Annotated in this window: 54 protein-coding genes, 1 tRNA gene and 2 pseudogenes (1 of these 57 only partly in view); 22 read left to right on the plus strand and 35 right to left on the minus strand. The window is 62.2% G+C overall.

The window, feature by feature from the left end; translation table 11 throughout:
• Positions 1 to 272: 272 nt before the first annotated feature.
• Both C9F12_RS20740 and C9F12_RS20745 read right to left on the minus strand, forming a co-directional pair.
• The gene (locus C9F12_RS20740) at positions 273 to 926 is read right to left on the minus strand and encodes a redoxin domain-containing protein (protein WP_108450073.1); all 654 of its coding nucleotides are present in this window, start codon (positions 924 to 926) and stop codon (positions 273 to 275) included.
• Between the two features lie 116 nt (positions 927 to 1,042).
• Positions 1,043 to 1,282, minus strand: coding sequence for a hypothetical protein (locus C9F12_RS20745; protein ID WP_045991679.1), 240 nt, complete (start codon positions 1,280 to 1,282; stop codon positions 1,043 to 1,045).
• Positions 1,283 to 1,538: 256 nt separating this feature from the next.
• On the opposite strand from C9F12_RS20745, the gene C9F12_RS20750 reads away from it, so the two are divergent.
• On the plus strand, positions 1,539 to 1,967 hold the full coding sequence (locus C9F12_RS20750) for a MerR family transcriptional regulator (protein WP_083970235.1): 429 nt from the start codon (positions 1,539 to 1,541) through the stop codon (positions 1,965 to 1,967).
• Here the strand turns inward: C9F12_RS20750 and C9F12_RS20755 are convergent.
• The 13 genes from C9F12_RS20755 to C9F12_RS20810 all read right to left on the minus strand — a co-directional run bounded on the left by C9F12_RS20755 (position 1,964) and on the right by C9F12_RS20810 (position 13,898).
• On the minus strand, positions 1,964 to 2,695 hold the full coding sequence (locus C9F12_RS20755) for a sulfite exporter TauE/SafE family protein (RefSeq protein ID WP_108450074.1): 732 nt from the start codon (positions 2,693 to 2,695) through the stop codon (positions 1,964 to 1,966). The two genes, C9F12_RS20750 and C9F12_RS20755, sit on opposite strands and share 4 nt — an antisense overlap.
• Before the next feature lie 31 nt (positions 2,696 to 2,726).
• Entirely contained in the window at positions 2,727 to 3,236 is a 510-nt protein-coding gene (locus tag C9F12_RS20760) for a protein-disulfide reductase DsbD N-terminal domain-containing protein (protein ID WP_240184315.1), read from the minus strand.
• Positions 3,233 to 4,045, minus strand: coding sequence for a prolipoprotein diacylglyceryl transferase (gene lgt / locus C9F12_RS20765; protein ID WP_108450075.1), 813 nt, complete (start codon positions 4,043 to 4,045; stop codon positions 3,233 to 3,235). Before lgt ends, C9F12_RS20760 begins: the two co-directional genes overlap by 4 nt.
• A 62-nt stretch (positions 4,046 to 4,107) precedes the next feature.
• Complete coding sequence (gene ccmI / locus C9F12_RS20770; protein WP_108450076.1) at positions 4,108 to 5,355, minus strand: c-type cytochrome biogenesis protein CcmI; 1,248 nt, start codon at positions 5,353 to 5,355, stop codon at positions 4,108 to 4,110.
• Positions 5,352 to 5,828, minus strand: coding sequence for a cytochrome c-type biogenesis protein (locus tag C9F12_RS20775; protein WP_108450077.1), 477 nt, complete (start codon positions 5,826 to 5,828; stop codon positions 5,352 to 5,354). Before C9F12_RS20775 ends, ccmI begins: the two co-directional genes overlap by 4 nt.
• Positions 5,819 to 6,343 carry a DsbE family thiol:disulfide interchange protein gene (locus C9F12_RS20780; RefSeq protein WP_108450078.1) on the minus strand — a complete coding sequence of 175 codons (525 nt, stop codon included), beginning with the start codon at positions 6,341 to 6,343 and terminating at the stop codon, positions 5,819 to 5,821. Before C9F12_RS20780 ends, C9F12_RS20775 begins: the two co-directional genes overlap by 10 nt.
• Positions 6,340 to 8,328 (minus strand): heme lyase CcmF/NrfE family subunit, encoded by a 1,989-nt coding sequence (locus tag C9F12_RS20785; RefSeq protein WP_108450079.1) that lies wholly within the window; start codon positions 8,326 to 8,328, stop codon positions 6,340 to 6,342. Before C9F12_RS20785 ends, C9F12_RS20780 begins: the two co-directional genes overlap by 4 nt.
• Before the next feature lie 59 nt (positions 8,329 to 8,387).
• Positions 8,388 to 9,086 (minus strand): TVP38/TMEM64 family protein, encoded by a 699-nt coding sequence (locus C9F12_RS20790; protein WP_108450099.1) that lies wholly within the window; start codon positions 9,084 to 9,086, stop codon positions 8,388 to 8,390.
• A 57-nt stretch (positions 9,087 to 9,143) separates the two neighbouring features.
• Positions 9,144 to 9,974 (minus strand): thiol:disulfide interchange protein DsbG, encoded by an 831-nt coding sequence (dsbG, locus tag C9F12_RS20795; RefSeq protein WP_108450080.1) that lies wholly within the window; start codon positions 9,972 to 9,974, stop codon positions 9,144 to 9,146.
• 63 nt (positions 9,975 to 10,037) lie between these two features.
• The gene (locus tag C9F12_RS23070) at positions 10,038 to 10,172 is read right to left on the minus strand and encodes a hypothetical protein (protein ID WP_275886765.1); all 135 of its coding nucleotides are present in this window, start codon (positions 10,170 to 10,172) and stop codon (positions 10,038 to 10,040) included.
• A gap of 26 nt (positions 10,173 to 10,198) precedes the next feature.
• Positions 10,199 to 12,688, minus strand: coding sequence for a heavy metal translocating P-type ATPase (locus tag C9F12_RS20800; protein ID WP_108450081.1), 2,490 nt, complete (start codon positions 12,686 to 12,688; stop codon positions 10,199 to 10,201).
• Positions 12,689 to 12,775: 87 nt separating this feature from the next.
• Positions 12,776 to 13,183, minus strand: a complete 408-nt coding sequence (locus tag C9F12_RS20805; RefSeq protein ID WP_045991689.1) for a heavy metal-responsive transcriptional regulator — start codon at positions 13,181 to 13,183, stop codon at positions 12,776 to 12,778.
• Between the two features lie 82 nt (positions 13,184 to 13,265).
• Positions 13,266 to 13,898: a peroxiredoxin gene (locus tag C9F12_RS20810; RefSeq protein WP_045991690.1), complete on the minus strand. Its 633-nt coding sequence runs from the start codon at positions 13,896 to 13,898 to the stop codon at positions 13,266 to 13,268.
• Positions 13,899 to 14,149: 251 nt separating this feature from the next.
• Here C9F12_RS20810 and C9F12_RS20815 point away from each other — a divergent pair, with 251 nt between their 5' ends.
• The 4 genes and pseudogenes from C9F12_RS20815 (at position 14,150) to C9F12_RS20835 (ending at position 19,751) form a co-directional block, all read left to right on the plus strand.
• Entirely contained in the window at positions 14,150 to 14,872 is a 723-nt protein-coding gene (locus C9F12_RS20815; RefSeq protein WP_045991691.1) for a cytochrome c biogenesis CcdA family protein, read from the plus strand.
• Positions 14,873 to 14,972: 100 nt separating this feature from the next.
• Positions 14,973 to 17,372: pseudogene (locus C9F12_RS20825) on the plus strand (heavy metal translocating P-type ATPase).
• A 38-nt stretch (positions 17,373 to 17,410) separates the two neighbouring features.
• Complete coding sequence (locus C9F12_RS20830; protein ID WP_035470148.1) at positions 17,411 to 19,063, plus strand: multicopper oxidase domain-containing protein; 1,653 nt, start codon at positions 17,411 to 17,413, stop codon at positions 19,061 to 19,063.
• A gap of 67 nt (positions 19,064 to 19,130) precedes the next feature.
• Positions 19,131 to 19,751, plus strand: a complete 621-nt coding sequence (locus C9F12_RS20835; RefSeq protein WP_045991692.1) for a class I SAM-dependent methyltransferase — start codon at positions 19,131 to 19,133, stop codon at positions 19,749 to 19,751.
• Here the strand turns inward: C9F12_RS20835 and C9F12_RS20840 are convergent, their stop codons facing one another.
• Together C9F12_RS20840 and C9F12_RS20845 are read right to left on the minus strand one after the other, a co-directional pair.
• Positions 19,752 to 19,973 (minus strand): hypothetical protein, encoded by a 222-nt coding sequence (locus tag C9F12_RS20840; protein WP_108131996.1) that lies wholly within the window; start codon positions 19,971 to 19,973, stop codon positions 19,752 to 19,754.
• A 193-nt stretch (positions 19,974 to 20,166) separates the two neighbouring features.
• Complete coding sequence (locus tag C9F12_RS20845; RefSeq protein WP_045991694.1) at positions 20,167 to 21,063, minus strand: cation transporter; 897 nt, start codon at positions 21,061 to 21,063, stop codon at positions 20,167 to 20,169.
• Between the two features lie 97 nt (positions 21,064 to 21,160).
• Between C9F12_RS20845 and cadR the strand changes: the two genes are divergently transcribed.
• Positions 21,161 to 21,568, plus strand: a complete 408-nt coding sequence (gene cadR / locus C9F12_RS20850; protein WP_045991695.1) for a Cd(II)/Pb(II)-responsive transcriptional regulator — start codon at positions 21,161 to 21,163, stop codon at positions 21,566 to 21,568.
• Between the two features lie 279 nt (positions 21,569 to 21,847).
• Here the strand turns inward: cadR and C9F12_RS20855 are convergent, their stop codons facing one another.
• A complete protein-coding gene (locus tag C9F12_RS20855; protein WP_045993875.1) occupies positions 21,848 to 23,230 on the minus strand; it encodes a DegQ family serine endoprotease in 1,383 nt (460 codons plus the stop codon).
• 206 nt (positions 23,231 to 23,436) lie between these two features.
• Between C9F12_RS20855 and C9F12_RS20860 the strand changes: the two genes are divergently transcribed.
• From C9F12_RS20860 to C9F12_RS20870, 3 genes are all read left to right on the plus strand, one after another.
• The gene (locus tag C9F12_RS20860; RefSeq protein ID WP_045993874.1) at positions 23,437 to 24,351 is read left to right on the plus strand and encodes a cation diffusion facilitator family transporter; all 915 of its coding nucleotides are present in this window, start codon (positions 23,437 to 23,439) and stop codon (positions 24,349 to 24,351) included.
• Between the two features lie 139 nt (positions 24,352 to 24,490).
• Positions 24,491 to 25,129, plus strand: coding sequence for a thioredoxin domain-containing protein (locus C9F12_RS20865; protein ID WP_231498567.1), 639 nt, complete (start codon positions 24,491 to 24,493; stop codon positions 25,127 to 25,129).
• Positions 25,126 to 26,349: a M23 family metallopeptidase gene (locus C9F12_RS20870; RefSeq protein WP_197037084.1), complete on the plus strand. Its 1,224-nt coding sequence runs from the start codon at positions 25,126 to 25,128 to the stop codon at positions 26,347 to 26,349. The genes C9F12_RS20865 and C9F12_RS20870 overlap by 4 nt, the downstream gene beginning before the upstream one ends.
• 306 nt (positions 26,350 to 26,655) lie before the next feature.
• Here C9F12_RS20870 and C9F12_RS20875 read toward each other — a convergent pair whose 3' ends face one another.
• Positions 26,656 to 27,114, minus strand: coding sequence for a helix-turn-helix domain-containing protein (locus C9F12_RS20875; protein WP_035470166.1), 459 nt, complete (start codon positions 27,112 to 27,114; stop codon positions 26,656 to 26,658).
• An 89-nt stretch (positions 27,115 to 27,203) separates the two neighbouring features.
• Here C9F12_RS20875 and C9F12_RS20880 point away from each other — a divergent pair, with 89 nt between their 5' ends.
• The 7 genes from C9F12_RS20880 (at position 27,204) to C9F12_RS20910 (ending at position 34,624) form a co-directional block, all read left to right on the plus strand.
• Positions 27,204 to 29,402, plus strand: a complete 2,199-nt coding sequence (locus C9F12_RS20880) for a heavy metal translocating P-type ATPase (protein WP_035470168.1) — start codon at positions 27,204 to 27,206, stop codon at positions 29,400 to 29,402.
• Positions 29,399 to 29,902 carry a signal peptidase II gene (lspA, locus tag C9F12_RS20885; RefSeq protein ID WP_035470171.1) on the plus strand — a complete coding sequence of 168 codons (504 nt, stop codon included), beginning with the start codon at positions 29,399 to 29,401 and terminating at the stop codon, positions 29,900 to 29,902. The genes C9F12_RS20880 and lspA overlap by 4 nt, the downstream gene beginning before the upstream one ends.
• A gap of 34 nt (positions 29,903 to 29,936) precedes the next feature.
• On the plus strand, positions 29,937 to 31,409 hold the full coding sequence (gene lnt / locus C9F12_RS20890) for an apolipoprotein N-acyltransferase (protein ID WP_108450082.1): 1,473 nt from the start codon (positions 29,937 to 29,939) through the stop codon (positions 31,407 to 31,409).
• A 29-nt stretch (positions 31,410 to 31,438) separates the two neighbouring features.
• A complete protein-coding gene (locus C9F12_RS20895; protein ID WP_045993870.1) occupies positions 31,439 to 32,506 on the plus strand; it encodes a L,D-transpeptidase family protein in 1,068 nt (355 codons plus the stop codon).
• Between the two features lie 313 nt (positions 32,507 to 32,819).
• Positions 32,820 to 33,593 (plus strand): cytochrome c oxidase assembly protein, encoded by a 774-nt coding sequence (locus tag C9F12_RS20900; protein WP_071211138.1) that lies wholly within the window; start codon positions 32,820 to 32,822, stop codon positions 33,591 to 33,593.
• Entirely contained in the window at positions 33,571 to 34,035 is a 465-nt protein-coding gene (locus C9F12_RS20905) for a copper chaperone PCu(A)C (protein ID WP_035470183.1), read from the plus strand. Before C9F12_RS20900 ends, C9F12_RS20905 begins: the two co-directional genes overlap by 23 nt.
• Before the next feature lie 25 nt (positions 34,036 to 34,060).
• Positions 34,061 to 34,624 carry an SCO family protein gene (locus tag C9F12_RS20910; protein WP_240184316.1) on the plus strand — a complete coding sequence of 188 codons (564 nt, stop codon included), beginning with the start codon at positions 34,061 to 34,063 and terminating at the stop codon, positions 34,622 to 34,624.
• Between the two features lie 173 nt (positions 34,625 to 34,797).
• On the opposite strand, the gene C9F12_RS20915 is transcribed toward C9F12_RS20910, so the two are convergent.
• The 8 genes and pseudogenes from C9F12_RS20915 to merT all read right to left on the minus strand — a co-directional run bounded on the left by C9F12_RS20915 (position 34,798) and on the right by merT (position 39,325).
• Positions 34,798 to 35,763: an arsenic resistance protein gene (locus tag C9F12_RS20915; RefSeq protein ID WP_108450083.1), complete on the minus strand. Its 966-nt coding sequence runs from the start codon at positions 35,761 to 35,763 to the stop codon at positions 34,798 to 34,800.
• A 126-nt stretch (positions 35,764 to 35,889) separates the two neighbouring features.
• Positions 35,890 to 36,102 (minus strand): rhodanese-like domain-containing protein, encoded by a 213-nt coding sequence (locus C9F12_RS20920; RefSeq protein ID WP_052704443.1) that lies wholly within the window; start codon positions 36,100 to 36,102, stop codon positions 35,890 to 35,892.
• Positions 36,103 to 36,117: 15 nt separating this feature from the next.
• Entirely contained in the window at positions 36,118 to 36,567 is a 450-nt protein-coding gene (locus C9F12_RS20925) for a hypothetical protein (protein ID WP_108450084.1), read from the minus strand.
• A gap of 54 nt (positions 36,568 to 36,621) precedes the next feature.
• Positions 36,622 to 36,936: a metalloregulator ArsR/SmtB family transcription factor gene (locus C9F12_RS20930; RefSeq protein WP_201771152.1), complete on the minus strand. Its 315-nt coding sequence runs from the start codon at positions 36,934 to 36,936 to the stop codon at positions 36,622 to 36,624.
• A 70-nt stretch (positions 36,937 to 37,006) separates the two neighbouring features.
• Positions 37,007 to 38,395: pseudogene (gene merA, locus C9F12_RS20935) on the minus strand (mercury(II) reductase); the annotation flags it as partial.
• A 10-nt stretch (positions 38,396 to 38,405) separates the two neighbouring features.
• The gene (gene merF, locus C9F12_RS20940) at positions 38,406 to 38,663 is read right to left on the minus strand and encodes a mercury resistance system transport protein MerF (RefSeq protein ID WP_045993863.1); all 258 of its coding nucleotides are present in this window, start codon (positions 38,661 to 38,663) and stop codon (positions 38,406 to 38,408) included.
• Positions 38,664 to 38,665: 2 nt separating this feature from the next.
• Positions 38,666 to 38,962: a mercury resistance system periplasmic binding protein MerP gene (gene merP / locus C9F12_RS20945; RefSeq protein WP_108450086.1), complete on the minus strand. Its 297-nt coding sequence runs from the start codon at positions 38,960 to 38,962 to the stop codon at positions 38,666 to 38,668.
• A gap of 12 nt (positions 38,963 to 38,974) precedes the next feature.
• Positions 38,975 to 39,325 carry a mercuric ion transporter MerT gene (gene merT / locus C9F12_RS20950; protein ID WP_045993861.1) on the minus strand — a complete coding sequence of 117 codons (351 nt, stop codon included), beginning with the start codon at positions 39,323 to 39,325 and terminating at the stop codon, positions 38,975 to 38,977.
• A 71-nt stretch (positions 39,326 to 39,396) separates the two neighbouring features.
• Between merT and merR the strand changes: the two genes are divergently transcribed.
• The gene (gene merR / locus C9F12_RS20955) at positions 39,397 to 39,804 is read left to right on the plus strand and encodes an Hg(II)-responsive transcriptional regulator (protein WP_045993860.1); all 408 of its coding nucleotides are present in this window, start codon (positions 39,397 to 39,399) and stop codon (positions 39,802 to 39,804) included.
• Between the two features lie 868 nt (positions 39,805 to 40,672).
• Here the strand turns inward: merR and C9F12_RS20960 are convergent.
• From C9F12_RS20960 to C9F12_RS20970, 3 genes are all read right to left on the minus strand, one after another.
• Complete coding sequence (locus tag C9F12_RS20960; protein ID WP_108450087.1) at positions 40,673 to 41,743, minus strand: IS256 family transposase; 1,071 nt, start codon at positions 41,741 to 41,743, stop codon at positions 40,673 to 40,675.
• A gap of 128 nt (positions 41,744 to 41,871) precedes the next feature.
• Entirely contained in the window at positions 41,872 to 43,092 is a 1,221-nt protein-coding gene (locus tag C9F12_RS20965) for a site-specific integrase (protein ID WP_035414229.1), read from the minus strand.
• 373 nt (positions 43,093 to 43,465) lie between these two features.
• Positions 43,466 to 44,329 carry a YicC/YloC family endoribonuclease gene (locus C9F12_RS20970; RefSeq protein WP_108450088.1) on the minus strand — a complete coding sequence of 288 codons (864 nt, stop codon included), beginning with the start codon at positions 44,327 to 44,329 and terminating at the stop codon, positions 43,466 to 43,468.
• 223 nt (positions 44,330 to 44,552) lie between these two features.
• Here C9F12_RS20970 and rph point away from each other — a divergent pair, with 223 nt between their 5' ends.
• Complete coding sequence (gene rph, locus C9F12_RS20975; RefSeq protein ID WP_045992108.1) at positions 44,553 to 45,290, plus strand: ribonuclease PH; 738 nt, start codon at positions 44,553 to 44,555, stop codon at positions 45,288 to 45,290.
• Positions 45,291 to 45,399: 109 nt separating this feature from the next.
• Here the strand turns inward: rph and C9F12_RS20980 are convergent, their stop codons facing one another.
• Entirely contained in the window at positions 45,400 to 46,167 is a 768-nt protein-coding gene (locus C9F12_RS20980) for an exodeoxyribonuclease III (RefSeq protein ID WP_045992107.1), read from the minus strand.
• A 118-nt stretch (positions 46,168 to 46,285) separates the two neighbouring features.
• Here C9F12_RS20980 and pyrE point away from each other — a divergent pair, with 118 nt between their 5' ends.
• From pyrE to rep, 3 genes are all read left to right on the plus strand, one after another.
• Positions 46,286 to 46,975, plus strand: a complete 690-nt coding sequence (gene pyrE / locus C9F12_RS20985) for an orotate phosphoribosyltransferase (protein WP_108450100.1) — start codon at positions 46,286 to 46,288, stop codon at positions 46,973 to 46,975.
• Positions 46,976 to 47,073: 98 nt separating this feature from the next.
• A complete protein-coding gene (trmL, locus tag C9F12_RS20990; protein ID WP_108131999.1) occupies positions 47,074 to 47,574 on the plus strand; it encodes a tRNA (uridine(34)/cytosine(34)/5-carboxymethylaminomethyluridine(34)-2'-O)-methyltransferase TrmL in 501 nt (166 codons plus the stop codon).
• Positions 47,571 to 49,637, plus strand: coding sequence for a DNA helicase Rep (gene rep / locus C9F12_RS20995; protein WP_108450089.1), 2,067 nt, complete (start codon positions 47,571 to 47,573; stop codon positions 49,635 to 49,637). Before trmL ends, rep begins: the two co-directional genes overlap by 4 nt.
• A 152-nt stretch (positions 49,638 to 49,789) precedes the next feature.
• Here rep and C9F12_RS21000 read toward each other — a convergent pair whose 3' ends face one another.
• Entirely contained in the window at positions 49,790 to 50,644 is an 855-nt protein-coding gene (locus C9F12_RS21000) for a c-type cytochrome (protein WP_240184317.1), read from the minus strand.
• 242 nt (positions 50,645 to 50,886) lie between these two features.
• Between C9F12_RS21000 and C9F12_RS21005 the strand changes: the two genes are divergently transcribed.
• Positions 50,887 to 50,963 (plus strand) — tRNA-Arg (locus C9F12_RS21005).
• A gap of 333 nt (positions 50,964 to 51,296) precedes the next feature.
• Here C9F12_RS21005 and C9F12_RS21010 read toward each other — a convergent pair.
• The 3 genes from C9F12_RS21010 to C9F12_RS21020 all read right to left on the minus strand — a co-directional run.
• Positions 51,297 to 52,427 (minus strand): polysaccharide lyase family 7 protein, encoded by a 1,131-nt coding sequence (locus tag C9F12_RS21010; protein ID WP_205254745.1) that lies wholly within the window; start codon positions 52,425 to 52,427, stop codon positions 51,297 to 51,299.
• Positions 52,428 to 52,593: 166 nt separating this feature from the next.
• Positions 52,594 to 54,585, minus strand: coding sequence for a methyl-accepting chemotaxis protein (locus C9F12_RS21015; RefSeq protein WP_162816543.1), 1,992 nt, complete (start codon positions 54,583 to 54,585; stop codon positions 52,594 to 52,596).
• Between the two features lie 338 nt (positions 54,586 to 54,923).
• Positions 54,924 to 56,082, minus strand: the 3' portion of a protein-coding gene (locus C9F12_RS21020) for a sodium:solute symporter family protein (protein ID WP_108450091.1). The gene runs 323 nt beyond the window's last position; only the last 1,159 of its 1,482 coding nucleotides appear in the window; the start codon falls outside the window, past its right edge; it ends in the stop codon at positions 54,924 to 54,926.

A 56,082-nucleotide genomic window follows, 5' to 3' on the forward strand; every position in this document is an offset into this window, starting at 1 on the left:
CAATACCAGGCCTAGAGAGACGTTGAACGCCAAGACGCCTCTGGAGGTATACGCGGAGGTTCTCCAGAAGTCAGTGCCCGGATCTCCGGCACTCCAATAGTGTTGCGCTTGTAGGTTGAGACCGCCGGGTTGCCGACGTCTCGGCTGCCAACCCTGTCAGGGGGAAGGTCAATAGAGAAGCGATGGTCAGCGCTTTCCAGTGTTTCATACGCTAAGGCTCCATAGAGTTCACGAGAACGTTCGGCAGCTAGGCCGGCTATACTCTCGCGGCATTAATCGAAGGTGTTGACGACAGTATGGCGAATGCGATCCCACACACCGGTGGATAATGTCTCTGGTCCTTCTGCCAACACCTTTACATAGTAAACTAGGTGCTCCGGATCGAATTTGAGCCCATGAAAGCGGGCCCGTATCCGTCCTGATTGGTCGATGACATGAGTCACAACGCCATGCGCCTGGACGCCCTCGGCCACATCGTCGAATTTCAGACCGTAGGCTTCCGCGACCTGGCGTGTGGTGTCGACAAACTCATTTTCGCTTCGATAAAGAAACCGCCAGTTGGCGGGGTCCATATCGAAATTTTCACCGTAGGCCCGCATGTTGTTGTGCGTGCCGGCAAAGTCCTCGCTGTCGGTAGCGATGGTGATAAATTCAACATCATCTCGTAGGCCGGTATCGTTGACTCGCTCTTGCACCTCGGCAATCAGGTTCATATGCACCGGGCAGGCTTCTTGATAGCGCGAGTGGATGATATTGAGCACCACGACGCTTTGTTCCAAGTCGGAAGACGACACGCCATTGCTGTCTGTATTATTCAACGAAAATTCCGGCGATGGCTGGTCGATGAATTGGGCGTAACGTTCCCACTCTTGCAGCTCTTCCTCGGTATCTTCGAGGGAATGGGAAAAGACAGGAGAACTGGGCATCAATGCCAAGACGAGTAGTGGTGTATACAGCTCTTTTTCACGTACCGTCCTCCCTTCGCGTTACCCAGTTCTAACGAAGGCTGCTCCTATGCGGAGCAGCCCCGGCCAGTGCCACTTCAGGTGTTGCTGTCGGTTTCATGGCCTTGTTGCATATTTTCCATCATGGCATTGCAGTTTTTCATCATGGTATTCATTTCACGCATCATTCCCATCATGTCGTGCATGCTGCCCTCCTGCATCATGTCGCCCTCCATTGGCGTCTGCTGATTCTCTTCCTGCGCAAGAAGCGAGCCGGCTCCGAAGCTGCTGGCGACGATGATGGCGGCAGTCAAGATTGCTGTGTGACGTTTCCGCATGACACTTCTCCTCAATCTTTCTGGGAATCACCTTTCCACCAGCAAGGCTGATAGAAGGCCTGGCTTGGATTTCTACCTGGCAGCAGCGCTGCTTGCTGGAAAGATATCCTTAAAGCCAACTTCAAGGTCAAGACTTTATTTTTTGCGTTCCCGCTTTATGCAGCAGGCCACCAGTTGAACGCTACAGCCATACCTTGACCTTTGGGCGGCCTCACGGTTGTAGGCTGTCTGAAAACGGGCAGGTGAGGAAAAGACAATGCGAGTCACTGAACTGGCTCGGGCTGGTGGGGTCACTGCGGAAACGGTACGCCACTACACCCGTGAGGGGTTGTTACGACCGCAACGGGACTCGCGCAACGGCTATCAACTCTATGACGAGAAGGCACTGGGTCGCCTGCGTCTCATTAATTGCCTTCGCTCTTTGGGAGTCGGTCTCCCAGACATCAAGCAGATATTGACCTGGGCGGAGCACGACATGCCTCCGGTTAGCGATACGTACGCTCCCCTGGCTGAACAAGGGCGCTACATTCGCTCGCGGATCCATGAACTCCAGGCGATAGCGCGATGGTTGGAAAGCATCGACCATGATGATGGTTCCGAGGCCCCTAGCCTGAAGCAACTGATCGAATCGCTGGGATCGGCACAACCGGCTATCGTGACGGATGGCCCGTGCGGTTGCCATTAGTGATGCGACGGCGCCATGCTGGCCATATCGTCCATGCCGGTCATGGAGTGCAGATGCCAGAGTTGCCAGACGGCAAACGCGATGATCAGCAACGCCGCCAGCGTGCGGGTCGCTGGATGGCGAATCCATAGCGAGATGCGCCGGGCAGCCATACCGGTCGCCAGGACGACGGGGAGGGTGCCAAGCCCGAAGGCCCCCATCATCGCCGCGGCGCGTAGCGGCTCGGCTACGGCCAGACTCCAGGCCAGCATTGAATAGATCAGCCCGCAGGGCATCCAGCCCCAGATCGAGCCCAGCGCGAAGGCCTGGGGTACCTTCACGACGGGCATCAAGCCTCGACCTAGCGGTTCGATACGCCACCACAGGGAGCGACCCAGGGCTTCGATACGTAGCAACCCCTTCCACCAGTTGGCGATATACAGCGCCATCAGAATCAGCATGACCGCCGCCAGGATACGCAGCACCAGGGCGATGCCGTCCAGGGCATGATTGAGCACGGAGCCGAGTAGCGCCACCAGAGCGCCGGCGATCATGTAACTGCTGATGCGGCCCAGGTTGTAGCCGAGCAGCAGGCCGGCCAGGCGTCCCGGCTGCCGCATGCTGGAGGGCACGGCAAAGGTCAGGGCACTCATGATCCCGCCACACATGCCGATGCAGTGCGCCCCTCCGAGCAGGCCGAAGACGAAGGCCGCCGCCAGCGGCGGCAGGCTGAGGTCGGTGGGATCCAATCAAGGCGCTCCTTCTTCGCTATTCCCAGTATCACGAGGAGGAGAATCGAAGGCTGCCGGAGGGGGAACCGTACAGCGCGTCGAGCTCGACCAGCTCGGGCGGATAGCAGAGTCCCAGGTCGGAACACCCCTGAAAGGTCACCGTGATGGCCAGCGGCTCGGCAGCGGTGTCGCTCGCCTCGATGGGCGCACTGAATACCACCTGGTCATAGAACACCTCGATTTCCCCCAGAGACGCGTGCACCATGGGTTCGCCGGGGGGAATTGCCAGCTCACCGAAACTGACGCCCGGAGAGCGACTTTCCAGTGCAAACCGATGGCGGTGGAGGTAATAGTCCTCGGCAATGACGAAACCGACGTAGAGCCGCCTATCGTCTCGCCAGGCGCTGGCCCGGAAGGCTTCTTTAGTCGCCAGGAATTCCCGTTGAGCCGAGGTACCGAAGGGGGAGCTCTTGCCACTGCCCGCGGGAAACTCTCCACGGGCCGCTACCGGTGTGGCGACGAACAGCAGCACCAGCAGAAAGGTGAAGGCCGTGTTCATGAGGCCGTCGCCGTTTTCGCCCTATCCACTGGCTGACGCATTGACCAGACAACCAGAGCCAGCCCCGCGATGAGCATCGGCAGGGTCAACAGCTGCCCCATGGTCAGCCAGCCGAAGGCGACGAACCCTAGGTGAGGATCGGGCAGGCGCACGAACTCCACGGTGAAGCGGAAGGCGCCATACAGCACCAGGAACAGCCCGGAGATGAGGCCCCGCTGGCGCGGTCGGCGCGACAGCCACCATAGCACGGCAAACAGCACCACGCCTTCCAGGGCGAACTCATAAAGCGCTGAAGGGTGCCGCGGCTCCGGCCCCAGCCCCATCATGGGGGGGAAGACCATGGCCCAGGGAACGTCACTGATACGTCCCGGCAACTCGTGATTGATGAAGTTGCCGAGGCGCCCGGCGCCCAGGCCGATCGGCACCAGCGGGACGATGAAATCGGTCAGCTGGAAAAAAGCCAGGCGATGCTTGCGGGCAAACAGCAGGGCGGCGATGAGCACACCGGCAAGGCCGCCATGGAAGCTCATGCCCCCGTCCCAGACCCTGAAGAGCCACAAGGGGTTGGCCAGCAACTGGTCGAGCCCATAGAACAGCGCATAGCCCAGGCGGCCACCCAAGATGATCCCCACGGCAGCGTAAAAAATCAGATCGCCGATATCATCGTGACTCAAACCCAGGCGATGGGCTCGACGACGCCCTAGCCACCAGGCGGCGGCCAGCCCGACCACATACATCAGGCCATACCAGTGAATCTGCACGGGACCAAGGGAAATGGCCACGGGATCAATCTGCGGATACTGCAGCATGAGTCTTCCTTATGTTTTGGCAGACAATGGATGTTGCCGGATTAGGTTGCGATAGGTCTGCATTACTCGACGACGCGGCCGATGGTGACTTCGACCGGGGAGTCCGGCTCGCCGAGTGTCACCGGTCCCGCCTCGCCGATCAGGTCGCCTGGCTGCGGGGTGACTTCGCCCGATGCGGATACGCGCACCGTCAGGCGCACCTCATTGACTTGGGAGAGTCGCGCTCGGGGTGTCATGGCATCGTTGTCGCCCAAGGTCACTTTGAGTGGCAGGTCGCTAACCGTGACCCGCTCCACCGCCAGTGGCGGCAATTCACCAGCCACGTCGCGGGCGATGACGAACACCGTGTCGCCCGGCGCGGCCCGCTCGCGGAGCGATTCGGCGAGGCCGACCCTGACCGCGAGCGACGCGCCGTCCTGCGCGGCTTGATGGGCATCGACCTGGTCGGACGAGGCGTCCAGGCGCTGTTGTGCCACGGCAATGCCCTCCCGCAGCGCTGCCGCCGAGCCGGGGTCGTCGAAGCCGGCGATCGCGCGTCGCCAGTAATCGATAGCCTCTTCATAGCGGGCGCGATCGAAGGCATGGATGCCCAGCATGCCGAGCACCGTCGGCTGACGCGGATCCTTGTCTAGGGTCTCGTCGACCAGTGCCTGGACCTCCTCGGTCATCGAGCGATTGGCGACGAAGAATTGGATCTGTGCCAATTGCGCCAGCAGGGAAGGCTGTCGACCCTCCAGCTCAATCAGGCGCTCAAGCGCGGCGATGGCATCACGTCCCCGATTGCTGTCCCGGTACAGAGGAAACAGCGACATCCACACCTTGGGATTGTCCGGCTGTCGCTTGGCCTGCTCCTCGAGCCGCTCGATCAGCATCGCCAGCGAGCCGTCAGGCGAGTTGCGCACCTCCTGATGCACGGCATACAGTGCCAGATCGCCCTCGGCGCCTTCCCGTTGATACCAGAGCAGACTGGCCACCACCAACGCCACCATCACCAGCGGTACCAATAGTCGGCCGGCCTGGGGCGACTCAAGCGGTGTGCGGCGGCGTACCTGGGTATCCTCGAGCAGGCTGCGTTCGAGCTCCAGCCGACCCTCCTCGACTCGCGCGGTGTCGAGCTCGCCGCGTGCATGGGCCGTTTCCAGCGAGGCCAGGCGCTGACGATAGACCGCCACGTTCTGTGCATCGGTGCGCTGCTTGGCTTCGAAGGCCTGCTGAGCATCGTGCAGCGGGCGGGTCCGTCTCAGCGGCAGGATCACGAGCCACAGGGCAGGCAACAGTACCAGGGCGATGCCCAACCAGAGCAGATTCATTTGCTCCCCTCGCGGTTAATCAGGGCGTTGAGGCGCTCGCGCTCCTCGGCGCTGAGCGCTCGAACCCGGACATGCTTTCGTTTGCGGACGAAGACCGCCACGATCAGCCCGCCGATTAATACCAGCGCGGCCGGCAGTCCCCACAGCAGCCAGGTACGCTCGTCGAGTCGCGGGTTATAGAGCACGAACTCACCGAAGCGCGCGACCATGTAATCGAGGATCTCTTTATCGGATCGCCCGTCGCGTAACAAATCTGCGACGCGTTCGCGCATGTCGGCAGCCACCGGAGAGTTGGAGCTGTCGATGGCCTGGGCATCGCATTTGGGACAGCGCAATGAGGCAGTAAGATCACGATAGCGTTCGGCCATTACTGGCCTCTCGAAGTCACGCACCTCGATAGCCGAATCCGCCAGCACAGGGACCGACGTTATCAACAAGAGCAACAGCAGGCCGGCCCGGGTCTTCAACGCCATTTGGCCACCTCCTGCACGACACGTTCGACATCCTCGGGAGTGATATAGCCCGTGTGCTTATAGCGAATGATGCCCTCGGCATCGACGAGGAAGGTCTCCGGCACACCGTAGACGCCGAGCTCGAACCCCAGATCGCCATCCGGATCGAAGATATTGACTTCGAAGGGGTCACCGAACTCGTCGAGAAACTCCCGCCCCTTGACGCGGGTGTCCTTGTAGTTAATGCCGACCAAGCGCACGCCGCGCTCGGCGAGTGTCAGCAGCTGGGGCATTTCCTCCTTGCAGGTCGGGCACCACTCGGCCCAGACATTGACCAGCGTGACCTGTCCGTGCAACAGCGACTCATCGACCCGGGCACCGGGATCCTTCAGTGTCGAGAGGGAAAAGGCAGGAAACTGCTGGGCCAGCAGTGCCGAATTGCGGGCACTGGGATCCATGGCCAAGCCTCGGTAGAGAAAGAAACCCAGTCCCAGGAAAACCAGCAAGGGGAAAAGCAGTAACAGTCGCCGTTTCATGTATGGACCTCACGGAGGAGAGTGGAGTCAGCTGGCACTGAGCGCTGACGCTGATAGCGACGGTCCGCCACCGCCAGCAGACCGCCAGTGGCCATCAACAACGCCCCCAGCCAGAGCCAGCGTACGAACGGCTTGATCTGGATTCGCATGGCCCAGGCACCGTCATCCAAGTCTTCGCCCAGCGCCACGTAAATGTCCTTCAGCAGCCCAGGGCGCAGGGCGACGTCGGTCATGGGCTGACCGCGGGCAATATACAATCGCTTCTCGGGCCGTAGAGTGGTGACATGCTGGCCATCACGTGCCACCTCAAGGGTTGCCGTATCGGCCAGGAAATTGGGACCGCGGCGCTCGCTCAGGTCGGTCATGGTGAAGCTGTAACCGCCTATCTCGACACGCTCCCCCACGGCAAGACGTACGTTACGCTCGATGGCATAGTTCGACACCATGGCCACGCCCACGATGGTGATGGCCATGCCCAGATGGCCGACTACCATGCCCCAATGCGCCAGCGACAGCTTGCGCAAGCCGGCCAGGGGGGAGGAGGCATGGCGGGTCTTGTCGAACAGGTCACGGATCAACGCCAGCACGACCCACAGGGCCATGACCAGTCCCAGCGCCACGGCGGCGTTCCATTCTCCGCCGTAGAGGAACGGCACCGCCGCCGCCATGATCAGCGCGGCGATGCCGGACCGAAGTAGTCGGCGCATCAACTCGCGCCCCGCCATCTGCTTCCAGCGCGCCACGGGGCCTAGCCCCATGAAGGCACACAGCAGCACGGTCAGCGGCACGAATAGCGTATTGAAGTACGGTGGGCCGACGCTGATCTTGCCCAGCCCCAGGGCATCGAGAATCAGCGGATAGACCGTGCCCAGCAAAACGGTCACGGTCATGACGACCAAGAGGATATTGTTGATCAGCAACAGCGCATCACGAGACAACCAGCCGAAGCCCACATTGCCGCTCATCCGCGGCGCACGCAGGGCAAAGATCAGCAAGGAAGCGCCCACCGTGAACCCCAGCAGTGCCAGAATGAAAATGCCCCGTGACGGGTCATTGGCGAAGGCATGCACCGACGTCAGCACCCCGGAGCGCACCAGGAAGGTGCCCAGCAGCGACAGCGAAAAGGTAAAGATCGCCAGCAGGGCGGTCCAGCTCTTGAAGGTGCCACGCTTTTCCGTGACTGCCAGCGAATGGATGAGCGCCGTCCCGGTCAGCCAAGGCAGGAACGAAGCGTTCTCCACGGGGTCCCAAAACCACCAGCCGCCCCACCCCAGCTCGTAGTAGGCCCACCAACTACCCAGCGCGATGCCCGTGGTGAGGAAGGCCCAGGCAATATTGGTCCAGGGCCGCACCCAGCGTGTCCAGGCGGCATCGAGCCGCCCTCCCAGCAAGGCAGCGATGGCAAAGGCGAAAGCTACCGAGAAGCCCACATAGCCCATATAGAGCATGGGGGGATGGAAGATCAGCCCGACGTCCTGTAGCAGCGGGTTGAGATCGGCGCCGTCCTGAGGCACTCCCGGCAGCAGACGTTCAAAAGGGCTCGACGTGATCAGGATGAACAGCAAGAATCCGGTGCTTACCATGCCCATGACCCCCAGGACATGGGCCAGCATGTCACGCGGCAGGTTCCGCGAGAACAGGCTGACGGCGAAGCCCCAGCCGCTGAGGATCAGGCTCCATAGCAGCACCGAGCCTTCGTGCCCCCCCCACACCGCCGTGAGCTTGTAATACCACGGCAGCATCGAGTTGGAGTTGTTGGCCACATAGGACACGCTGAAATCGTCGAGCAGGAAGCTCGCGGTCAGGCTGGCATAGGCCACCAGCAAGAAGGCGAACTGCCCCCATGCCATGGGCTCGGCGAAGGCCATCCAGAGTGGGCGGCGGAGCGTGACACCCGCTAACGGAACCAACGCCTGTATAAACGCCAGGCCCAGCGCCATGATCAGCGCGAAGAGACCGAGTTCAGGAATGATTTTGACGAGCATGGTGATTCCGTCTTGAGTCGCGTGATTTCTTGGGACGAGGCAATCGGCATCGGCAGCCGTCAATTGGAGCTAGTCCGTCGCTTTCGATGCAGGGCCCAAACGAGTTTCGCCAAGAGCGGCAGGAGCGTGATACCGCTGAGCAGTATCAACGCGACCGTGAGAACGCGGGAGTCGGCGGTAATCAGGACTTCGCCGAACATGACGATCAGGTACGCCGTCGGAAGTACGCCAGCCAGCGTGGCAATCAAGAATCGCCAGAAGGCCAGTGGTGTAAGGCCCGCCGCGTAGCTGACGGCATCAAACGAAATGAATGGCACTAATCGCGATGCGAATACGACGAGCATCAACCCCGTCTGAGAGTGTTCTTTGCCCAGCCAGTTGAGGATGGGACTAGTACGCGACCAGCGATGGATCACCTCATAGCCGAGCAGGCGAGCGATGCCGAAGGCGAGCAACGCGCCGGCCTCAGCACCGATGACCACATACGCCGTCCCCCATAGAGGGCCGTAGATCGCACCGGCCACCATGGCTATCGGCCCACTGGGTATCGGGCTCATGACTATGGCCGCTATCATCATGGCGATAATGGTCAATGGCCCCCAGACCCCCAACTGGCCAACCCACTCACGCAGGGCCTGCTTATTGGTGAGCGTCGATAAGGCACCGGTCTCCATTAGGATCCAATAGAGGATCACCAAGCCAATCAGCACAGAAGCTCCCAACATGAGCCTGTGTTTTACACCGAGCGTACTTGCCATACTCATCTCAGTTGTGTGAGGTGACATCTCATGTCACTCCTGTGCCGTTATGGCGCGTCATTCGACACCTAATATGTTGCGAAGCCGGTCGGTCGACACCGCACCATTGATGCGCTGCACATTACCTTCATCATCGCGGTAATAGCTGGTCGGCGTTCCCGTGGCGCCGGCCTCGCGCATGAGCTGGGCATGCCGCCTAAGAAGCGCTCGACTCTCCTCCGACGGCACTACCGGACTGATGCCGCCATTGCGGAAGTTCAATTCATGGGTTTCGAGGGCTTTGGTTGGGGCATTCGACTCAAGGATCGCGGCCGCCTTGCGGAGACTATCCTCTGACAGAACGCCGACCAGCACATGACGAAGCTGAAGCTCACCTTGATCGATTAGAGACCGTGAGCTCTTCCACAGCGCATTGCAGTAGGGACAATTGGGGTCGGTCAGCGTATACACGATATGTGACGCACTATCAGGTCCTTCCGGAATGAAGCGAGTGTCCTCGAACGCGCTCCAGGTAGCTTCCAGCATCGGTTCCAGCACCAGAGCTTGAAGTTGGTGTTCCATTACAGCGTTGCCCTGAGGATCAATTAAGGTACCGATGATGGCGTGGTCGGAAGTGGAGGGAATATAAGCCGCCACGGGCTCATTATCATAGGACAAGGCATAACCTTGTATATCTCCAGGGGCATTAAAGGTTCCATGGAATTTGAGTCCTTGATCCAATAATGCCGTAATCGATGCGGGTAGGGGGGCTCCAGTAGCGGCTGTACTAATGGCCTGGTGGCCTTCAAGCGAATCGTCCCCCGTTTCCTTCGCCAGAGCGGGGAGCGTAATGAGACCGAACAGCCCTGCAATAACAAGGCAATAAGTGGAATAGATGATTTTCTTCATGAACGGTCTCTTTGTCGCTCTCTGATCAACCCCGGAATCGTGCCTGCTTGTAGCGATGGGCTGTCAGCTATCACGCTTCTTTCCGAAGAACAGATACTTGGCGAGCGCGGCGACGCCAAACACCAGCGCGATAATCAGCAGGATGGAAATGAGCCCCATCCCTGCCATCCCCCACGTGCATGCTTCGCTTCCCATCATCTTGGTCTCCTATTAAATTTTGCTACTCAGACTTGGCGGGCCCGAACCGCCTGGGGTTCACCGCCCGTCACCGGCGAAGCGTCATCGATATCCGGCGTGAAGCGGCGTAGCCGCAACGAGTTGGTCAACACGAAGACGCTGGAGACGCTCATGGCGGCTGCCGCCAGCATGGGGCTGAGCAATACGCCGATGAACGGATAGAGCACGCCCGCCGCCACGGGGATCAGCGCCACGTTGTAGCCATAGGCCCAGACGAAATTCCCGATGATGGTCCGGTGGGTACGCTTGGAGAGCGCCACGGCATTGACGATTCCCCTCAGGTCGCCACGCATCAGCACTACGTCGCCGGCCTCGATGGCGATATCCGTCCCGGTGCCGATGGCGATGCCCACGTCGGCTTGTGCCAACGCCGGTGCATCGTTGATGCCGTCGCCCACGAAGGCGACCTTACCGCCCTCGGCCTGTAGTCGCTTGATCTCGTCTGCCTTCTGGTCAGGCAGCACCTCGGCGAGTACGCGCTGAATGCCGACCTGTCGGGCGATGGCGTCGGCGGTGGCGCGGTTGTCGCCGGTGAGCATCGCCACTTCCAGCCCCAGCGCCTTGAGTGCTGAAATGGCTTCGGCCGAGCCCTCCTTGAGCGGATCGGCCACCGCGATGACCGCGGCGAGTCGGCCGTCCACCGCGGCATAGAGGGGGCTCTTGGCATCCTCGGCAAGCGCCTTGGCGCGCTCTTCCGCCTTGCCGAGCCCAATCCCGAGCCGGTTCATGTAGCGATCGGCCCCTACGTAAAGCCGGTGACCGGCGACGTCGGCTTCGATGCCGTAGCCCGGCTCGGCGCTGAAATGGCTGACGGCCGGCAGCTCGAGTCCACGCGCCTGGGCGCCGCGCACGATGGCATCGGCGATGGGGTGCTCGCTCTGGGCTTCCACTGCCGCGACCAGTCGCAGCACCTCATTCTCGTGCCCCTCGATCACTTCGAAGTCGGTCAGCTCGGGGCGACCCTGAGTCAGGGTGCCGGTCTTGTCCAGCACGACGGTATCCATCTTGGCCAGCGTCTCGAGCGCCGCGCCCTTGCGAAACAGCACCCCCATCTCGGCCCCCTTGCCGCTACTGACCATGATCGCAGTCGGGGTGGCCAGGCCCATCGCGCAGGGGCAGGCGATCAGCAGCACACTCACCGTGGTGACGAAGGCGAAGGACAGCGCCGGGGCCGGCCCGACGGCGAACCACACCCCGAAGGTGATCAGGGCGATGGCGATGACCACGGGCACGAAGACACCGGCGATCTTGTCGGCCAACTGCTGGATCGGGGGTTTCTCGGCCTGTGCCGCTTCCACCATCTTGACGATCTGTGACAGCACGGTGTCGGCACCGACCCGAGTGGCGCGGAAGGTAAGCGCGCCGTTCTTGTTGATGGTGCCGCCGACGACTTCGGCATCCTGCTGCTTGGCAACCGGTACCGGTTCGCCACTGATCATCGACTCGTCGACGAAGGAATGGCCTTCTTCAACGATGCCATCCACCGGGATACGCTCGCCCGGGCGGGCCAGGATGCGATCGCCGGGCACGACGGCCTCGATCGGCACCTCGACCGCTTCGCCATCGCGGATGACGCGGGCGGTTTTCGCCTGCAACTGCAGGAGCTTCTTGATCGCCTCGGAGGTACGGCCTTTGGCGATGTGCTCGAAGTAGCGTCCCAACAGGATCAGCGTCACGATCACCGCCGCCGCCTCGAAGTAGCTCACGGCGGTATCAGCCGGGAAAAAGCCGGGTACCAGCAGAGCGGCGACCGAATAGAAGTAGGCGGCGCTCGAGCCGATCATGACCAGACTGTTCATGCCCGGGTTGAGATGTCGAAGTTCGGCATAACCACCGCGATAGAAGCGCGCCCCGGCATAGAACTGCACGGGCGTGGTCAGCAGCCACTCGACGCCCATCCAGCCGCGATGCGGCATCAGACTCGCCAAGAGCGCATCAAAGTCGGGAATCACTTTTCCCATGGCGATGATGACCACCGGGATGGTGAGCACTGCCGCGAGAATGACCCGGTGGAGAAGCTGTCGTCCCTCGCGATCCTCGTCGTCCGCCTGCTGCTGCGACTCGGTTTCCTGCGGTTCATAGCCCGCCTCGCGGATGGCATGCTGAATGCGTGCCAGCGATACGGTCCCCGGCAGGAAACGGACGAAGGCCTTCTGGGTGGCGAGATTGACACTCACCTCCACCATGCCGGGCAGCTTGCCGAGCGCTCGTTCTATCCGCGAGACGCAGGATCCGCAGCTCATGCCGGCGACGGGAATCTCGAGGCTCTCCACCACCGGCTGATAGCCCGCCGTTACGATAGCGTCGAGCAGGCTGGCCGTCGTGGAGCCTCCCTCTATCTGGATCGCCGCCTTCTGTGTGGCCAGGTTCACCTGAGCGTTAATCACGCCCGGCTGCTGGCCGAGGGCCCGCTCAACCCGTCCGACGCAGGACGCACAGGACATGCCCCGAATCTCGATATCGACGTTTTCCGCCATTGCGGTCTCCCCCAACTTGGTTCTTCATCAGCCCAGCGTGCGCGCTTCGGGACTCCTGCGTTACACTGCCAGAAGCGACGAGGCCGCTCATTCGTCCCTATCGGCGATGGCGTCGACGATGGGGCAGCCTTCCTGCATCGGTCCTTCGCCTGTACATTCTTCAAGCGTTTTGGACAGCACAGCCTCGATTTGCGAGAGATGCTTGATCTGCTCGCGAATCTTGTGCAGCTTCTCGCCGGCGATGCGCTTGGCCTGTGCCCGGTCGCCGTTGGCATCCTGGAGGATCAACAGCTCACGGATCTCGTCGAGCGTAAAGCCCCACTGCTTGGCATGGACGATGAATTGCAACCGGGCCACGGCATCCAGGGGATAACGCCGATAGTTGGCTTCCGTCCGTGGGGGGGCGGGCATGAGCTTCTCTTTCTCGTAATATCGGATCGCCTGACTGGCGATCCCACTACGTTCGGCAAGCTCACCGATACTGAGGGTTTGCATGGCTTCACCTCTCGCACTGTGAATCGGAGCTTCTAGCCGCCCGACTGGGCCGGGCAGCCTGAGTCACGAGTCGTGACTTCGACTAGTCCGGTTGGCGCACGACCCGCAGATAGGGTGTCTTGGCATCCCAGCCGTCGGGGAAGTGTTGTCTGGCGTCGTCATCCGTGAGCGATGGCAAGATGATGACATCGTCACCGGTTTGCCAGTCGACGGGCGTTGCAACCTTGTGCTTGTCGGTTAGCTGAAGCGAGTCGATGACCCGCAGGATTTCGTCGACGTTGCGCCCGGTGCTGGGCGGATAGGTCAAGGTCAGGCGAATTTTCTTGTCGGAATCGATAATGAAGACGGTACGCACCGTCACCTTGGGGTCGGCTTTCGGGTGGATCATTCCATACAGCGTCGCCACCACCTGGTCTTCGTCCGCCAGTAGGGGATAGTTCAGGGCCGCGCCCTGGGTCTGCTCGATATCCTTCGCCCAGTCGTGGTGAGAAGCGAGGGGGTCGACCGATACCCCCACCAGCTTGACGCCACGCGCGGCGAACTCGTCCTTTCGCCTGGCAAACGCGCCAAGTTCCGTGGTACAGACTGGCGTATAATCGGCGGGGTGCGAGAACAGTACGGCCCAGTCCTTGCCCAGCCACTGATGAAAGCCAAGCGTGCCTTCGGTGGATTCGATCGTGAAATCGGGAGCTATCTCCCCTAGCTGTAGGGTCATCTCACTATCCTTATCTATGGTAAGTGTCGGATGATGCACTACGCACGATAACCTTTAAGTCAACTTTAAGGTCAAGGGCTTTCGAGGAAAGGAGTCTATTCTTTTACGTTATATCAAAAGGCATTAACTCATGGATGACTTTGAGGTAGGCGCAACCCTTAGAATTCTCTGCCTAACCATGTCCGAAGTAGGCGGCCGGCCCCAGGCTGCTTCGCGCCCAGCACCTTGCCCCCCCCAGGAAGCGTAACGCCTTGGAATCTCTCTCTTCTATCGGTCTGATTGGCGCCTTCGCCGGCGGGTTGGTTTCCTTCTTCTCGCCCTGCACCTTGCCGCTGTTGCCGGCCTACCTGTCGGTGGTCACGGGCGGGAGTGCCGGCAAGGCCGATAGACGCCTGGAGGCATTGATCCTCAGTGCCTTCTTCGTCTTCGGCTTCAGCGTCGTGTTCATCCTGTTGGGACTCGGCGCCAGTGGTATCGGCCAGCTGATGCGGGGGTATCGCCAGGAATTCAACTGGGTCGCCGGCTCGGCGGTGATCGTGCTGGGCCTGTTCATGACCGGTGTGTTCCGGTTGCCGCTGTTCCAGCGCACCCTTCAGTTCACACCGAACGTCCAGGGTGGCTCCCCGCTGTCGGCGACGGTGTTCGGGATCTCCTTTGCCATCGGCTGGACGCCCTGTATCGGCCCCATCCTGGGCGCCATCCTGATGGCCACCTCCAGCGCCGCCAGTGCCCAGGCCGGCATGCTCTATCTCAGCGCCTACTCGGCGGGCCTGGCGCTGCCTTTTCTCGCCAGCACCCTGCTGATCAATCGATTCGCCCTGCATCGGCAAAGTCTGGGTAGGTGGAGCGCCTATGCTCGCCCAGTCGCCGGCACGATCGTTATCCTGATGGGCATCGCCATCGTCTCGGGCACCATGACGCGGCTTTCCAGCATCATGGTCGACTGGTTTCCCTCGCTGGCGACACTGGGATAGTCGGGTCGGCGGCGGTGGCAAGGTGTAACCTGTTCATATCAGCGAGGAGAAACGCCACCGACCACGCAACAGAAACCTTTTGTACAATGGAGGGTTCTTCATGGAAAAAGACCCCGTTTGTGGCATGAGCGTCGATCCCGCCTCGACGGAGAGCGTCGAGCATCGCGGTGAGCGTTACTATTTCTGTAGCAAGCAGTGCGCCGAGCACTTTCGCGAGGATCCAGGCGCCGTGCTTGCCGCCACCTCGGCGGCTGCGTCGAAGCCCAGTGGCAAGGCCAATTATTTCTGCCCCATGTGTTCTGGCGTAGAGAGCGAGGAGCCGGGGGAGTGTCCCAAGTGCGGCATGGCGCTGGAACCCGTCAAGCCGCAACCGTCGTCGAGGGTCCAGTATACCTGCCCCATGCATCCGGAGGTGCGGCAGGATGAGCCCGGCGACTGCCCCAAGTGTGGCATGGCACTCGAGCTCACCCGCGTTTCCGGAGAGGAACGCAGCTTCGAGTTTCTCGAGATGTTCCGACGCTTCTGGGTGGGCGGCCTGCTGACGCTGCCGGTGTTGTTCGTCGCCATGGGCAGCGTGCTGCCCGGTATCGGCCCTTGGGTGGATGAGGTGCTGCCCGCCGGCAGTGGTCACTGGATCGAACTGATCTTTGCCACGCCCGTGGTGCTATGGGCCGGATGGCCATTCTTCCTGCGTGGCTGGAAGTCCCTCGTCACACGCAACCTCAGCATGTTCACGCTGATCGCCCTCGGTGTGGGGGCGGCCTATGGCTACAGTGTCGTCGCCACGCTCGCCCCTGGGATATTCCCGGCCACTTTCCGTGACGCCGATGGCTCGGTCGGCGTGTATTTCGAGGCGGCGGCGGTGATCGTCGTGCTGATCCTGCTCGGTCAAGTGATCGAGGCCCGCGCCCGCGAGAAGACCGGCAGTGCGCTGCGCGCGATCCTCGATCTCGCGCCGCCGACCGCACGACGCATCGATGCCGAGGGCAATGACGAGGAGGTCTCGCTCGACGAGCTGTGTACCGGTGACCGTCTACGGGTACGCCCCGGTGACAAGGTGCCGGTCGATGGCGAGGTGCTCGAAGGCCACAGCACGCTGGACGAGTCGATGGTGACCGGGGAGTCCCTTCCCGTCGAGAAGCGCGAGGGCGACACGGTCATCGGCGGCACCGTGAGTGGTCAGGGCAGCTTCGTCATGCGCGCCGACAAGGTCGGCGAGGACACGGTGCTTTCGCAGATCGCGGAAATGGTGGCCGAAGCGCAGCGTTCGCAGCCGCCCGTTCAGCGGCTTGCCGATGTGGTCGCCGGCTATTTCGTCCCCGCGGTGGTTATCGTGGCGATCCTGGCATTTATTGCCTGAGGGATCTGGGGGCCACCGCCGGCGATGGCCTACGCGGTGATCGCCGCGGTATCGGTGCTGATCATCGCGTGTCCCTGTGCGCTCGGCTTGGCGACGCCGATGTCGATCCAGGTTGGGGTCGGTCGCGGGGCCCGGGCGGGCGTGTTGATCAAGAATGCCGAGGCACTGGAACGTTTCGAGAAAGTCGACACCCTGGTCGTCGACAAGACCGGCACCCTCACAGAGGGTAAACCCCGGGTCGTATCCCTCAAGCCCGTTTCCGGCAGTGATGAAGCGCAGTTGCTGCAACTTGCCGGCAGCCTCGAGCGAGGCAGCGAACATCCGTTGGCCGAGGCCATTGTCAGTGCTGCGCAAGAGCATCATGTCGAGCTGAGCGATGCCAGCGATTTCGAGGCGGTGACCGGCATGGGGGTCACCGGTCGGGTCGAAGGACGCGAGCTTGCGCTTGGCAATGCCCGGCTGCTCGAAACACGTGGTGTGGAGGCGCGGGAATGGACGCAGCGTGCCGAGACGCTGCAAGCCGAAGGGCAAACCGTGATGTTCCTGGTGGCCGATGATCAGGTCATGGGACTCATCGGTGTCGCGGACCCGATCAAGGAAACCACCGCACAGGCGATCCGGACGCTCAAAGAGGATGGCCTGCGCCTGGTTATGCTCACCGGCGACAACCGTACCACCGCCGAAGCCGTGGCGCGCCAACTTGGTATCGACTAAATTGAAGCGGACGTACTGCCGGAAGATAAAGGGCGTATCGTGCGCGAGCATCGCGAGGCCGGGCGCGTGGTCGCCATGGCCGGCGACGGCGTCAATGACGCCCCCGCCCTGGCCGAGGCTGACCTCGGTATCGCCATGGGCACGGGGACCGATGTCGCCATCCAGAGCGCGGGGGTGACTCTGGTGAGAGGGGATCTCTCCGGCATTGTTCGCTCCCGGCATCTCAGTCGCCGGGTGATGCGCAATATCCGCCAGAACCTGTTTTTCGCCTTCGTCTACAACAGCCTGGGGGTGCCTCTGGCCGCCGGGGCGCTGTTTCCGTTCACCGGCTGGCTGCTCAGTCCCATCTACGCCGCCGCCGCGATGAGCCTGAGCTCGGTCTCGGTCATCGCCAACGCACTGCGGCTACGCGCCGCCAAGCTATGAGCCGGGGCCGCCGACAACCATAGAGGAGGGGGAGCATCATGGCTTATGTCGACCTGCAGCGACGTAGCGTATTGCGCCGCATCGGCGGTGTGGCGGCGTTGTCGACCCTGGTGGGGGCCGGGGTATGGACCGGGAGATATCGCCCCGCTCTGCGGGCGGCGTCCGCGTCAACGGCCATGGAGGGGCCCTTCGACGTCGACCTGCGTGTGCGAGCCCGTCCCGACAAGGTGGCTATCCTGCCCGGTGCGCCGAGCGACGTCTGGCGCTACACGGCCGAGCGAATCGTCGGGCCTGAAGATACCCTGACGCCCGTGGGTGAGAGTTATACGGGGCCATTGATTCGCCTGCGTCGTGGTCAGCGCTTGCGGGTACGCATCGACAACGATCTCCCCGAAGACACCACCGTGCATTGGCATGGTCTGCACGTACCACCGGACGTGGATGGTCAACCGCGCCTGCCGATCGCGCCAGCGACGAGCATGGCGGTCGCCTTCGATGTCGTGGATCGTGCCGGTCTGTACTGGTACCACCCCCATCCTCACGGCCCCGATGGTGGCCGGGTTGGCTTTCAGAGTTACGCCGGCCTTGCCGGTCCACTGATCATCAACGACGACGCCGAGCGTGCCTTGGAGCTCCCCGACGGAGAGCGGGAACTGGTCCTCATCCTGCAGGATCGCACCTTTAGCAATGGCAATGAGCTTCAGTACATCGACGATGGTGGCATGGGGGCGATGATGACCCGCATGCAGGGCTTTCGCGGGGAGCGGGTACTGGTGAACGGCCACCCGGACGCGCGACGCGAGGTGTCCACGCAGCCATATCGATTGCGCCTGCTCAACGGCTCCAACTCGCGCATCTACAAGCTGGCCTGGAGCGATGGCCGGGCGGTGACCGTCATCGGCACCGACGGTGGCCTGCTCGCCAAGCCCGAGCGGCGCCGCTCGGTCACACTGGCGCCGGCCCAACGGATCGATCTGTGGGTCGATTTTGGCGACACCGAGCCGGGAGAGTCCGTACAGCTGGTGAGCGAGGAGTACCAACTCGGCATGATGGGCGAGCGAATGGGCGACATGATGGACCGGGGCATGATGGGCGATCGAATGGGCGGCATGATGGATCGAGGGATGATGGGTGATCGAATGGGCGAGATGATGGATCGAGGCATGATGCGCGACATGATGGGAAGCGAGCGGCTCTCGCTAGTTACCTTCGCCGTCGTCGCACGGGCGAACGATGCGGAAACCCTGCCGGAACGCTTGGCTCAAGACCTGCCGGCCTCCCCGGTTCAGGCCGATACGCCAGTACGCCGCTTCGAGCTGGGCATGCGCATGATGCAGGGGTTCACGATCAACGGCCGGCAGATGGAGGGCGCGACGGTGGCAGATGACGAGATCGTCCGGCTGGCGCAGACGGAGATCTGGGAGTTCGTCAACAACACCATGATGCCGCACCCCATGCACGTTCATGGACTGCAATTCCTGGTTCAGGAGCGGATATCGGCGGGCGGCAAGACGGACCTGCACGATGGGATCATCGACGCGGGATTGCATGACACGGTGCTGGTGTTCCCGGAGGAACGGGTGCGCATCGCTCTGACCTTCAAGGACTTCGAGGGGTTCTACATGTACCACTGCCACACCATGGAGCATGAGGATGCCGGTATGATGCGCTACTTCAAGGTGGTGGCATAACGAACCGGTCTGGTTTCGATCACACCGTATTTCGATCACCTGGCAACCACACGGGATGACGATACAGATGTCCTTCTACGAGAATCGTGTTCTGCCGCATTTCCTCCACCTGGCGTGTGGCAACACGGTGGTCGATCGTCAGCGGGCGGCCGTGGTGCCGCAAGCCCGGGGCCGTGTTCTGGAGGTGGGTATGGGGTCCGGGCTCAATATTCCCCACTACGATCCGGACCGGGTCGAGCTGGTCTGGGGGCTCGAGCCTTCCGAAGGCATGCGACGCAAGGCCCGCCACAACGTCGCCAGCGCACAGTTCGAGGTGCGCTGGCTGGACCTGCCGGGCGAGGAGGTCCCTCTCGACGACAACAGTGTCGATACCGTAGTGCTCACCTACACCCTGTGCACGATTCCGGACTGGCACCGGGCGTTGGAGCAGATGCGTCGCGTGCTCAAGCCGGGTGGCCAACTGCTGTTCTGCGAACACGGCACGGCGCCCGACGAAGCCGTACGCCAGTGGCAGCGCCGTATCAATCCCCTGTGGCGCAGAGTGGCGGGGGGCTGCCATCTCAACCGCGACATACCCGAGCTTATCGGGCACGCAGGCTTCGGTATCCAGCGGATGGAGACGGGCTATCTTTCGAAGGTCCCGAGGTTCGCTGGCTTCAATTTCTGGGGGGCTGCTGTTCCCCGCTGATCAAGCTCGCGTGTAATGAGGCGATTCCCCGAACAACTGGCCATCCACTTCGATGGCGGTGCCATCCACGAACACTGGCACATAGCTCAGGGTCTTGACCTGATAGTCCAGGATCGGCGGCGCCAAGTGCCTTGCCCAGTAGCGAGCGATGCTCTGGAGCGCGTCGAGGTGGACCGTCCCCATGCGTACCAGGTATTTGCCGAGGCGGCCTCTCGCCGGCACGGTCTCGATGCCCAGCAGCTTCGCCGTGACCGGATCCTGACGAAAGGCGTCCAGATCGGACGCGCGCCATTGCCCGTGGCGAGGGAGGCCACCAGGCTCCAGAGTGTCTTCGCAACACTGGCGTCGTGCTTGAGGTGACTTTGCTAGGTGAACTGGCTCAGCAGGCCACTGAATAGCTATTAATAGACATTATTTAACCCTTGAGCGCCAGAATGCGCCTGGCACCGTTGAGCACAATGACCCCCGCGATGGTGCCGATAATCAGATCCGGATAATTGGTTCCGGTCCACGCGACCAAGGCGCCGGCGGTGATGACCCCCAGGTTGATCACCACGTCATTGGCCGAGAATATCCAGCTTGCCTTCATGTGCGCCCCGCCCTCTCGATGTTTGGATATCAGCAGCAGACAACTGGTATTGGCAATCAATGCGACGAATGCGATAGCCATCATCATCAGCGATTCAGGCTCGCTACCGAATACAAAGCGCCTGACCACCTCTGCGAGTACGCCAACCGCCAGAATCAGTTGGAGCACACCTGCAAGATGCGCGGCACGCACCTGCATTTTTACGCTATGCCCAACCGCATACAGGGCGAGCCCGTACACGGCCGCATCGGCAAAATTGTCTAGGGATTCTCCAATCAGGCCGGTGGAGTGCGCGATCAGGCCGGCCGTCATTTCCACCACGAACAGGACCGCATTGATACCGAGCAACCAACGCAGGGTGCCGGACTCCTGCGCGGCAGAGGCCGACGTGTCACCGACCGCCTTGATCGACTCAGGATCGGCAGCGGCCGTTTCCTGAAGCGAGGCTCCTAGCCCCAAGGTTGTCAGTTTTGCGGTGATGGGCTCGACCTCGCCGTCATGCACGACCTCTAATCGGCGGTTCGACAAGTCGAAGGACAGCACCCGAATCTCCTCAAAGCCGTTCAGGGCAAGGCGAATCATTCGCTCTTCCGATGGACAGTCCATCTTCGGCACGGCATAAACGCTGACCCATTTCCCCGATGCTTCGGAGGAGCGACGCATATCGGTATCCGCTATGGGCGTCGCATCGCCGTCACAGGGGGCTCCACAGGTTTTGCTCATGATACGACTCCACTTGAATATTATCGGGCTATCATTTAAAACCATATAGTCACTATAAGGTCAACAGAGCGGAGAGAATCCGTTGAGGAGGAGCTTGGTGCGTATTGGTCAGTTGGCAGAGTTGGTAGGGGTCGATACACAGACGATCCGCTTCTATGAACGACAGGGCCTGTTACCGTCGCCTGAACGGCAGGAGAACGGTTACCGTGTCTATACCGAGGAACATGGTGAGCGGCTGGCTTTCATTTGTCGCTGCAGAATCCTGGACCTGTCGCTAGCAGAGATTCACGAGCTACAGAGGTATCAGGACGACCCTCACCAACCTTGTGCCGCCGTGAACGCTTTGCTCGATGATCACATCTCTCACGTGCGCTCGCAGATAACCGCTCTACAGGCGCTTGAGAAACAACTCGTTTCACTGAGAGCGAGTTGCAACGATGGCCGGGAAGTTGAGGCGTGTGGGGTTCTTGCTGGAATTAGCGAGGGAAGCATGCACCAACAGTAGGTTGACGCATCAACCATTAAATCCGGATACCCCCCCAGCCGTGCATTAGGGCTTGTCTGAAAAGTGCCTACGCTCGGTAATACGGCGTTAAAAATCGGATCAACATGCTCATTTACACCCCGTAAGCTGCGCTGTCTCACCGATTTTTGCCTTGTCTAACCTTCGCTCGCCGACTTTTCGGACAGAGCCTAGAATGTACGAGAGTCTGAAGAAACGCCCCAGCGATCCTGTTCGCCAGGGCGCCGCTGTGCTGATGTATTGAACGCTACTCAGTCGCGGTTAGTCACCATTGCCCACTCGCAGGGCCACGAAGTAGGTGCGGCCTTCGCGGTTGAGCAGAACAGGCACCGCTTGATCATCTGGCAGGCGGGTCAGCATCTCCTTCAGCTGTTCCGGACTCTCTACCGGCTGCTGGCCCAGTCTGACCAGCACATCGCCGGGGCGAATGCCGACGGCAGCGGCATGTCCGGCGGGGGCCACCTTGACGATGCGCACCCCGTGATCGATGCCAAGCCGACGCTTCTCCATGTCGTTCAACGGCTGAACCGCGATGCCCAGTCGAACCGGGTCGCCATCGGATTGACCGGGGCCGGCATCCGGCCACTCGCCAACTTCCACCGTGATGGTCTCCTGCTGACCATCGCGCAACACGGAGAGATCAACGTCTTCGCCGGGGGCCGTCTCACCGATCAGGCGCGGCAGCGTGGTGGAGTGGTCCACTTCCTGGCCGTTCACCTCAAGGATGACATCACCGGCCTTGAGGCCGCCTTCTGTCCCAGGGCTGCCGGGCTCGACCTGGGCAATCAAGGCACCCTCGGCCTGCTCCATGCCGAAGGACTCCGCCAGGTCCTTGGATACCGGCTGGATGCTGACGCCCAGCCAGCCGCGGCTCACGTACCCCTCTTCACGGAGCTGGTTGGCCACATCCAGTGCCACATCAATGGGAATGGCGAAGGAGAGGCCCATGTAGCCTCCACTACGGGTCAGGATCTGGGAATTAATGCCCACGACCTCACCGTCGAGGTTAAACAGTGGTCCGCCCGAGTTGCCCGGGTTGATCGCCACATCGGTCTGGATGAAGGGAACGTAGACGTCTTGGGGCAGGGTGCGGTTGATGGCACTGATGATCCCGGACGTCACCGAGTGGTCGAAGCCGAAGGGTGAGCCTATGGCGGCGACCCACTGGCCGACCTGGAGGTTGTCGGAGTTGCCCAGTTGCAGGGTGGGTAGGTTATCCGCCTCGACCTTGAGGACCGCCACATCGGTCTTCTCGTCGGCCCCCACCAGCTCGGCCGAGAGTTCGCGACGGTCGTTGAGGCGCACCAGAATCTTGTCGGCCTCCTTGACCACGTGCGCGTTGGTCATGATGTAGCCGTCTTGATCGAAGATGAAGCCCGACCCCAGTGACCGACGCGGCTCTTCATTGCGATTGGGCGCACCGCCAGGTGGCATCGGGAAGCGGTCGTCGAAGAAGTCACGGAAGATCTCCGGCACCTCCTGCCCCCCAAATTGCCGTGAGGACGTCATGGACCTCTCGACCTTGCGGGAGGTGGAGATGTTGACCACGGCCGGCGCGGCCTCGTCGACCAGTTCCGTGAAGTCCGGCAGCTGTGGCTCGGCGAGGGCTGGCGTTGCCACCATCAGCAGTAAAGCTAAGCTCATCAGCCAGGCGTGCGAGTAAGGCTTGGGTATCACAATGGGCTCCTTCCGGGGGCATGGAACATGGTAGCCAACTTGGTACAGTGCCCACTATGCAAAGTTCCGTACTCCTAACCCCGGCTCGGCCTTCAACAGAGTTCGGGCTTGAAGCTTGAGTTGCTATAGGTTTTATACTGCTGGGTCATCAGGTGACACCACAAGGATGACGCATGGGACATCATCACGATCATCCCCATCTTGCCCCCACCTCTGGTGACCGTCGGGTGAGTATCGCCATCTGGGCCAACGGGATATTGACCCTTGCCCAGATCGTTGGGGGCATTCTGGCGGGAAGCCTCTCGCTGATCGCGGATGCGCTGCACAATTTTTCCGACATGGCTGCGCTTGTCATTGCGTTTGCTGCCCGCAAGATCGCGAGACGACCGCCCGACTCACAGATGACGTTTGGCTATGGCCGAATCGAGGTTGTCGCAGCGCTGATCAACTACACCACCCTCATTATCGTTGGCATTTATCTAATTTACGAAGGCTTCATGCGCATGATCGACCCGCCAGAGATTCAGGGCTGGATAGTCGTTATCATTGGCATTGTCGCTCTTCTTGTCGATGCGCTAACGGCCTTGCTCACCTGGTCGATGCAAAAACATAGCGTCAATATCCGCGCCCTCTTCCTGCACAACCTGTCTGATGCCTTTGCGTCCATCGCCGTGATCATCGGGGGCTCACTGATTCTGCTGTATGACATGCGTTGGGTAGACCCCGCGATTACGATCGGTATTGCACTCTATATTCTCTATCTTGCCTTTACGGAGATAGGTACCCCTATCCGGACACTGATGCTGGGCTCGCCACCCGATGTCGATGGTCAATCCGTCATTGATCTCCTGCGCAGCGTCGAAGGGGTTGAGGATGTGCATCATGTTCACCTATGGCAAATGCAGGAGAATACCGCCGCGCTTGACTGCCACGTGGTGACGACGGAAGCCGGCTGGCAGCAGCTCGAGGCGATCAAGGCGGATATCAAAGCTCAGCTGAAAGCGCGCTTTGGCATTGGCCACTCCAGCTTGGAATTCGAGCATATTGATTATGCACATCAGGATGCCAACCTTTATGGGCATGGATAACACGCCACTATTCGCCGACTTAGGCACCCAACAGCGGCTGAGCTCCACTCAGCAGTATCCTGAGCTTTTTTAAACCTAACTCTTTGAAGTTGAGAGAAAAATGTACAAAAAGGCGACGTTTATCCTGGCCGGAGCGTTGATGCTGACGGCCATCATCGTGATCGTGTCGAGGCCCTCGTTGTTGGGCATGGGCGCCGAGACGGCGAGCCGAGAGGGTGCACAGGCCGAGAATTCGCTGGTGCGCGCGCACTCGCCGGTCCTAGGATCGGAAGAGGCACCGGTGACGGTCGTGGAGTTCTTCGACCCGGCCTGTGAGGCCTGCCGTGCCTTCTATCCGCTGACCAAACGCATCCTGGAAGCCTACCCCGAGAAGGTGCGGCTGGTGGTGCGCTACACCCCCTTCCACGGAGACGTATCCGAAACCGCCATTCGCGTGCTCGAAGTGGCCAGGCGCCAGGATGCCTTCCAACCGGTGCTGGAGGCGCTGCTGGCTCGGCAGAGCCAGTGGGCGGCTCATGGCAGTGTCGATGAGGAAGCGATCATGGAGATCGCCAGCGAGGCCGGACTGAACAGAGCCACAGCCGAAGAGCAGCTCAATTCACCAGAGGTACAGGCGGTCTTCGACCAGGACAAGGCTGACGTCGAGGCCAACCAGATCAGCAAGACGCCGACCTTCTTCGTCAATGGCGAGCTGTTGGACCCCTTCGGCATGCAGGAGCTGGTCGACGCCGTTAACCGTGAGGTAGCCGAGGTCTCCGGCGAAGGGGATGCATCATGACACGACGCTGGTTGCTAGCGGGACTGATGGTCCTGAGCCCCGTGTTGGCTGAAGCCCGTTGGCAAGAGCGTGCCGGATTATCACCGGCCAAGCCGGTATCGGCCAGGGCACAAGGTCGCGTCGCCCAAGAGCTCACTGTGGCACCAGGGGATACCCTGGACGCACTGCTGCAGCAGCTTGGCGTGGATGCCGAGATGCGCACCCAAGCGGCGACCTCGCTGGCGAACAGGTTCGACCCGAGACGATTGCTGCCCGGAGATCGTATCACTTTCACCTCTATGGCGACGGGACAGCCGGTGTCGGTGGCCATCGAGCGTGACTCGGGTATTCAGTACGTCGTCACCCTGGGTGAGCGTCCGTCGACGCGCATTGTCCAGCCTCGCCTCGACACCCTGACCTTGGGTCGTGAAGTAGATGTCAAGACGTCACTCTATGCCGCCTTGGAGGCTGAGGAGATACCCAGGCGTTTCGCAGCAGAGCTTGACATGCTGCTGGGCGGACTCATGGACACACGCCGTGATATCGCGGGGGGCGAGCGCCTGCAATTACTGTGGGAAGAAGATCGCCGTGAGGATGGCACTCGAGTCGGGCCTCCCCGTCTGACCTATATGAGGTTGGTTGACCAGGGGGAGCGGCTGGAGGTGCTGTGGCCGGCGGACCAGAGAACCACCGTGATGCTATTTAAAAATGGTAGCCTCTTGGACTCCTTGCAGATTCCGGTTCTCGGCGCACGCCTGACATCTCCCTTCGGCAACCGGCGCCATCCCGTATCCGGAGAGGTCCGACGTCATGACGGTATCGATCTTGCCGCGCCTCGCGGCACCCCGGTCATGGCCACCGCACGGGGGCGCATTTCCTTCATCGGTCGCCGGGGAGGTTATGGTCGTGTCGTCGAGATAGAGCACGAGACGGGCACCATCAGTCGCTATACGCACCTCAGCCGGTTCGTCGCCAGGCTGGCGGTCGGGGACTCCATCAAGGCCGGCGAAAAACTGGGTGAGGTAGGGGCCTCCGGACTCGCCACGGGGCCCAACCTGCACTACGAGGTGAGAGTGGATGACCGCCCCGTGGATCCTCTCGAGGAAGGGCAACTCATCCTTCTGAGTGAGTCACCCACACGCCAGGAGTATCGCAGCGCACTTTTCGAGGCTCGGACACGTCTGCAAAAAAACATTGGAACGTCCGCTGCTCCCGATCTGGCCGCATTGGACAATCGATAAGCCACCAGGCGGGCTTGCGATGCAACCCGCCTCGGTGGGCACGATCTGCCTATCGTCATGAGACCCTACCGCCTCAGCGGCAATCGCTTCACCCGGGAAGGGGTTATGGAAGGTATCTCGACAGTCACGCTGGGTTTTTAGGCAGCCTCACCGCCGGCGTGATGGTGTATGTCATTGGCCATGAGATCACTCCCGAGACCATCGCAGCGGTCACCAGAACAAGGCGACCCTGGGAGTCTCAATGGAGCATGGTGATCATGCTGCTCCTGAATGTCTCAACTAGGGCACGCTGGGACGCGCAGGAGGTTACCCAAAGTCGTGAGCGCCTTTGTGGGCTGTCTCACTGATACACAGCTGGTGATCACTCAGCACCTCGATGATCCGGCAGCTTTCGACTTTCCCCCCATCACACTGGCTCACCATCCGCCTGAGCTCGTCACGCAGTGCCGAGAGCCGCTGCAGACGTGACTCCACTTCCTCCAGGTGATGCTTGGCAACGGCATCGACCTCCTGACAGGACATGTCGGGCTGGTCGGACATCGCCAGTAGCTCACGTACCGCATCCACCGAGAAGCCGAAGTCCCGGGCATGGCGAATGAAGGTCAGCCGTCTGACGGCGCGCTCGTCGTAGCGACGCTGACCCCCTTCAGTCCGTAAGGTGTTTTCAAGCAGCTCGATGCGCTCATAGTAACGCACCGTTTCAGGCTGGCAGCCGGTACGGCGAGCCAACTCCCCGATACCGATGGCATGGCTAATCTCCGGCATCCTGATGCTCCTCTTGCATGACTTGAACCTGTAGTTGCTACAGGGATTATGCTTCCGGACAAGATTAAGACATTCGGAGAGGCAGCGCCATGACCGAACCAACGCAAGGCACCATCCCGTCGACGCTGACACTGCAGGTGGAAGGCATGGACTGCGGCGGCTGCGAGCGCAAGGTAGAGGCCGCTCTGGGCCGCCTGGAGGGCATCGGGGAGGTGTCGGCCAGTTCGGTCACCGGATCGGTGAGGATTCACCCTCAACAGGATACGACGCCTTCTCATGAGGCGATCGAGCGGATCCTTAACGAGCTCGGCTACCAGCTTGCCACCGATGATGAGGGAGATGAGGCGGATGCCGCTCCGGCCTCTTGGTGGCAGACCGCCAAGGGACGCTTGGTGCTCGTCACGGGGGGGCTGCTGGCTCTGGCCTTCGTTCTCCGCCTGGTCTGGCCTAGCCTAGGCAACTGGCCCTTCGTCGCGGCCACCCTGGTGGGGTTGGTGCCCATTGCACAAGGCGCCTGGGGTGCGCTGAAGATGCGCAACCCCTTCACCATCGAGATGCTGATGAGCATCGCCGCCTTGGGGGCCCTGGCCATCAATGCCGCCGCCGAAGCGGCGGTGGTGGTCTTCCTGTTCGCCGTAGGCGAGTTGCTGGAGGGGGTGGCCGCGTCGAGGGCGCGACGCAGCATCTCGGCCCTGGCGGACCTGACGCCGTCCACGGCGAGGCTGATGGAGGATGGGGATACCCGTGAGGTCTCGGCCGCCTCGCTCACGCCTGGGCAGCGAGTCCTGGTGCGACCGGGCGACCGCGTGCCCTGCGATGGACGTATTCTGACCGGCGAATCCGACCTGGATGAGTCACCGATCAACGGGGAGTCGGTGCCCCGCACGCGGGCGCCGGGGGACGACGTCTTTGCCGGCACGGTCAACCTCGATGCCGCCCTGGAGGTGGAGGTAACCCGCGGCGCCGAGGACAACACCATCGCACGGGTCATCCGCCTGGTGGAGGAGGCCCAGGCCGCCAAGGCGCCGGTGGCACGTTTCATCGACCGCTTCGCTCGCTACTACATGCCGGCGGTGGTGGGGCTCGCCCTGCTGATGGCGGTGGTGCCGCCGCTGGTCTCGACCATGGCCTGGTCGGAATCGATCTATCGCGCCCTGGCCCTGCTGTTGATCGCCTGTCCCTGTGCTCTGGTGATCTCAACCCCCGCGGCGATCGCTGCCGGCCTCTCGGCGGGCGCCCGGCGGGGCCTGCTGATCAAGGGCGGCGCGGTGCTCGAACAGCTGGGTAAGCTGCGGACGGTGGCGCTGGACAAGACCGGCACCCTCACCGCCGGCACCCCCAAGGTCACCGACGTGGAGGACTGGGCCACTGGCCAGGGCACGCAAGAGATCCTGAGGCTGGCGGCTGGGATGGAACGTGACTCCAGCCACCCCATCGCCACGGCCATCCTCGCCCACGCTGAGCAGTTGGGCCTTTCCCTTCCACTGGCGAGTGAGAGCCGCGCCCTGTCGGGCCGAGGGGTCTCCGGTCGGGTCGAGGGGCGTGAGTTGAGCCTGATCACCCCCCGCCACCTGGCAGAGCAGGCCGCCCTCGATCACGATCTGACCGCTCGGATCGCCGAGCTGGAACACGCCGGCAAGACTCTCGCCGTGCTGGTCGAAGGCGAGCGCCCGCTGGGCCTGATCGCCGTGCGCGATGAACCTCGCGACGATGCCCGGGAGGGGCTGACGGCGCTGTCGCGCCTGGGCGTGCAGGCGGTGATGCTCAGCGGTGACAATGCGCGTACCGTCGCGGCCATCGGTGACAGCCTGGGCATCGAGGCACATGGCGAGCTGATGCCCGAGGAAAAGGCCCAGCGCGTTCGTGACTGGCAGGCCGCCGGCCGAGGCCCAGTCGGCAAGGTGGGCGACGGTATCAACGATGCGCCGGCGCTGGCCGCGGCAGAGGTGGGCATCGCCATGGGCGGCGGCACGGATGTGGCACTGGAAACCGCGGATGCGGCGCTGCTCAAGAACCGCGTCGGCGGCATCGCCGAGCTGATCGCCCTGTCCCGGGCCACGCTGCGCAACGTCAAGACCAACGTCGCCCTGGCGCTGGGCCTGAAGGCCATCTTCCTGGTGACCACGGCGCTGGGCATCACCGGCATGTGGATCGCGGTGATGGCGGATACCGGCGCCACCGTGCTGGTGACCCTGAACGCCATGCGGCTGCTGGGCTATCGCTTCTCGCCAGGCAATAATGCCACGACTGGCTCGGCAAGCCCGCGCTACCAGGAAGCCACGTCATGAGGACAGAGCGGATACCGACAGTGCCGCGCCGCTGGTACTGGTTGGCATTGGCCGTTATGGTCGGCCTGGCCGACCAGGCCATCAAGGGGCTGGTGCAGGCGCTGATGCCGTATGGCCAGACCATCCCGCTAGCCCCGTTCTTCAATTGGGGCCACTGGTGGAACACGGGAGCGGCCTTCAGCTTCCTCGCCGATGCAGGCGGCTGGCAGCGCTATCTCTTCTTGGGCCTGACGGGGATGGTGACTATTGTCCTGACGATCCTGCTGTGCAGGCCCAGGCCCCGTCTGGAGGCGCTGGGGTACAGCTTGATGCTGGGTGGCGCGCTGGGCAATGGCATCGACCGCCTGGTACGAGGGTATGTCGTAGACTACCTGGACGTCTACTGGCATGAGTGGCACTGGCCCGCCTTCAACCTGGCGGATATCGCCCTGTTCCTGGGTGTCATCGCCTTTGCGATTGCGGCCTTACGTGAGCGTCCCTCCCCCAGAGCGTCTGAGTAACGGCATGGATGCAGAGAACCTGCCAGTCCGGTACATGACGCTTGCCGGCCGGATCTCTCCGGCCCTCGGCTGTTTCCTGGCCCTGACCGCCGGGGGACTGACCACTCTCAGCGCCGCGCCCTTTGCGCTGTGGTGGCTGGGCCCGGTGGCGGTGGCACTGGTCTATTCCGGCATCCATGTCCTGACACCCGCTCAGGCCGGCCTCCGCGGCTGGTGCTATGGGGTGGGCCTGTTCGGCTCCGGTGCCTCCTGGGTCTTCGTCGCGATCCACGACTACGGCTATACGGGGGCGCCCCTGGCGCTCTTCCTCACCGGCCTGTTCGTGGCCAGCCTGGCGCTGTTCTTCGCCGTCCCCTTCTGGCTCTATCGCCGCGTCACGGGCCCACGCCTGGCCTTCCTCAGCTTCGCCGGCATCTGGGTACTCAGCGAGTGGCTGCGCACCTGGCTGTTTACCGGGTTTCCCTGGCTGCTGCTGGGCACGTCCCAGGTAGACTCGCCGCTGGCGGCCTGGGCCCCGGTGGGCGGGGTCTATCTGCTGTCGCTGATCACCGCCCTGACCGGCACCCTGGGCGTGGAACTGCTGAGACGACGCTGGTGGGCCGCGGCGCCCATCGCTGTTCTCTGGCTAGCCCCGATGGCCTTGCCGACCCAGTGGACCCTCCCGGCCGGCGAGCCGCTGCGGGTCGCCCTGCTGCAGGGCAACCTGGATCAGGCGATCAAGTGGACTCCCGAGGGGCAGCGCGAGGCGGCCAGTATCTATACGGCGTTGACCCTTGCACAGTCCAACGACTTCGACCTGGTTGTCTGGCCCGAGGCGGCCCTGCCGATGCTCGAGGAGGAGGCCCGGCCAATACTGGAGCGGGTGCAGTCCAACCTCGCCCCCGACACCGCCTTGCTCACCGGCATCCTGCAGCGCGACGGCGGCGACTACTACAACGGCGTGATCGGCCTGGGTAACGCCGAGGGAAAGTACCGTAAGGCGCGCCTGGTGCCCTTCGGCGAGTACCTGCCGTTGGAGAGCCTGCTCGCCGGCACCATCGCCTTCTTCGACCTGCCCATGCCCACCATGACGCCTGGCACCGACGATCAGGAACCGCTGCGCGCCGCCGGAACCACCATCGGTAACGCCATCTGCTACGAGATCATCTATGCCGACCGGGTGGCCGAGCAGGCGCGCGACGCCGAGCTGCTGCTGACGGTCTCCAACGACACCTGGTTCGGACGCTCCATCGGCCCCCTGCAGCATCTGCAGATGGCCCGCCTGCGCGCCCTGGAGAACGGCCGCTATCTGATCCGCGCCACCAGCAACGGGGTGACCGCCATCGTCGATACTCAGGGCCGTGTCACGGCCCGCGCACCACAGTTCTTGGCGACGAGCCTCCGCGGCGAGGCGCTGCCCATGGTGGGGAACACACCGTTCACACGTACCGGTAGCTGGCCGACCTGGGTGTTGGCCGCCTTACTGGTGCTGCTTGGATGGAAACTCAACACACGTCGGTCTGGATGATAATAGTCCAGTCGAAAAGGGAGAGAATAATGGCTTTATCGGAACGTCACTCTAGTACAGCGAGGAAAGGTCCATGGTGGCAGCTCCGAGCACGCTCAGTGGTGGGGGTGCTGGTCGGTTGGCTGGCACTCATTAGCGTTGCTCAGGCCGAAGAGGAGAACGAGTGGCCCCGCGGCCACTATCCGCTGCCTGAGGAAGGCAATGTGATCGGCGACACCTACCGCATAACGGTGGATGATCGAGGAGATACCCTGCTCGATATCGCCAGGCGACACAACCTGGGGTACAGGGAGATCGTGCGCGCCAATCCGGATGTGAGTCTCTGGATTCCCGGCGAGGGTACCGAGGTGACCATACCCGGGCGCTTCATCCTGCCCGATGCTGAGCGCACCGGGATCGTCATCAACATCGCCGAGCTGCGCCTCTACTACTATCCGGAGGTTGACGATGGTGAAACGCCACGCGTTGAGACCTATCCCATCGGCATCGGTCGTGAAGGCTTCGGTACCCCCCTCGGTGTCACCGAAACCACCATGAATATCGAGAACCCTGCCTGGTACCCACCCGAGTCGGTCCAGCGTGAAGCCAGGGCACGCGGTGAGAAGGCGCCCAGCGTGGTGCCTCCGGGTCCGGATAATCCACTGGGGGATCATGCCATTATCCTGGGTTTCGACGGTTACTTGATTCATGGCACCAACCAGCCGGATGGTATCGGCATGCGTGCCAGCCGTGGCTGTATTCGCATGTTCCCTGAGGACATCGAGTCGATTTTCGACCGCGTGCCACCGAACACCCAGGTCCAAATCGTCAACCAACCCATCAAGATCGGCTGGGAGGAAGAGCAGCCGCTGGTTCAGGCATTCCCGCCGCTGGAAGAAGAAGGGCACAGCATGTCCGCGTTGGAAGACACCGTCACACGCCTCAACCAACGCGGTGTCGAGGGCTTGAGCTTCGATGATGGACAGCTTCGCGGCCTATTGGATGACCCCAGCGGTCGCATGGTGTCCCTGAACCCCAAGCCGGCGCCGGAACCGGATAGAAAGCACGACACTGGCTACAAGGGTATCTACGCAGAAATCGCGCTGCGTAGGCCATGACGACGACATGGCGAGTCTTGTCAGTCTCGTGAGCTGACTCGGTCGTGGCTTATCCAAGGTCTATCGCCCTCTGCATGGCCACTGGCGGTGCGTTGGGGCTCGGCCTTCCTCGCCTACCAGGCACCGAGGTGCGGGCTCTGGCTTTGCCTGCGTTTATAGGCCCACCTTGCCGCATGGTGCGGCGGGCTCCTAAGCTCACCATTGGCGTGCCGATTCTGGGGAGGGAAGGGCTATCGAGCTCGACGTCGCTCTGGGCTACCTGCTGCCGTGGGAGTTCTCACTGACCTGGTCGGCGAGCTGCCTGCTGGCCATCGTGCTCTACCTGCGAGGCCTGCGGCAGCGCAGACGGCGCGGCGAGGCCACCGGCGCGGGCCGAATCCTGGCCTACCTGCTGGGTGTCGCCACCATCTATGGCGTCACCCAGACTCATTACGACTACCTCGCCCAGTACATGTTCTTTACCCATCGGGCCCAGCACCTGGTGCTGCATCACGCCGGCCCCCTCCTGATCGCCCTGGCCGCCCCCTTGCCGGTACTGGCAGACGGCTTGCCGACTCGAATCAGACCCTTCCCCGGGTGGAGCCTGGCCGCGCGCCTGCTGCGTCCTGTTTATCGGACTCTGCAGCATCCACTGATCGCCCCCCTACTGTTCGTCGGGCTGATCTATTTCTGGCTGATTCCCGAGATCCACTTCGACGCCATGCTCAGCGCTGATCTCTATCAGGTGATGAACTGGAGCATGGCGCTGGATGGGTTGCTGTTCTGGTGGCTGATCCTGGATCGCCGCTCGCCGCAACAAGGCGGTCTCGGCTATGGCAAGCGTGTCGCCATCCTGTTGGCGGTGATCCCCCCGCAAATTCTCCTGGGCGCCTATATCACCTTCAGTCGCGACGTGATCTTCGATGTCTACGAGGTTTGCGGTCGCGCCTGGCCGCTGGATCCTCTGACTGACCAACTCCTCGGCGGCCTGCTGACCTGGATTCCCGCCTCGATGATGAGTGCCATTGGGGTTCTGATCATTCTCAGCTTTCTGTTCCGTGACGCCCGCAAGGAGGATGCCGCTGATGTCTCTCACGCCACACGCTAGTCTGCCGCGCCTGGCGAAACGCTGGTGCTGGGCCTTCCTGCTGCTGATCGCGACGCCCGGCACGGTGGCTGCTGCCGAACTGCAGGTCAGCGAGGCGCGTCTTCGGCTTCTGCCCGGGGACCTGCCCGCGGCAGGCTATTTCACCCTCACGAATACCAGTGAGAAGGGCGTCACCCTGACAGGAGCGGATAGCCCCGCTTTCGGCAATGTCACCATGCATCGCACTGTCAATCAGGATGGCATCACCAGTATGCAACCCGTCGCCCAATTAGAACTGGCAGCGGGGGAGCAGATCGAGTTCGCACCGGGGGGCTATCATCTCATGCTCATGAAACGGACTCGCCCCCTCGTTGTTAGTGACGACATCGAGGTGAACCTTCATTTCGCCGGCGAGCAGCGACAGCGTGTCACCTTCCGCGCCGTGGCGCCGACAGCACAGTAGGGGGAGCAGGATGCACCGATGGATCATGGCACTATTCGTGACCCTATGGCTTGCGGGCTGCAGCGAGCCGCCTTGGCAGACCAAGGATATCTCGGGGCTCATGCCTCCCCTGGCGTTCGAGCTTGTCGACGAGAACGGCAAAGACGTCAACGCCGATCAGTTCCTCGGCAAGAGCACACTGCTGTTCTTCGGCTTCACTCACTGCCCCGATGTCTGTCCCACCACCCTCGCGCGCCTCGACGCCGCCACCCAACGCATGGATGAGGCGGCGCGCGACGACATTCAGGTGCTCTTCGTCTCGGTCGACCCTCGTCGCGATGACGCCGAGACGTTGCGAGAGTACACGGATGCCTTCGGCCCCCAGTTCATCGGCCTCACGGGGGATAAAGCGGCCCTCGATGAACTGACACGCCGCTATCGGGTGACCTACGGGTATGGCGAAGAGGACAGCGAAGGCAACTATGATGTGTCGCACTCCAGCGCTGTTTTCGCCTTCAATGATCAGGGAGAGGCGCGCCTGCTGATCCGCGACAGCGATCCTATGGAGGCCGTGGTTGCCGACCTCGAAAGGCTTGCCAGCGGTGCCTGAGTAGTCACTGTCCATCGCCCCTATCTTCCGTAGAGGATCGGTACGGTTCAGGGGGCTGCCGAGGGGGGCTTGGCTAGGAGTACGGTGCAAGGTTCGTCGTTGCGCCTTGAGGCAGCCGAACACCACGTTCGATCACATTTTACTCCTGGAAATTGGATGGGGAGCTGCAAGGGCTATGTGTGAGAGGGCTCCGGGATCAACTTGCCTGGCACCCATCTCAGGTACACCACCATGCCGAACAGCTCGACCAGCGACTGGAAGACGATGACCACCACGGCGGCTTGCCAGGCATCGGGCAGCGTCAGGGCGATGGGTAGCACCACGAAGGAGTTGCGTGTGCCGAAGCTGAAGGTCAGAGTCCTGGCTGATGGCGCGGAGAGCCGGAAGAGCTTGCCGAGGGTCTTGCCCAGGATGGCGGCAAAGGCCAGGTAGGCGACGAAGATCGGCAGCACTTGCAGCAAGACCCCGCCGAGGCCGGCCACGGTCGTCACCTGGGAGGCCGCGATGACAAAGACCACCAGTGCCAGCAGGGGTACGGGCAGTAGGCCCAGGCCATGAACCCACCGTCTGGCATTGAGGTGACGCTCGGCCAGCCGCTCGGTCACCCAGGCCAGGGCCAAGGGGGTGAGAATCAATCCCGCGAAGGCGCTGAGGAGGTGGGTGCTGATCGCTGCCTGGAACCACTCCGCGCCCAGAAAGAGCCAGAGATAGACCGGTAAAGCCAGCAACTGCATGAGCAACAGCACCGGCGTGGCGGCAATGGCTCGGCCCGCATCGCCCTTGCCTAGGTGGGTGAAGCTGATGAACCAGTCGGTGCAGGGGACCAGCAGCACCAGTAGTACGCCGGCCTGCACGGCGGGCTTCAGAGGCAACATGGCCATCAGCCCACCTAGGACCATGGGAATCACCACGAAATTACCGAGCAGCAGCGCCGCCAGGAAGCGCCAACCCTTAAAGCCCTGGCCGATCCGCGTCAGCGGCACCTGGGTGAAGGTGGCATAGAGCAACCCACCAAGCAGCGGCCAGAGGAAGGCTTCGAGCCGGGCAGTCGCGTCTGGCTGGCGAAGCCCGATGGCCAGGCCCGCCAGGATAAAGAGTAGATAGATCCAGGATTGCTGCCGTTCCATCCAGTCGCGCACGGGCAAGCGTCCCTCTCAGTGTTCCAGTAACAACCCGTCGGCCTGCCAGGCCCGTTTACCGCCCACATAGTGGAAGACCGCCGTGTAGCCGAGGCGGGTCAGGCGCTCGGCGGCACGGCCGGCCCGCTAGCAGTCCTCGCTGGCGCAGTACACGACGATGGTCGCCTGCTTGTCGGGAAGCCGTCGGGGCGCCTCGTCCAGGATATCGTCGGAGACGATGTTGATGGCCCCCGGCAGGTGCCCCTTGGCGAAGGCAGCGGCCGGCAGGGTATCCACCAGGGCGACGTTCCGGTACCGCCGCTGCCAATCCCGCAGGGTCGCGGTATCGATCGTTGGCATGGCAGATCTCCGGGCTCAGGCGTGAGACGGCTTGGCAACGTAGCGGTCCAGTCCCCACAGTAGCAGGCCGAACAGCAGGTGCGGCAGGGCGGACGCCGGGATCAGCTGGGGACCGATCGCCAGGCCGGCGAACCCCCAGCCCACCACGGGGAAGAACACCACCAGGATCACCCCCCATAGCACGGCGGCCAGGCCCAGCGCGGTCGGTAGGGTCTTGCGCGGGAAATAGCGCACGAACACCCCCGACCAGAAAGTCACGTAGGCCGTATGGAAGAGCTGGCCGACTGGCAACGGCAGAGACCGCCCTAGCAGAGTCTCGGCGAAGGCCAGGGAAGGTGGCTGCGGGAAGGGCGATACGCCGGCTTTCAGCAATGTCACCATCACGATGGCGGTCAGCGCCGACACCGCGATGCCGATGCCGATAGACCTGAGCCAAGAAGGTTTGGCGCGAGTGGTTTGGATCATCTTGCGCTCCTCTTGATGACGTTGATGAGTGATCTTTGAGAAACCGGCGGCACCTTACCGGCTGCCGGAGGTGGGGCAGCGGGGGCCACAGCTGGCGTCTGACTCACGACAGCAAGCGCCGACCAGGTGGTCCGTCATTGCCAGCAAGGCGTCGAACTCCGCGCGGTAATAGACGAACTGGCCCTCACGGCGCGACGCAACCAGGCCTGCGACCGCGAGTTTCTGCAAGTGGAAGGTCAGTGCATTCGGCGCCGTACCCAGCCGCTCGGCGAGCTTGCCTGCCGCCAGGCCGGCAGGCCCTGCCGCCGCTAGCTGACGAATGGCCGCCAGGCGGACGGGGTGAGCAAGAGCGGCTAGCTTGGCTGCCACGAGGTCATCATCATATTGGTCCATGATTCAACGTTAGATGAAACAATGATTTCATGCAATATTGAAATCATTACCCCGCACAGCAGGACAACTGCGTCACGTCCTTGGTGAAGGTCTGGGCGCAGAGCTTGAGGCCTTCCACCATGGTCAGGTAGGGGAACAGCTCATCGCCGATGGCCTGTACCGTCATGCGCGCGCGGAGTGCCATCACTGCCGTCTGGATCAGCTCGCCGGCGTCCCCCGCCACCGCCTGCACCCCCAGCAACCGCCCCGAGTCGCGTTCGGCCACCATCTTGATGAAACCACCGGTGTCGAAATTGACCAGCGCACGCGGCACGTTCTCCAGATCGAGCACGCGGGTCTCCACGTCAAAGCCCTGCTCGAGTGCCTGGGCTTCCGTGAGGCCGACGGTGGCCACCTGGGGATCGGTGAAGATCACCTCCGGCATGGCGCTGAGGTCTAGGGTGGCATCGCCCCCGGTCATGTTGACGGCGGCCCGACTGCCCCCGGCGGCGGCGACATAGACGAACTCCGGCTGATCGGTGCAGTCACCGGCGGCATAGAGGCTCGGTACCGTGGTTTGCAGGTGCTCATCCACCAGAATCGCCCCGCGCACGGTTTCCACGCCGATGCTCGCCAGGTTCAGGGCCTCGGTATTGGGTGTCCGTCCGGTGGCCACCAGCAGTTGGTCCGCACGAAGGGTCCCGGCGTTGGTGTCCAGCACGAACTCGCCATTGGTATAGTCCACGCGGCTGGCCTGGGACTGATTGAGCACCTCGATGCCCTCGCAGTAGAAGGCTGCCTCTACGGCCTCACCCACCGCCGGGTCTTCCTGGGAGAGCAGACGGCTGCGGGCCAGCACCGTGACCCGGCTGCCCAGCCGGGCGAAGGCCTGGGCCAGTTCCAAGGCCACCACCGAGGCCCCGATCACGATCAGCTGTTCGGGAAGGGTGTCCAGGGCCAGTGCGCTGGTGGAGGTTAGGTATGGGGTATCGGCCAGGCCCGGCACCGGCGGCTCTGCCGGTCGGGCGCCGGTGCCGATGAAGGCGCGATCGAAGCGGACGGTTTGCTCGCCGCCCTCATTCAGCGTGACCGTCAGGCTATGGGCATCGACGAACCGCGCCTCCCCCTTCAGGACCGTGATGGCCGGGTGGTCGCGGAGTATGCCTTCATACTTGGCATCGCGCAGTTCCTCGACACGCCGCTGTTGCTGCTCGAGCAGCTTGGCCCGATCTACCACCGGCGCTTGGCTGCTCAGGCCGGCATCGAAGGGGCTTTCCGTGCGCCAGTGGGCGATATGGGCCGCGCGAATCATGATCTTGGAAGGTACACAGCCGGTGTTGACGCAGGTGCCGCCGAGGGTGCCGCGTTCTATCAGGGTGATGCGGGCGCCGCGTTCGGCGGCCTTTAGAGCCGCCGCCATGGCGGCTCCACCGCTGCCGATCACCGCGATGTGCGGGTTCTTGTCATCACTCATGAGGGGAATTCCTTGAATCGGTAGAGGCGTTGTCACCCCAGGCGTCGTATTGCTTCTTGCGCCATAGCGCATAGAGGGTCAGGCCGATGAAGAAGGCCAGGGCAGGAAGCAGCACCACGTCCAGATAGCCGGTCAGTGCCGCCAGGCCAACGGTGCCAAGCAGGATCACCAGGATGGGTGTAAAGCAGCACAGCGCCATCAGGACGGTGCCAATCACGCTTGCGCGCAGCAGGGTCTTGGGGTTCTTCATGGTCACTCCCGATCCGCTTCCGAGGGTGTCGGGGATGAGGGGTAGCCGGCGTTGGTGGTGGCTTCGGTCAATGCTTCGACGGACGTTCGTGAATCGTCGAAGGTGACCACCGCCTCACGATCCGGGTAGCTCACATCGACTTGCGAGACGCCGTCTACCTTGTTGAGGGCGGCCTTGACGGTGAGAGGGCAAGCGGCACAGGTCATGCCCGGCACCGACAACGTCACGGTCTGCGGGGCGGCCCAGGCCGACGTAGCGAGCGTCGCGGAAAGCACAATACAGGCAGCGAGTCGTTTCATGGTGATCTCCTCTTAATAGAACAGGGGCAGGAGGTAAGGAAACAGCAGCGCGATCAGCACCAAGGCAGCGACGATCCAGAAGATGGCTTTATACGTCGTGCGAACCTGTGGCATCGCGCAGGTTTCGTCTGGCTTACAAGCGGTGGCAGGCCGGTAGATTCGGCGCCAGGCGAAAAACAACGCCACCAGTGCCACTCCCACGAAGAACGGGCGATAGGGTTCCAGGGCCGTCAGGTTGCCGATCCAGACGCCCGAGAAGCCCAGTGCGACCAGCACAAGCGGCCCGAGACAGCAGGTCGAAGCGAGGATCGCAGCGAGGCCGCCGGCTGCCAGGGCACCACGACCGTTCTTGGATTCCGGCATGAGATTGTCCTTCTGAATTCTTGGTCGATACGCTAACGTTACTTCCGTAGTCAACTACGGAGTCAAGCTCGATGAATGAGGCACCGGAAAATCTGACCATCGGCACCTTTGCCCAAGCGGCCGGGGTCAATGTGGAAACGATCCGCTTCTATCAGCACAGGGGGTTGTTGCCGACGCCGGAGCGCCCTCCTGGCGGCATCCGGCGCTATGGCAGCGCCGACGTGGCGCGCGTGAAATTCGTGAAAGCGGCGCAGCGGCTGGGATTCAGCCTGGACGAGATCGGGCAGCTACTGGCTCTGGAGGATGGTGCTCATTGCAGCGAGGCGGCGGAACTGGCGTCACAGCGGCTTGACGACGTGCGCGCCCGGCTGGCTGATCTGACCCGCATCGAGGTCGCCTTATCCCGGCTGGTCGATGAATGCCATGTGCATCAAGGGAAGGTGTCGTGCCCGCTGATCGCCGCCCTGCATGACTGGTAGGTCATGCAGGGGCTCGTCGTTGTGGTGCTGCCAGCTTCTGACATTCCATGCAGCCATCTTTTGAAACTTACAGTCTTGAAGAACTCCGACATGCGATGCAGCGAAGACCTTGACAGCTGTTGGGGGCCAGCAGGGCTTCCATGATGGAGTTGATACGTCTGTTGGGTGAAAATTTCATGCTTGGCCTCCCAAGTTAGTGGGCTGTGGATAGAGATGGCGACGTTATTGCGCCGTGCCGCCCTGTGCGGCGTTTTATGTCGCTACCTAATGATTTCCGTATCTCACAGCATAAAAGCGGCTCTGGGCCGCTCAGCGCCATTTCGTGGGAAAGAGGGTGGTGATCGAGACGATATGTCGCCTCTACTGTCTCGGCCGTGTAGTCGCCTAGCTTGAGAAGCCTGAGGTATCACCGCTAACGAGGGGGATCGGGAAGAGCGGGTGCCGGAGGTCCGTGTGATAGGCTTTGCGAGATATTCGATGGCGAAAAGGCACGAGGTAGGGAATGACGGATCATAGTCAGGATAACCACGAGTCTCATACAGTGGGACACGAGGGAGCTAGTACCAGGCACCGGCGGCAGAGGTTTGGCCTGAGTGAGCATTGGCGTGAGCAAGCTAGGAAGGTGGCTTCTGATGAGCTTGATGATGCCGCAGAGACTTCACCTATGCCCGATACAGGACCTTCTTTTTCGTTTCCCAATGCATCACACGATGATGAGCCACCGGTCACTGTGAAGTCGCTCTTTCACGACCCCGAAACTCAGAGCGTACTCAATGCACCTTGGCCCTAAAGCCCATCGGAACCTGTGTTAAGCAATGAGCCTGTTGCTGCTCGTTTTGGAGTTATCGTCAAATCTGGTGGATGGCGGTCAGGCCGCATTCCTGTCTGATTGATCGGCTACCTGCTCCCCGTCCTGGAACTTGACGTTGCTGACGACCAGCTCCAACTTCTGGAAGTGCTTGATCCGCCTCCAGCGTTTCTGGGCAGTCTGGAGCAGTTTGAAGACCATCGCCAGGGTCGTATCCCGGGAGCCGCAGTTCCGGCTGCGCTTCGTCCTCAGACGGACCGTGGCGAAGGTCGACTCGATCGGGTTGGTAGTGCGGATGTGCACCCAGTGCTCTGCCGGAAAGTCGTAGAACGCCAGCAGTTCATCCCGATCCTTGGCCAGGCATTCCATCGCCTGGGGGTACTGGGCGCCAAAGCGCTTCAGCGTGCGGTCGAAGGCCTGATGGGCTGCCTCGCGCGTCTCAGCCATCCAGATCTCGTGAAGGTCGGCCTTGACCTTGGGCTGCACCGACTTGGGCAGCTTGTTCAGCACATTGGCGGTCTTGTGAACCCAGCAACGCTGGTGCGCCGTGGCTGGATAGATCTTGCTCAGTGCCTTCCAGAAGCCCAACGCACCGTCGCCGATCGCCAGCTTGGGGGATTCCGTCAGGCCACGCTCTCGCAGGCCCGTGAGCAGCTCTTTCCAGCTGGCTTCCGACTCGCGATGGCCATCCTCGACGGCAACCAGTTCCTTGCGGCCATGTGCCGTGACGCCAACGATCACCAGCAAACACAGGCGGTCATCCAGACGCACGTTGCTGTAGACGCCATCGGCCCACCAGTAGACGTAACGGCGGTCCGCCAGATCCCGCTGACACCAGGCCTTGCGTTCGTCTAACCACTGGGCCTTCAATCGCGAGACCGTGTTGGCCGACAGGCCCTTCGCCTGGTCACCCAGCAGAGCCGACAGAGCCTCCTGATAATCGTCGGTGGAGATGCCCTTGAGATAGAGCCAGGGAATCAGCTCCTCGACGCTGCGGGCCCGCTTCAGGTAGGGCGGCAACAGGGTGCTGTTGAAGCAGGCCTTGCCGCCACTCCGGTCCCGTACCTTGGGCACCTTGACGGTGACCTCGGGTTCTGGCTGCGATAGGGCTCGGAGGGCAGAATCGGTCATGGCGTATCCACTCGTGTTGATTGAGATCTTGGTCGTGATCAATCAACAGGATACGCCACCCTTCCGACCTCCTCCCGTACACCAGAAATCACCATAGCTCGTTGGTGTGTAGAAATTTACGTTGTGAGTTAGGGAAGATTTATTGCAGGGCCAAGAAGATTTGCGACCTTGATAATCGCTTCTTTTCGCTCGTCGAAGTAGTCGTAACGGTCGTAGATGCCTTCGACGCCCTTGAGCTTGTGATTCAAGCAACGCTCCGCGACATGCCCCGGTACACCAACGGCAGCGAGCAAGCTGCGGCAGGTGCGGCGTAGATCATGCACAGTAAACTCGGTGATATCGCCCATCCGGTTCTCTGGTTGCGGCTTCTTGCCAGGCTCCTTGCCAAATAGCTTGGCAATGGCACGATTCAGCGTGTCTTTGCCCATGTGGGCCCGCTTACTGCTGCGGCGATTAGGAAAGACATAGTCCGAGCCGCAGGCACGGATCTTGAGCTCTTCCAGCCAGCCGATGGTTTGCGGTGGGAGGGGAATGACGATCCCGGCGCCTGTCTTACTGCGCTCACCGCTCAGGTTCCACCGGCCGTTCTTAAGGTCGAATTCTGACCACTGGGCTTCGGTAAGTTCGGTCTTACGTACCCCCAGGACGAGCAGTAGCGCGCAGGCGAGGTAGTTGTCGCGGCTGAAGCTGTCGCTATTGTCTCTGAAGGCTTGGAAAACGTTGCGAATCTCATCGAGGCTCAAAACCCTATCGCGGCTTTTCTCAATACCGCCTGCGTCGTTGACGTTGAAAGCGGATGCTGGGTTGTAAGTTAAAATTCCCAGTTTTATGGCGTGGTTGAACATCTGTTTAAGATACATCAGTGTGTCATTAGCTATTGTCGGCCTACCGCTATTTGTTACTCTTCTAATTATTTCACGGATATCAATTGGGGTGACAGCATCCAGCGATCTACCCCCGATGAGGGGCGCCACTTCTTTTTTGTATATCCGCTTTGGGATAGCTGGGTGCTTGAGTCTTCTCTCTAGCTCTGGGTACCAGTCAGCAAACAGGTCCTCCACTGTCCTGATCAAGGCTTGGCTATCGCGTTTGCGTTCCTCGATGGGGTCAAGGCCTTCGCGTATAGACTTCTGGTTTTCAACCGCTTTCGTCCGAGCCTCGGCGAGAGAGAGGTGGGCATGTTTGCCCAGCGTCATCTCACGCCGCTTGCCAAACAGCGTGTATCGCAACATCCAGTAAGGAGTTCCTTTCCTCGGTATCATCAGGTATAGGCCGTTGCCGTCGCTGTAGCGCCCTGCTTTACCCTCCTTGACAAGCGACTGGCTCTTCTTGGCGGTAAGGCTTCCCATTATTTCCTCTCGTCCCCGCGGAAAATAAAACAAACGACCGTTTGATAACTACTCGGGCTAGGCTTGGGCTAGATAGTCGGCTTAATGTCATATGAGCTCGTCACTGGCGCCTAGTGGGCCTTTTTCCAACGGCATTTAGAGTGCCAGCGGGCACCCCCCCACTTGCTCCCGGTCATGCACTCGGATCGACATAGCTGGGGAGTATCTGTAAGGGTATGTGTCGGAGGGAGGAGAGGCAATACTTTTTCTCCCCGTTTTACTCCCCTATATGATCTGGATTTCCGGGGAAGTTGGTGGAACTTGGTGGACTTCTTGCACCTTTTTTACATTTAAAAACAGTGGTTTAATGGTTTTTGATGGCCTTTGGTGGATTCTACTCGATGTTCTGAATCTGCTCGCGCATCTGCTCGATAAGCACCTTCAATTCCACCGCGCAGCGGGTGGTGTCGGCGACCACGGACTTGGACGACAGGGTGTTGGCCTCGCGGTTCAGCTCCTGCATCAGGAAGTCCAGGCGACGGCCGATGGGGCCTTTCTGCTTAAGCTGGCGGCCGACTTCGGTGACGTGGGTATCGAGGCGGTCGAGCTCCTCGGCGACGTCGGCCTTCTGGGCCATCAGCACCACCTCGGCCTCGAGCCGGTGGGGGTCGAGCTCGACATTGAGGTTGGCGAGCTTCTCCTCGAGCTGGGTGCGCTGGCGTTCGAGAATCAGCGGCATCCTTTCGCGTACCTCGGCCACCAGCTCATGGATGGCCGTCAGGCGTTCCTCGATCAGCGCCTTGAGCTGCTCGCCTTCCCGGGCGCGGCCTTCCACCAGGTCATTCAGGGCCTGCTTGAACATCTGGTTGGCTGCTTGCTTGACCGCGTCCATATCGAGTCCACCGCCTTCGAGCACCCCAGGATGGCCGAGCATGGCCAGGGCGTCGGGCATGTGCACCTCGGGCAGGGTGGCGCGTACCTCGGCCAGTGCCGATGACAGGGCGGCGAGGCGCTCGTGGTTGACGCTCAGGCTGTCGCTCTTGTCGCTGGCATCGAAGCGCAGGGTGCACTCGATCTTGCCCCGGGCCAGGCGCTTGCGCAGGGCGTCGCGGAAGCCGGGTTCCAGGTCACGCAGGGCCTCGGGCAGACGGAAGTGCGGCTCCAGGTAGCGCTGGTTCACGCTGCGCAGCTCGAGCTGCAGGCTGCCCCACTCGGCCTCGAGGTCCTGGCGCGAAAAGGCGGTCATGCTGTGAACCATGGCGGGTCTCCTGGCGATTTCCTGGCGAATTCCTGGCGTCGGGCACGGTGGTGCCGCAGGGCCGTCGAGGGTGGGCTCGACACCGGTGAGCGCAGTGTACCCGATTCATCGGCCAAGGCGTGTAGAATGGGCGGCCTTCGTTTTCCATTCCATGATCGACGTCGTCCCCTTCGCTGCGCCAGGCGATGCCGCGGCAAGAGGCGTGTCGACCAAGAGAGGTGCCATGTCCACGGACATCCGTCGTCCCAGCGGACGCGCTTTTGACCAGACCCGCGAGATTCGTCTCACCCGTGACTACACCCGCCACGCCGAAGGCTCGGTGCTGGTCGAGTTCGGTGACACCAAGGTGCTGTGCAACGCCAGCGTCGAGGCCGGCGTGCCACGCTGGTTGCGGGGCAAGAAGCAGGGCTGGGTCACCGCCGAGTACGGCATGCTGCCGAGGGCGACCCACTCGCGCAGCGGGCGCGAGGCGTCACGCGGCAAGCAGGGCGGCCGCACCCTGGAGATCCAGCGTCTGATCGGGCGTTCGCTGCGTGCGGCGGTGAACCTGAAGAAGCTTGGCGAGTTCACTATCACCGTGGACTGCGACGTGATCCAGGCCGATGGTGGCACGCGTACCGCTTCGATTACCGGGGGCTGTGTGGCGCTGATCGACGCCATCCGCTACCTGCAGCGCGAGAAGCTGATCAAGACCGACCCCTTTTCGCAGCTGGTAAGCTCAGTATCGGTGGGGCTCTATCGCGGTCAGCCGGTGGTGGATCTCGACTACCCGGAAGACTCCAGCGCCGATACCGACATGAACGTGGTGCTGAGCGAATCCGGCGAGCTGATCGAGGTCCAGGGCACGGCGGAGTCTGGCACCTTCACCCGTGGTCAGCTCAACGCCATGCTGGATCTGGCCGAAAAGGCCGGTAACGAGCTGTTCGAGCACCAGCGTGAGGCGCTCGGCAATCGCGCCTGAGCGGTCGCCGTGACGAGATGAGTCGCATGAACGAAGGCGCCGGCCCCCTGAGGGGCCGGCGCTTTCGTGTCCGGCCCCGGACCCGGGCCAGACGGCGACGAAGGGAGGCTTACAGTTGCAGGTCGTACTCGACGATCAGCGGCGCGAACTCCGAGAAGGTGGCGTCGTAGTCGATCCAGGCGTCGGTGATATGGCGACGGAAGTTCGGCCCGACGATCTGGTAGTCCAGGCGCCAGCCCTCCTGACGGGAGCGCGGCTGATCCTGGTCCAGCGCCGGCCACCAGGTGTACTCGTCACCGTCGCGGTTGATCTCGCGGAAGGTGTCGATGAAGCCGGTGGGGCCGAACACCTGGTCCATCCAGGCGCGCTCTTCGGCCTTGAAGCCGGGCGTCGTCTGGTTGTCGGCCCAGTTGGCCAGATCGATGGTCTTGTGGGCGATGTGCCAGGTACCGCAGATGATGTACTCGCGGCGCTTGCGAGCCATCTTAGACAGGTATTCCTGGTACTGGGCCATGAACGCCTGCTTGGCGTCAGGATCGCTGCCGTCGGGCATCAGGAAGCTGGCGATCGAGAAGCGATCGTAGTCGGCCTGCAGAAAGCGTCCTTCATGGTCGCACTGGGGGAAGCCCAGGCCGTACATGATGGCCTTGGGGATCTTGCGGCAGTAGAGGCCGACCCCTGAGAAACCGTCCTGTTCGGCGTCGAGGAAGTAACCCTCGTAGCCCTCAGGATAAAGAATGCTGTCGTCCAGCTCGAAGCTTTTGGCCTTGATGTTCTGGACGCAGACAACGTCGGCGTCCTGGTTGGCGAGCCAGTCGAGAAAGCCTCGACCGACGGCCTCGCGGATGCCGTTTACATTGATGGTGGCGATTTTCATACGTGGTCCCTTTTGCGTCGCGCGTGTATGATACCCGACGTTTCGACGTTTGGGTAAATGGCCGGTCGAGAAAAACGTGATAAGGCCAGGCAATTGGACAGGAGGCCTCGTGGCTGACATGGCACCTCAACCGCCAGGCGCGGCGCGCCTTCATCCCTACCAGCGGGAGTTCATCGAGTTCGCCATCGGCGAGGGCGTGCTCAGTTTCGGTGAGTTCACCCTGAAGTCGGGGCGGGTGAGCCCGTACTTCTTCAACGCCGGCCTGTTCAAGACCGGCCGCGCCCTGGCGCGCCTCGGGCGCTTCTACGCCAAGGCCATCGAGCAAAGCGGGATCGAGGCCGACGTGCTGTTCGGTCCGGCCTACAAGGGTATTTCGCTGGCGGCGACCACCGCCGTGGCGCTGGCTGATCATCATGACCGTGATCTGCCCTTTGCGTTCAATCGCAAGGAGGCCAAGGACCACGGCGAAGGCGGCAACATCGTCGGAGCCGCGCTCGACGGTCGCATCATGATCATCGATGACGTGATCACCGCCGGTACGGCGATCCGTGAGGTGATGGGATTGATCGACGGCGCCGGCGCCGAGGCCGCCGGGGTGGTGGTGGCGCTGGATCGCCAGGAGCGCGCCAGCGACGACACCGACAAGAGCGCCATCCAGCAGGTGCAGGTCGAGTTCGGCATCCCAGTGGTCAGCATCGTCGGCCTCGACCAGGTGCTGGCCTACCTCGAACAGAGCGGGGGCGATACCCTCAAACCCCACGCCGAAGCCATCCGCGCCTACCGCGAACGCTACGGCGTCAGCGCCTGAGTCGCTATAGCTTCCTTGCGCCGAGGTCTTCCTCCCTGGAGGGCCTCGGTGATCTCCCTGCCTCACATCGTCCTCCGCCGCGATCCTGGTGATGTCCAATGCTCGACGTGGTGCTCTATCAACCCGAGATTCCGCCGAACACCGGCAATCTGATACGCCTGTGCGCCAATACCGGATTTCGCCTGCACCTTATTGAGCCGTTAGGCTTTACCCTAGACGATAAGCGCCTCAGGCGCGCGGGGCTGGACTACCATGAGTGGGCGCGGGTCCGGGTCCACGCCGACTGGCAGACGTTCATCGACGAGGTTTCGCCCTCTCGGGTCTTCGCCGTCTCGACCCGTGGGCGGCGTGGTTACCATGAGCCCGACTATCGTTCCGGCGACGCCCTGGTGTTCGGCCCCGAGACCCGTGGCCTGCCCCAGGCGATGCTCGATGCACTGCCGCCGGAGCAGCGCCTGCGCATCCCGATGCTGCCGGATAGCCGCAGCCTGAACCTGTCCAACGCCTGTGCGGTGCTGGTGTTCGAGGCCTGGCGACAACTCGATTTCGACGGCGCGGCGCGACTCGATGTCCAGCCCGGCGCCCAGGACGACGCATGAACGCACCTGTGAAGACGATCCGCGAACGTATCCGCGGCCTCAACCCGCGTCAGCGCGAGGCCGTGCACTTCATCGACGGTCCCTGCCTGGTGCTGGCCGGGGCCGGCTCCGGCAAGACCAGCGTGATCACCACCAAGATCGCCTACCTGATCCAGGAGTGTGGCATGAGCGCCCGGCGCATCGCCGCGGTGACCTTTACCAACAAGGCTGCCCGCGAGATGAAGGAGCGGGTCAGCTCGATGCTGCAGGGGCGTGAAGGCCACGGCCTGACGGTCTCGACCTTCCACACGCTCGGCCTCAACATCATCCGCGGCGAGCTCAAGGCGCTGGGCTACAAGCCGGGCTTTTCGCTGTTCGATCCGGAAGACGCCAAGGCGCTGCTGCGCGACCTGATGAACAAGGACGCCCAGGTCGACGCCGACCAGATCAATCAGGTCCAGGCGGTGATCTCCAACTGGAAGAACGACCTGATCCTGCCCGGCCAGGCGCTGTCCCACGCCGCCACCGAAGACGAGCAGTACGCCGCCCGGGTCTACGAGGCCTACGTTCGCCACCTCAAGGCCTACAACGCGGTGGACTTCGATGACCTGATCCTGCTGCCGGTGGTGTTGCTGCGCGACGACCCCGAGGCGCTGGCCCGCTGGCGGCGCAAGATCCACTACATGCTGGTGGACGAGTATCAGGACACCAACGTCAGCCAGTACATGCTGGTACGCATGCTGATGGCCGAGCGCCAGACCTTTACCGTGGTCGGCGACGATGACCAGTCGATCTACGCCTGGCGCGGTGCCCGGCCGGAGAACCTGGTGACCCTGGGCGAGGACTTTCCGCGGCTCAAGGTGATCAAGCTGGAGCAGAACTACCGCTCCACCGGCACCATCCTGCGTGCCGCCAACACCCTGATCGCCAATAACCCCCACGTCTACGACAAGACCCTGTGGTCGGACATGGGCCAGGGCGACCCGATCCGGGTGGTGGTCACGCGCCACGAGGAGGCCGAGACCGAGCGGGTCGCCAGCGAGATCCTGACCCGCCGGATCAAGGAGCGCGCCGAATGGCGCGACTTCGCGGTGCTCTACCGCGGCAACTTCCAGGCGCGCCTGCTGGAATTGAAGCTGCAGCACTACCAGATTCCCTACAAGCTGTCCGGCGGCACCTCGTTCTTCTCCCGGGGCGAGATCAAGGACGCCATGGCCTACCTGCGGCTGTTGATCAATCCGGCCGACGACAACGCCTTCCTGCGTATCGTCAACGTGCCGCGTCGCGAGATCGGCCCGACCACCCTGGAGAAGCTCGCCAACTACGCCACCGAGCGCGGCGTCTCGTTGTTCGCCGCCTGTCACGAGCTGGGGCTGGCCGAGCAGCTGCCGGCCCGCGCGGTGGAGCGCCTGACGCGGTTCACCCACTTTATCGATGGCGTGCGCCGACGCATGGATCAGGGCGATGCCATCGCCGCGATCCGCGAGATGATGCGCGAGATGGACTACGAGGCCTGGCTCTACCAGAACGCCAGCGCCCCCACCATCGCCGAGCGGCGCATGGCCAACGTGTGGATCCTGATCGACCAGCTCGAGAAGTCGATGCAGGCCGATCCGGAAGAGAACACCGCCAGCACCGATACCGAAACCGACGACGTGGAATCGGCGATCTCGCGCCTGGTATTGCGCGATATCCTCGAGCAACAGGCGGAAGAAGATGACTCGGATCGTGTGCAATTGCTGACCATGCACGCCTCCAAGGGCCTCGAGTTCCCCCACGTCTACCTGATGGGTCTCGAGGAAGAGCTGTTGCCTCACCGCAACTCCATCGAGGCCGGCACCGTGGAGGAGGAGCGCCGTCTGGCCTACGTTGGCATCACCCGTGCCCGGCGTACCCTGACCATGACGCTGGCGCGCCAGCGCAAGGCCTACGGAGAGCTGATGGACTGCGCCCCGAGCCGCTTCCTCGACGAGTTGCCGCCGGATGATCTGGAGTGGGAAGGACGCGCCGATCGGGAAGACCCCGAGCGCAAGCAGGAGCGGGGCAAGAGCGCCATCGCCGGGCTGCGCTCGCTGCTGGACTGAATCCATCCACAGCCGCTGGATCGCCACAGGCTGTGGATAAGCTCGATGGCATCAAGGCTTGGCACGACCCGAGTGCAGGACCAGGCCTCGCCAGCAGATCAACGCAAACGGGGCGCCCATGGGCGCCCCGCTGCTATATCGCGTGAGTCGATTTACTGGGTCATGTAAATGACGGCCGCCTTGATCTCGTCATCGGACAGGCTCGGGTTGCCACCCTTGGGCGGCATCGCGTTGAAGCCGTTGATGGCGTGGTCATAGAGGGTGTCCATGCCCTTGGCCAGGCGCGGCTCCCAGGCGGCGGCGTCACCGCGAACCGGGGCGCCGGCGACACCGGCTTCATGGCACGCCATGCAGATGCCGCCATATACCGCTTCACCATCGATGGCCGCCACTGCCGGGTCGACCTCGGCAGAGCCTGCATCGGCCGCAGCGGCGTCGTCGCCAGCCGCATCGGTGGCGGCAGCGTCCTCACCTGCTGCTTCTTCACCGGCAGCGGCGCTGTCGTCCGATGCTGTCTCTTCGGCGGGGGCCGCCTCGCTGGCGCCTGCGTCGCTTGACGGCACTTCCATCACCGGCTCGACCAGGTAGGCCACCGCCGCATGGACTTCTTCATCGGACAGGTTCGGGTTGCCGCCACGGGCCGGCATCGCATTGAAGCCGTTAAGAGCGTGATCCAGCAGGGTGTCGAAGCCCTTGGTGGTGCGTTCGGCCCAGGCCGCTTCGTCGCCGCGCTTGGGCGCGCCGGCTACCCCGGTGGCGTGGCAGGCCATACAGATACCGCCGTAGACGGCTTCGCCATCGACGCCACCGCCCGACGCTGCGGCGTCACCGCCGCCTGACGCGGCGGCCATGGCGCTGCCGCATTCCTGGCCTTCGAGGCACACAGAACCTACCGGGGCCAGGCGCTCGGCCATGGCGTCACGCTCGGCATCGTCCTGTGCCATCGCCTGGCCGGAGCCCAGGCTCAGGGTGATCAGACACCCCATGATCAGCTTGCTGGATTTCACTCTCACCACCTCTGTAACGGTCGCTTGATGGAAGTTATTGTTGGTGGCGCCGAGCACGGCCACCGTCCCTATCGCCGGGCGTCACGCTGTGCCGGCAGTATAGCGAGATCGCTCGAGACGGGAAAATGCCGCCCGTCGCCGGGAAGGTGGCGCTGCGGGGCTTGGGCATGGCCTTGGGTGGACACCGGCGGGTGCGCAAGGTAGGATATGGCTCGCCGCGTGACAGGTTCAGGCGGCACCGCGCGCCCTTAGCTCAGCTGGATAGAGCGTTGCCCTCCGGAGGCAAAGGTCAAAGGTTCGAATCCTTTAGGGCGCGCCATAGAATTCAAGGGCTTACGACACTGTCGTAGGCCCTTTTTCATGTCTGGAGGGTGGGGCGGCAGGAAGTCATCGAGCGCTCGAATCGGGCCATTCACTGCCGTTGAATTTGCCCATTGCTGCACGAGCACATGCTTGAAAGTGCACGGTTTTCTGCCAAAGTTCGCCCTTGAGGCGAAAGCGTCTTTGCTGATCTGGATCAAGTCGGCCTTTGTTGCCGAGCGCCGTAGGCCAGGAGCGAGCGGCAGCTTCGCCCCTGGCGCGAACGTTACGCTTCTCTGGCGTGGACGTTGCTCTTCTCTGGCGTGGACGTTAACGGGCGCTCGCTGGACGCTTACTCGACCGGGCCGCTATCCAGCTCGCTGAACACGACCTGGGCGTAGTCACCGTGTTGCTGGTCCGTCTCCCACACCCCGGTACCCAGGCAGGCGCCAGATTCCGGCTTGGTGTTGCACTGGTTATAGGAACCCGCCTTGAAGTACATCCAGTCACCGGCGTAGCCGTGCGGATGGTCGGCCTCGTCGACCACGCCGTCGGGACCGACGTTGTCGGCCAGGTTCTGCTCGAAGGTGCGGGTGGGGTGGCCGTCTGACGCGAAGGTCAGGTGCATGACGTCGTCCTTGACCTCGACCCGATAGCGGAAGCTCTCGCCCAGGGCGATGCCCGCCTCGCCCGGATCCTCGCTGCCGCTCCAGTTGTTGCCCCACACCGCGTGGCTGATATCGATGCGCTCGGGGTCATCCTTCTCGAGGTTGCGTTCGTAGTTCCAGAACACCGAGCCGGTCTCGTGGTCGGGAAACTTCTTGTAGTAGATCTTCAGCGGTTCGTTGCCGTGGCCGAAGCCATTGTCCTGGGCCAGCACCGCTTCGTCCTTGCCGGCGTGGATCTGGCCGATGACCACCGAGTAGGCCGCTGCCCGGTCGGGCTTGTCGGTGCGCTCGGCGACGTGATCGACCCGCAGCGTGGCATCGAGGTAGCCGCCGATCTGAGCGTAGCGGTCAGCCTCGGGGTGGGAGGCGAGGGCAAAGTTCTGCTCAGGTGCCTTGGGGCCGAAGGCGTCGTCGGCGCCGGCCAGCATCTGGCGCAGTTCCGTGCGCGCATTGCTGGAATTGGGGGTGGTGAAGGCGCTGTTGGGGGTCACGAAGACCAGATGATTGTTGTCGTTCAGATAGTAGTAGTCCGGATGTTGATAGGACTGAAGCTCGCCGACCGATATCTCGTCGACGTCGTCGTCGCCGTCAGCGTCCATGGGCAGGGTCAACTTCCAGGTCGTCAGGTCGAAGACCTGCGCCGGTGGCGTACCCTCGGCGGCCGCCATGGAGGATACACCGAAGGAGGAGACGGCCAGGGCCGACAGCGCGACGATCAGGGGTTTGCGAAGGGGGTGTCGAAGGGACTGGTAAAGGGGCTGGCAAAGGGAATGGCGGTGGGAGAGAAAACGGCTGAGATGGTCGTGTTCGAGCACGGCGTTGTTCCTTGTTGTGCTGGGGTGGCATCAGCAAGGCTAGAATTGCGTTTCAATATTGTCAAAGATTATTCATTAAAAATAAAACGCGGTTTTGTTTGAATGGGTTCCATGCCTGATAAAAAAAGCCGCCCGGAAGGGCGGCAAGGCGGGGAACCTGTAGGGCCTATGCTTGGCAGTCGACAAGGGTGGCCTGGGGTGAGCCGATAAGCGGCCCGTCTTCCGACGTGGCGTGAAGGGCCGTTGGCACATCGACCTTGAAGCGGCCCACCAGCGAGGCCATGTCGCGAGCCCGCTTGTCGAGGGACTCGCTGGCGGTGGCAACGCGTTCGACCAGGCCGGTGTTGCGCTGGGTGACGTCCTCGAGTTGCGCCAGTGCCTGAGTGATCTGTTCGATACCCAGCGACTGCTCGGTCGCCGCGGTGGAAATCTCCGACACCAGGGTCGCCGTCTGCTGGGCATGCTCGGAGATGGTGACCAGCGCCTCGCTGGTGGAGGTCACCAGTCGCTCACCCTTGTCGACCCGCTGCGTACTGGTGGTGATCAACCGGCGGATCAGGGTGGCTTCTTCTGCGCAGCGGCTGGCAAGCTTCTGCACCTCCGAGGCCACCACCGAAAACCCTCGACCCTGGTCGCCGGCGCGCGCCGCCTCCACCGAAGCGTTCAGGGCCAGAATATTGGTCTGGAAGGCGATGTCGTCGATAGCCTCGACGATCCTGGTGACTTCCTGGTTGGCGTCGCGAATCTGTTCCATGGCCGTACGGGTCTGGGCGGCGTTCTGGCTCAGGTCGTTGGCGCGGCAGGCGACTTCACGGGTCATTTCCTGCGCCTGGCGAGCGGAGTCCGAGGTCTGCTTCACGGTGGCGGTGATCTGCTCCATGCTGGAAGCGGTCTGGATCAGTGAGGCCGCCTGCTGCTCCGTCCTGCTCGCCAGGTCATGGTTGCCCCTGGTGATTTCTCCACTGACCGCCTCGACGGCGCTGGCGCTCTTCTTCAGGTTGACCACCAGGCTGGCAATACTGCTCAGCGAGTCGTTGAAGGCGCGGTAAAGCTGCGACAGCTCGTCCTTGCCGGGGACCGCCAGTCGCTTGGTCAGATCATCTTTCTGCTCGCTGATGTCCATCAGGGCAATCTTTAGAGGACGCACCACGCTGCGGGCGGTCACAATCGAAAACACGAAGGTAATGCCCATGACCACAAGCATGGCCAGAGCGTGCTTGAGAAGGTAGCTGAAGGATGCTTTCTGCAAGTCGTCAATACGTGCCATAAGGTGCTGTTCTGCCGACCGGGAGATCTGCTGAATGCCATCGATATACTTGGTCTGGGCCTCGAACCACTCCTGGTGATCGATGCCGAAGCCGCCGCTTGAGGCCTTGTCGAGGACCACGTTGCGCATGGCATTCAAACGCTCGCCAAGTGCGCTGTCGGTCAGCGTCTTGAGCTCCTCCTGAACCCTCGGTGATGAAAGCTCGAAGAAGTTCTTCTTGTGCACATCGGACTTCACGATCAACGAAAGCAGCTTCCTGAACATTACTGGCGATATCGCGTCGGCGCTGAAAGATGCCGCCAGTACCGCCCGTTCTATGCCGGCCAGCTCCTTGATGTTCAAAAGGTCGTAATAGGCCGTTAGCTGACGGGCGACTTCGCCCTGATCGACGCCAAAGGTCAGCTTGGCGACGATATCGATCAGCGCCTCGTTGATGTTGGTATAAGCGTCCGTCGATGCTTCGGCAGAGATGTCGAGACCATCGACCTTGCGCCGTAGGTCATCCTTCTCCTCAAGCAGACGCTTTGCCAGATCGACCTGTGCTGCGATTCGAGGGTCATGACGGGAAAAGTCGATGTCAGCGATGTAGCGGTCAAATGATTCGGCCTGGGTATTGGTCGCCTCACGTTGCACCGGTAGCTCTGTATGATAGTTGCGGCCCTGACTGCTCAGAAAGGCGGCCGTCATCCCCCGTTCGCGCTGCAGTTCGTGTACCAGGTTGGCCGAATGACGCCCGAGGATCGCTACCTCTTGAAGATTGTCCATCCGGGTAACGACCGCCTGGCGTTCCAGCACCGTGGAAAGCGTCATCCACAGGATAGAAAGCAGCGGCAAGAAAAGCACCAGGAAGAACTTTCTTCCCATGGTCAGGCGATCAAGGAGTGATGTCATTGGCAGAGGGCTCATGCTGGGAGGGGCCAACCGGCAGTCATGGCATGAGCGAAGTCATTTCCTGGCTTGCTCATCGCTCGGACTGCCTCCGATTAGCAGCGATGCCAGGGTTATCGACCTATGAAAGCGTCAAGTTGAGAGGAATATGCTAAAGCGCTTCGCACCAATGATCTGGGTCATGAGAGCCGCCGGTTCTCGGCCATGATGCTCAGGTTCGACCGCGACTATTCGCTGGGTGACGGAGGTTTCACGAGAATGGCCGCCTCGGAAGGCGGCCTGTCTTTTTTGCCCAAACCTCAGAACCCAGGTCCTGAGGCGAGTCGGGGGGATGTTTTCGGTCAAGCAGGGTGGTCAGGGAGGGATGGGTTCGGATGGCGGGCATGGGCGCGATGGCTACGGCCGACGAGGGTCACGCCGATATACAGAGCCGACGACACCACGCAGCCGGTCAGCGGACCGATCAACCAGCCCACATCGGCGAACAGCATCATGTAGCCGCTGGTGAAGAAGCCGCCGAGCATGGCCGCCAGCGCCCCCCAGGCCGAGCCCTGCCAGAAGGTCGAGATGAACACCGGTCCGATCAGGCTGGCGAGCAGGGTGCCGGTGCCGAGGATGCCGAGCCAGGACAGCATGAAGGGCGGTGCGTAGAGCATCATCAGTAGCGCCAGCACGCCGAGCACCAGTACCGCGGCCCGGTTCAGGCCCAGGACGCGCCGTGCCGAAGGCTGTCGTTCGGCAAAGATCGCCAGGCGCAGGTCATGGGAGACGCTGGAGGCCACGGTGTGCAAAAGGGAGTTCGCGGTGGACTTCATGGCGAAGATGATGAACAAGGTGATGACGCCCTGGATCGCCGGATGCATGAACTGCTCGAGATAGACCGGCATGGCGCTGTCGGGGTCCGCCAGTCCCGGCAGCTTGACCCTGACGTAGAGCCCGACCAGCGGAATCAGACTGAGCAGGCCGCCGAGCACCGCGACGTAGATGCCGACCTTGTGCAGCTTGACCTCGGGCTTGAAGGCCAGGAAGCGGACCGCCATGAACGGCAGCACCGCCGCGAACAGAAAGGCGTAGGGCAGGACCAGGAAGACGTTGCCTCGGGAGGCGCCGTAGTGGGCCCCGTTGGTCGGGTTCAACAGCTCCGGGTCGATGGCGTTCAAGCCGCTTTCCCACTCGTTCACGTCAATGGTGGTCAGCATCTGGATGACGATGATGACCTCCGCCAGGGCCATGCCCCAGACCATGATGGTGTCGGTCCAGGCCACCGCGGCCAGCCCCCCGAGCATGGTGTAGAGGATGATCACCCCGACCATCAGCATGGCGCTCTGGTCGAGCTCGATGCCCAGCCAGCTGGCGCCCAGAAGCCCCACCGCCTTGATCTGACTGGTCAGGAAGACCAGCAGCAGCACCACGGTGATGATCGCCGATACCGCCTGCAGCACTCGCCCCATGGCGCCGCCGCCGTGGGACTGGCCGATGTACTCGGGGATGGTGTTGCTG

This window comes from Halomonas sp. BN3-1 (genome assembly GCF_003056325.1).
Taxonomy (GTDB): Bacteria; Pseudomonadota; Gammaproteobacteria; order Pseudomonadales; family Halomonadaceae; genus Halomonas; species Halomonas litopenaei.

Excerpts from the sequence above, each read along its gene's own strand:
- C9F12_RS20740 (WP_108450073.1), bottom strand. The coding sequence starts at position 926 with ATGCCCAGTTCTCCTGTCTTTTCCCATTCCCTCGAAGATACCGAGGAA.
- C9F12_RS20745 (WP_045991679.1), bottom strand. The coding sequence starts at position 1,282 with ATGCGGAAACGTCACACAGCAATCTTGACTGCCGCCATCATCGTCGCC.
- C9F12_RS20750 (WP_083970235.1), top strand. The coding sequence starts at position 1,539 with ATGCGAGTCACTGAACTGGCTCGGGCTGGTGGGGTCACTGCGGAAACG.
- C9F12_RS20760 (WP_240184315.1), bottom strand. The coding sequence starts at position 3,236 with ATGAACACGGCCTTCACCTTTCTGCTGGTGCTGCTGTTCGTCGCCACA.
- lgt (WP_108450075.1), bottom strand. The coding sequence starts at position 4,045 with ATGCTGCAGTATCCGCAGATTGATCCCGTGGCCATTTCCCTTGGTCCC.
- ccmI (WP_108450076.1), bottom strand. The coding sequence starts at position 5,355 with ATGAATCTGCTCTGGTTGGGCATCGCCCTGGTACTGTTGCCTGCCCTG.
- C9F12_RS20775 (WP_108450077.1), bottom strand. The coding sequence starts at position 5,828 with ATGGCGTTGAAGACCCGGGCCGGCCTGCTGTTGCTCTTGTTGATAACG.
- C9F12_RS20780 (WP_108450078.1), bottom strand. The coding sequence starts at position 6,343 with ATGAAACGGCGACTGTTACTGCTTTTCCCCTTGCTGGTTTTCCTGGGA.
- C9F12_RS20785 (WP_108450079.1), bottom strand. The coding sequence starts at position 8,328 with ATGCTCGTCAAAATCATTCCTGAACTCGGTCTCTTCGCGCTGATCATG.
- C9F12_RS20790 (WP_108450099.1), bottom strand. The coding sequence starts at position 9,086 with ATGGCAAGTACGCTCGGTGTAAAACACAGGCTCATGTTGGGAGCTTCT.
- dsbG (WP_108450080.1), bottom strand. The coding sequence starts at position 9,974 with ATGAAGAAAATCATCTATTCCACTTATTGCCTTGTTATTGCAGGGCTG.
- C9F12_RS23070 (WP_275886765.1), bottom strand. The coding sequence starts at position 10,172 with ATGATGGGAAGCGAAGCATGCACGTGGGGGATGGCAGGGATGGGGCTC.
- C9F12_RS20800 (WP_108450081.1), bottom strand. The coding sequence starts at position 12,688 with ATGGCGGAAAACGTCGATATCGAGATTCGGGGCATGTCCTGTGCGTCC.
- C9F12_RS20805 (WP_045991689.1), bottom strand. The coding sequence starts at position 13,183 with ATGCAAACCCTCAGTATCGGTGAGCTTGCCGAACGTAGTGGGATCGCC.
- C9F12_RS20810 (WP_045991690.1), bottom strand. The coding sequence starts at position 13,898 with ATGACCCTACAGCTAGGGGAGATAGCTCCCGATTTCACGATCGAATCC.
- C9F12_RS20830 (WP_035470148.1), top strand. The coding sequence starts at position 17,411 with ATGGCTTATGTCGACCTGCAGCGACGTAGCGTATTGCGCCGCATCGGC.
- C9F12_RS20835 (WP_045991692.1), top strand. The coding sequence starts at position 19,131 with ATGTCCTTCTACGAGAATCGTGTTCTGCCGCATTTCCTCCACCTGGCG.
- C9F12_RS20845 (WP_045991694.1), bottom strand. The coding sequence starts at position 21,063 with ATGAGCAAAACCTGTGGAGCCCCCTGTGACGGCGATGCGACGCCCATA.
- C9F12_RS20855 (WP_045993875.1), bottom strand. The coding sequence starts at position 23,230 with ATGAGCTTAGCTTTACTGCTGATGGTGGCAACGCCAGCCCTCGCCGAG.
- C9F12_RS20860 (WP_045993874.1), top strand. The coding sequence starts at position 23,437 with ATGGGACATCATCACGATCATCCCCATCTTGCCCCCACCTCTGGTGAC.
- C9F12_RS20865 (WP_231498567.1), top strand. The coding sequence starts at position 24,491 with ATGCTGACGGCCATCATCGTGATCGTGTCGAGGCCCTCGTTGTTGGGC.
- C9F12_RS20870 (WP_197037084.1), top strand. The coding sequence starts at position 25,126 with ATGACACGACGCTGGTTGCTAGCGGGACTGATGGTCCTGAGCCCCGTG.
- C9F12_RS20875 (WP_035470166.1), bottom strand. The coding sequence starts at position 27,114 with ATGCCGGAGATTAGCCATGCCATCGGTATCGGGGAGTTGGCTCGCCGT.
- C9F12_RS20880 (WP_035470168.1), top strand. The coding sequence starts at position 27,204 with ATGACCGAACCAACGCAAGGCACCATCCCGTCGACGCTGACACTGCAG.
- lspA (WP_035470171.1), top strand. The coding sequence starts at position 29,399 with ATGAGGACAGAGCGGATACCGACAGTGCCGCGCCGCTGGTACTGGTTG.
- lnt (WP_108450082.1), top strand. The coding sequence starts at position 29,937 with ATGACGCTTGCCGGCCGGATCTCTCCGGCCCTCGGCTGTTTCCTGGCC.
- C9F12_RS20895 (WP_045993870.1), top strand. The coding sequence starts at position 31,439 with ATGGCTTTATCGGAACGTCACTCTAGTACAGCGAGGAAAGGTCCATGG.
- C9F12_RS20905 (WP_035470183.1), top strand. The coding sequence starts at position 33,571 with ATGTCTCTCACGCCACACGCTAGTCTGCCGCGCCTGGCGAAACGCTGG.
- C9F12_RS20910 (WP_240184316.1), top strand. The coding sequence starts at position 34,061 with ATGGCACTATTCGTGACCCTATGGCTTGCGGGCTGCAGCGAGCCGCCT.
- C9F12_RS20920 (WP_052704443.1), bottom strand. The coding sequence starts at position 36,102 with ATGCCAACGATCGATACCGCGACCCTGCGGGATTGGCAGCGGCGGTAC.
- C9F12_RS20925 (WP_108450084.1), bottom strand. The coding sequence starts at position 36,567 with ATGATCCAAACCACTCGCGCCAAACCTTCTTGGCTCAGGTCTATCGGC.
- merF (WP_045993863.1), bottom strand. The coding sequence starts at position 38,663 with ATGAAGAACCCCAAGACCCTGCTGCGCGCAAGCGTGATTGGCACCGTC.
- merP (WP_108450086.1), bottom strand. The coding sequence starts at position 38,962 with ATGAAACGACTCGCTGCCTGTATTGTGCTTTCCGCGACGCTCGCTACG.
- merT (WP_045993861.1), bottom strand. The coding sequence starts at position 39,325 with ATGCCGGAATCCAAGAACGGTCGTGGTGCCCTGGCAGCCGGCGGCCTC.
- merR (WP_045993860.1), top strand. The coding sequence starts at position 39,397 with ATGAATGAGGCACCGGAAAATCTGACCATCGGCACCTTTGCCCAAGCG.
- C9F12_RS20960 (WP_108450087.1), bottom strand. The coding sequence starts at position 41,743 with ATGACCGATTCTGCCCTCCGAGCCCTATCGCAGCCAGAACCCGAGGTC.
- C9F12_RS20965 (WP_035414229.1), bottom strand. The coding sequence starts at position 43,092 with ATGGGAAGCCTTACCGCCAAGAAGAGCCAGTCGCTTGTCAAGGAGGGT.
- C9F12_RS20970 (WP_108450088.1), bottom strand. The coding sequence starts at position 44,329 with ATGGTTCACAGCATGACCGCCTTTTCGCGCCAGGACCTCGAGGCCGAG.
- rph (WP_045992108.1), top strand. The coding sequence starts at position 44,553 with ATGTCCACGGACATCCGTCGTCCCAGCGGACGCGCTTTTGACCAGACC.
- C9F12_RS20980 (WP_045992107.1), bottom strand. The coding sequence starts at position 46,167 with ATGAAAATCGCCACCATCAATGTAAACGGCATCCGCGAGGCCGTCGGT.
- pyrE (WP_108450100.1), top strand. The coding sequence starts at position 46,286 with ATGGCACCTCAACCGCCAGGCGCGGCGCGCCTTCATCCCTACCAGCGG.
- trmL (WP_108131999.1), top strand. The coding sequence starts at position 47,074 with ATGCTCGACGTGGTGCTCTATCAACCCGAGATTCCGCCGAACACCGGC.
- rep (WP_108450089.1), top strand. The coding sequence starts at position 47,571 with ATGAACGCACCTGTGAAGACGATCCGCGAACGTATCCGCGGCCTCAAC.
- C9F12_RS21015 (WP_162816543.1), bottom strand. The coding sequence starts at position 54,585 with ATGACATCACTCCTTGATCGCCTGACCATGGGAAGAAAGTTCTTCCTG.